The following is a 56,794-nucleotide window of genomic DNA, read 5'->3' on the forward strand; positions in this document are numbered from 1 at the left end:
GGCGAGGATCTCCGGATCGACCGGGTCGGCGGCCATGACCTGCTCCCACTTCGGCCACTCCGTGTTGCCGACCATGATCGCGACCGGTGAGCCGAGCGTCAGACCGTGCCGGACGCCGCCGAGGAAGGTGACCTCGTCGCGCTCGAACTTCATCCGCGCCCCGCGTCCATAACCGAGCCGGCGCCGGGCCAGGTGGTCCGCCACCATCTCCGTGGTGATCGGCACGCCGGCGGGAAGGCCCTCCAGCGTCGCGACGAGTGCGGGGCCGTGGGACTCCCCCGCGGTCAGCCAGCGCAACCTGCTCAACGGTGCTCCTCAGTCTCGCGCCCTGGTACTGCCCTGCGTACGCGCGTCCTCCGCGTACGGCGACGGCGCGACCAGGTGCGCGGCCCCGGCCCGCCACCTCCGATCCTCCCATGTCCGGCGCCGGTCCCCGGCCGCCGGTCCATCAGGCGGACGGCGGATGGACAGCGCCGGGTACCGGAAGGGATCAGTCCTGACGGGCCGCGAGAGCGCGCTCCCCCGCCTTGCGCATGGCGTCCAGGGGCGCCGGGACACGGCCGGTCATCTGCTCGACCTGCAGCACCGCCTGGTGCACCAGCAGGTCGAGCCCGCTGACGACGGCTCCGCCGTACATGGACCAGCGGGCCGCGAGGGCGGTGGGCCAGGGGTCGTAGAGCACGTCGAACAAGGTGGCCGGGCGCTCCGGTACCGCGGAGGCGAGGGCATCCGTGGTGCCGGCCGGGGTGGTGGCGATCACCAGCGGGGCGCGCAGTGCCTGGTCCGCGTCGGACCAGTCGGCCGTACGGACCTCGACGTCGAGCCGCTCGCCCCACTGCCGCATCTCGGCGGCGCGGGCCTCGCTGCGTACGTACGCCACGACCTCACCGGTGCAGATGCGCGCGAGCGCGGCCAACGCGGAGGACGCCGTGGCGCCCGCGCCGAGGATGGCCGCCGAGTCGACCTGTTCGATTCCGCGCTCCCGCAGGGCGGCGACCATGCCGGGGATGTCGGTGTTGTCGCCGACGCGGCGGTCGTCGTCGGTGAGGACGACCGTGTTGACCGCCTCGACCGAGGCCGCCGTCTCGCTGATCTCGTCGAGCAGCGGAATGACGGCCCGCTTGAGCGGCATGGTCAGCGACAGCCCGGCCCACTCCGGCCCGAGTTCCGCGAAGAACCCGGGCAGAGCGGCCTCGTCGATCTCGAAGCGGTCGTACGACCAGCCGGTCAGCCGCAGCTCCTCGTATGCGGCGCGGTGCAGCACCGGGGAGAGGGAGTGGTCGATGGGCTTGCCGAGTACGGCGGCCCGACGGGCGTCAGTTGCCCGAGCTCTCATTGAACTTGTCCTTGAGCTTCTGGAATTCGTCGTGGGTCCTGGCGAATTCGGTCTTGCTCACACCGTCGACGGCCACGAAGTAGTACCAGCCGTCGTGTGTCGGATTCAGCGTCGCCTTCATCGCGATGTCTCCCGGATTTCCGATGGGACCGGGCGGCAGACCCTTCTGCGTGTACGTGTTGTACGGGTCCTGATTGCTGTTGATCTCCGACTCGCTGATGTTGATGTTGCTCTCGCCCTTCAGGTAATTGAAGGTCGAGTCGAACTGCAACAGCCCGTACGTCTCGGGGTTCGCGAGATCGAGCCGGTTGTAGACCACCTCCGCCATCTTGCGGTAGTCGTCCTCGGTCTTGCCCTCGGCCTGGACGAGGCTGGCGACCGTGACCACCTGCAGCGGGTTGTCCAGCTTGAGCGCCTTGGCCTTGGCCTCCAGGTCGAGCGCCTCGTACTTCTCCGCGGCCTGGGTCACCATCTCCTTCAGCACCGCCTCGGGCTTCATGCCCTTGGCGGCGGCATAGGTGCCGGGGTGGAGGAAGCCTTCCAGGGGGTCCTTGATCTCGCTGTTGTCGTTCGCCCAGCTGGGAAGTCCGAGGCTCTTGTACTTCTGCTCGGCGACCTTCTTGGTCGTGCCGGCGGACAGTTCGAGCTTGGTGTCGATCGCCTTGTACACACTCAGATTGCGCTCACCCGGCCTGACCAGGACGTTGTTCTGGCTCTTCGGGTCGAGCATCATCTCGACGGCGGCCGCGGCGGACATCTGCTTGTGCAGAATGTAGGCACCGGCCTGGATCGACTTCCCCTCGGGATTGTCCGACTGGGCGGCCACAAAGGCATCGACGCTCTTGACGACGCCGGCTTCTTTCAGCTTCTGGCCGATCACCGAGCCGAAAGCGCCCTTGGGGATCTCGACCGTGACCGTCTCGTTCGTGCCGTCGCCGGCGAAGTCCGGCGGCGCGCCGAAACGATCCTGGTAAAACTGATACCCGAAATATCCGACTCCGCCCACGCCTGCTCCGAGCACCAGCAGGACCACCAGACAGGCGTACCCGCTGCGGCGTTTCTTGGACTTGCTGCCCCGGCCCCGGCGCTCCCCCCGCCCCCGGCCGGCCCCCGAGTCGTCGTCGGAGTCGTCGTCGCCGCCGCCGGCGAAGAACGCGTGTTCACCCTGGTCCGGGCCGGGATCCCAGTCGGTCTGGGGCGGCTCCGGTTCGGCCTGGCGTCGGCTCGGCGGCTCCGGCGGCGGGTATGCGTCGGGCGTGCCGTAGTAGTCGGGCTGCTGACCGCCGTACGCCGCGGCCTGCTGTCCGTAGGGGTCCGCCGGGTCGGGGTACTGGGCGTGCGCGTGGGTGCCGGTTCCCCAGCCGCCGTTGTCGTACGGCTGCTGGCCCTGGCCCTCGTACTGCTGCTGCTCGTACTGCTGCTGGTACTGCTGCTGCGCCTGACCATATGCGGCCTGCTGGCCGTCGCCCCAGTCGCCGTAGTGCTGCTGCTGCGGCTGCTGCTCCGGATAGTGCTGCGGCTGGCCGCCGTAGGCAGCCTGCTGGCCCGGACGGGCCTGCTGCCCTTCCCATCCGCCGTCCCCGTACAACGGGTCCTCCGGATGCCACGGTTCGGAGCCTGGGCCCCGGCCATACTCAGTCATCGATCCCCTAGAGCCGCGAGGCGGCGGTCACGCGGCTGATGAAGATCCGGCTCCCGTCCCGCCTCTCTCTGTGCACCGGCTGTTCGAACACCGGCGCATCGCGCGGAACGTTACCGTATCGCGATCAGATGACCACTTCGACGCCCTCTCCGGGTGCTTTACCTGACACCCGTTCGGATTCGAGCGCCTGCTGCAGGATGATCACAGCGGCTGCCTGGTCGATCACCGACCGGCCCTTCTTGGACTTCACGCCCGAGGCGCGCAGTCCCTGACTGGCCGTCACGGTCGTCATCCGCTCGTCCACGAGTCTGACCGGTACGGGCGCGATCATGCGGGCCAGTTCCTGGGCGAAGCCCCTGACCTTGGCCGCGGCCGGGCCCTCGCCCCCCTTGAGGGAGCGAGGGAGTCCGACGACGACCTCGATCGGCTCGTACTCCTCGACGAGCTGCCGGAGGCGGCGGTGAGCTGCCGGGATGTCCCGGCCCGGGACCGTCTCCACCGGCGTGGCGAGGATCCCGTCGGGGTCGCACGAGGCGACCCCGATGCGGGCGTCCCCGACGTCGATCGCCAGGCGACGGCCGCGGCGCATGCCACGGCCCTCGCCGCTCGGCTGTGCTTCGGCGCTCACTTGGCCGTTTCCGCCACGAGCCGCTCGACGGCCTCTACGGCCTCACCGACGGCGGCCGGGTTCTGGCCGCCGCCCTGGGCGACGTCCGGCTTGCCGCCACCGCCGCCGCCGAGGGTCTTGGCGGCCGTACGGACCAGGTCGCCGGCCTTGAGGCCGCGCTCGCGGCCGGCCTCGTTGGTGGCGATGACCGTGAGCGGCTTGCCGTTGTTGACCGTGAAGAGGGCCACGACGGCGGCCCGGCCGCCCTGGATACGGCCGCGGACGTCCAGGACCAGCTTGCGCAGGTCGTCCGGCGTCGTGCCGTCCGGGACCTGACCGGTGACGACGGCGATGCCGCGCACGTCCTTGGCGGACTCGGCGAGACCGGCGGCGGCCTGGAGGACCTTCTCGGCGCGGAACTTCTCGATCTCCTTCTCGGCGTCCTTCAGCTTGCCGAGCATGGCGGAGACCTTCTCCGGGAGGTCTTCCGGGCGGCCCTTGAGCAGTTCGGTGAGCTGGTTGACCACCGTGTGCTCGCGGGCGAGGAAGTTGTAGGCGTCGACGCCGACGAGGGCCTCGATACGGCGCACACCGGAGCCGATGGACGACTCGCCGAGCAGCTTCACCAGGCCCAGCTGGGCGGTGTTGTGCACGTGCGTGCCGCCGCACAGCTCCTTGGAGAAGTCGCCGATGGTCACCACGCGCACGCGCTCGCCGTACTTCTCGCCGAACTCGGCGATGGCGCCCTGCTTCTTCGCCTCGTCGATGCCCATGACCTCGGCCTGGACGTCCAGGTCGCGGGCGAGGATCTCGTTGATCTTCTGCTCGACGTCGGTCATCACGGCCGTCGGGACGGCGGACGGCGAGCCGAAGTCGAAGCGGAAGCGGCCGGGCTGGTTCTCGGAGCCGGCCTGGGCGGCCGTCGGGCCGAGGGCGTCGCGCAGGGCCTGGTGGGTGAGGTGGGTGGCCGAGTGGGCGCGGGCGATGGCCTTGCGGCGCCGGTTGTCGATCGAGGCGTGGGCCTTGGCACCGACCGTCACCTCGCCCACCTGGACGACGCCCTTGTGGACGTACACGCCCGGCACCGGCTTCTGGCAGTCGCGGATCTCGATGACGGCACCGGAGTCGACCTTGATGCGGCCGGTGTCGCCGATCTGGCCGCCGCCCTCGGCGTAGAACGGGGTCCGGTCGAGGACGATCTCGACCTCGTCGCCCTCGGTGGCGGCCGGGGAGGAGGCGCCGTCGACGAGGATGCCGACGATCGTGGACTCGCCCTCGGTGTCGGTGTAGCCGATGAAGTCGGTCTCTCCGACCTTGTCGGCGATCTCCCGGTAGGCACCGGCGCCGGCGTGGCCGGTCTTCTTGGCCTGGGCGTCGGCCTTGGCGCGCTCCCGCTGCTCCTTCATCAGGCGGCGGAAGCCGTACTCGTCCACGGACAGCCCCTGCTCGGCGGCCATCTCCAGGGTGAGGTCGATCGGGAAGCCCCAGGTGTCGTGGAGCAGGAACGCCTTGTCGCCGGGCAGGACCGTGGAGCCGGCGGCCTTGGTGTCGCTGACGGCGGTGTCGAGGATGTTGGTGCCGGCCTTCAGCGTCTTGAGGAAGGCGTTCTCCTCGGCGAGAGCGACCTTCTCGATGCGCTCGCGGTCGGTGACGAGCTCGGGGTACTGCTGGCCCATCATGCCGATGACGACGTCGATCAGGTCCTTGACGACCGGGCCGGTGGCGCCGAGCAGCCGCATGTTGCGGATGGCGCGGCGCATGATGCGGCGCAGCACGTAGCCGCGGCCCTCGTTGCCCGGCGTCACGCCGTCGCCGATGAGCATGGTGGCCGTACGCATGTGGTCGGTGACCACGCGCAGGGAGACGTCCGAGGCGTGGGCGTCGCCGTAGGCGACACCGGTCAGCTCGGTGGCCTTCTTGATGACGGCCATGGAGGTGTCGATCTCGTACATGTTCTGCACGCCCTGCAGAATCATGGCGAGTCGCTCCAGGCCGAGGCCCGTGTCGATGTTCTTGCTCGGCAGGTCGCCGAGGATCTCGAAGTTGTCCTTGCCGGTGCCCTGGCCGCGCTCGTACTGCATGAAGACGAGGTTCCAGATCTCCACGTACCGCTCGTCGTTGACGGCGGGGCCGCCCTCGACGCCGAACTCGGGGCCGCGGTCGTAGTTGATCTCGGAGCACGGGCCGCACGGGCCGGGGACGCCCATGGACCAGAAGTTGTCCTTCATGCCCAGGCGCTGGATGCGCTCCAGGGGCACACCGACGACCTCGTGCCAGATGCGCTCGGCCTCGTCGTCGTCCTTGTAGACGGTGATCCACAGACGCTCGGGGTCGAGGCCGTAACCGCCCTTGTCCTGGGGGCTGGTGAGCAGCTCCCAGGCGAGCTTGATGGCGCCTTCCTTGAAGTAGTCGCCGAAGGAGAAGTTGCCGCACATCTGGAAGAACGTGCCGTGCCGCGTGGTCTTGCCGACCTCTTCGATGTCGGGCGTGCGCACGCACTTCTGCACGCTGGTGGCGCGCGGGAACGGCGGCTTGACCTCACCCAGGAAGTAGGGCTTGAAGGGCACCATGCCGGCCGGGACGAGGAGCAGAGTCGGGTCGTCCGCGATGAGCGACGCCGAAGGGACAACGGTGTGCCCACGCTCCTCGAAGAAGCTCAGCCAGCGGCGGCGAATCTCGGCCGACTCCATCAGTGGTCCTCATTCCGGTTGTTCGAGTACGTCGGGTTCTCGATGTACTTCGGGTTGCTGCGGTTGTTCTCGATGGCGGCGTAGCGCCGGGGCGCGGGGAGTTCGGGGCTCTCCCGGATGCCGAGCGCGTCCTCCAACTCGGCCTCCCGCTGGGCCATGTTGTCGCGCACGTCGAGGGCGAAGCCCACCGCGCGGTCCTTCAGCCGTTGGCCGGTCTCCAGGGCCTTGTTCGCCGCGGTCGCGGCGAGGCTCTCCGGGGTCAGTTGCTTCAGCTTGCGATTGACCTTGGTAGTCGCCCACACACCGGCGGCGACGCCCGTGGTGAACCAGAACGTACGACGGAACATCGCTCGGTCTCAGTCCTTACTTCCGCTTGCGTCGTGCGGCGGGAACCGTGCGGCCCAAGATCACGGTACGCCGGGGCGTCTTGGCGGGCACGTCCTCCTTGCGGCCGCCGAGAGCGCGGCGCACGCCGTAGCCGAAGGCCGCGACCTTGACCAGGGGGCCGCCGAAGGTGGAGGCGACGGTGGTCGACAACGCGGAGGCGTTGGACGTGACCTCCTGGACGTCCGAGGCGATCGCGTCGACCCGGTCGATCTGGGTCTGCGCGGAGCGCACCGCCGCGGAGGCATCAGCCAGGAGCGGGACCGCCTGGTCGGTCACGTCCGCGACCAGCTTGGTCGTCGCCCTGAGCGTCTGGGCCAGCCTCGCCAGCGCGACGGCGAGGAAGGAGACCAGGATCGCCCAGAAGACGGCCACCAGGATCCCGGCAACCTCTCCACCGGACACTGTGTGCACCCGCTCCCTGAAACGTGCCTCTACATCGGTCTACATCGAGAAAGTCGTGCACCGAGCCTATCGCGCCGGGGATGCCGCTCTGCACCGGATTACCGCTCGCGCGGAGCGGAGTTGCCGTGGGTGTGCGAAAGCCCGCCGCCTCGTCCGCCCGGAGGGGCGGGGAGGCGACGGGCTCAGGCGCAGAAGCCCTACGACCGCTGAAGGATCAACGGGCGTAGTACTCGACGACGAGCTGCTCGTCGCAGATCACCGGGATCTCCTTGCGGTTCGGCTCGCGGTCCAGGCGGAACGCCAGGGCCTTGAGGTTCACCTGGAGGTAGCGCGGGGTCTCACCCTCGGGGGCGAAACCACCCTCACGGGCGATGGAGAAGAGGGTCTTCTCGCGGCTGCGCTCGCGGACCATCACGACGTCGTCGGGACGGACACGGAACGACGGCTTGTCGACCTTCTGGCCGTTGACCTCGATGTGGCCGTGCACGACCATCTGACGGGCCTGGTAGATGGTGCGGGCGATGCCCGAACGCAGGACCAGGGCGTCGAGACGGCGCTCGAGCTCCACGATCAGGGCCTCACCGGTCTTGCCCTGAACCTTGGACGCGCGCTCGTAGGCGCGGACCAGCTGGCGCTCGGAGATGTCGTACTGCGCGCGCAGACGCTGCTTCTCCAGCAGACGGACCTTGTAGTCCGAGTTCTGCTTGCGGCCACGGCCGTGCTCACCCGGCGGGTAGGGGCGGGCCTCGAAGTACTTGACGGCCTTCGGGGTCAGCGCGATGCCGAGGGCACGCGACTTCTTGACCTTGGGGCGGGACTGGTTCGCCACTTGATCTTCCTTGTCTGTTTTTCATCGGCTGCCTCAGGGTTACGGGAGGTCGCAATCCGCAGCCGGGGAATCCCGACAGGTCCGCGAGGGACTTGCCAGGTAGCCGCTCCCCTGGTCTGGGCACATACGTGCAGCACACGAACGGCCCACCGACCGGTCCCGGGATCCCGGGTGGTGGTGGGCTGCCCGCGACACCTACGACGGTGCGCGACGCTCCTGGATCAAAAGATCCGGCTGGTTGTCCCGCCTGAGGCGCCGACCGGAGCCGGACACGGGACGCAGCACTTCGAGCGAGTCTACAGGCTGTTCAGGATCGTCTGCGACCCAGGTGCTTCCTGGTCCACTCCACGGCGTCCGCGTACCGCGCCTCCGCCCCGTGCCGGGTCGGGGTGTAGTACTCGCGGTCCTTGAGGGCGTCCGGCGCGTACTGCTGCTCGGCGATGCCCTCGGCCAGGTCGTGCGGATACACGTACCCCTGCGCGTGCCCCAGCTTGGCGGCGCCCTTGTAGTGCCCGTCGCGCAGGTGGGGCGGGACCGGACCGGCCAGTCCCTTGCGTACGTCGTCCAGGGCGGCGCCGATCGCGGTGGTCGCGGAGTTGGACTTGGGGGCGAGCGCGAGGGCGATGGTGGCGTGGCTGAGGGTGAGGGCGGCCTCGGGGAAGCCGATCATGGCGACGGCCTGGGCGGCGGCGACCGCGATCGGCAGGGCGTTGGGGTCGGCGAGGCCGATGTCCTCGCTGGCGGAGATCATCAGGCGGCGGGCGATGAAGCGGGGGTCCTCGCCGGCCTCGACCATCCGGGCCAGGTAGTGCAGGGCGGCGTCGACGTCGGAGCCGCGGATGGACTTGATGAGGGCGCTGGCGACGTCGTAGTGCTGGTCGCCGTCGCGGTCGTACTTCACGGCGGCCCGGTCGACGGTCTGCTCCAGCGTCTGGAGGCTGATCTCGGTCTCGCCCTGGTCCAGGGCGGCTCCGGCGGCGGCTTCCAGGGCGGTCAGGGCGCGGCGGGCGTCGCCTCCGGCGATGCGCAGCAGGTGGGCCTCGGTGTCCTCGGGGAGGGCGACGGCGTCCTTCAGTCCGCGCTCGTCGCTCAGCGCCCGCCTGATCAGGCCCCTGACGTCGTCGTCGGTGAGGGGTTCGAGGGTGAGGAGGAGGGAGCGGGACAGCAGCGGGGAGATGACCGAGAAGTACGGGTTCTCGGTGGTCGCCGCGATCAGGGTCACCCAGCGGTTCTCGACGGCCGGGAGGAGGGAGTCCTGCTGGGCCTTGCTGAAGCGGTGGATCTCGTCGAGGAAGAGGACGGTCTCCTTGCCGAAGCCGCCGGTGGCGCGGCGGGCGCCGTCGATGACCGCGCGGACCTCCTTCACACCGGCGGTGATCGCGGAGAGCTCGACGAAGCGTTTGTTGGTGGCCTTGGAGACGACGTAGGCCAGGGTGGTCTTGCCGGTGCCGGGCGGGCCCCAGAGGATCACCGAGGACGGCCCGGCGGGGCCGCCGCCGGATTCGCCGACCAGCCTGCGCAGGGGCGAGCCGGGCTTCAGCAGGTGCTGCTGGCCCACCACCTCGTCCAGGGTGCGCGGGCGCATGCGCACCGCCAGGGGACTGCCGGCGGGGTCCTTCTCCTGGCGTTCTTCTGCGGCGGCGGTGAACAGGTCGGGCTCCACGCTGGAAACCCTAGTTCACCGCACTGACAATCCCGCCGGGCCCCGGAAAGCGGGGCTCCCCCCATCCCTTCGCCCAACCTTCCGCCGAGCCTTCAGCCGACCCCTCAGCTGGTCCAGAAGTCCCACCAGCGGGTCAGGATCAGCATGCCGATGATGCCGATGTGCAGGACGGGCATGACCCAGGTGAACTCGCCGAAGAAGCTCTTCAGCCAGTTCGGCGCGGGCAGGAAGCCGTTGCGGATGTTGAACGACGTGACGTACCAGAACATGATGATCGTCGCGACCCAGGCCAGCGAGCACCACAGGCACAGCGCGTTGATCCGATACAGGGACTGGAACATCAGCCAGGCGCAGAACACGACGCCGAAGAGGGTGCCGGCGTTGAAGGTCAGCCAGTACCAGCGCGGGAAGCGGGCGCGGCCGAGCAGGCTCATGCCGACGCAGATGACGATGGCGTAGGCGACGAGGCCGAGCATCGGGTTGGGGAACCCGAAGGCGGCGGCCTGCTTGCTCTCCATGACGCTGCCGCAGGAGACGACGGGGTTCAGGCTGCAGCCCGGGGTGAACGTCTTGCCCTCGACCTTGGCCTCGAGCAGCTTGAACTTGTCGAGCGTGATGACCCACGCGGCCAGCAGCCCCGCCGCGCCGGTGATCACCAGCATCAGGGCGAACGCACGGCTGCCGCCCACCGACCGCGGCGCCGCTTCGGCGCACTGCGGCTCGGGCTCGGTGGAGACGTCTTTGACTGTCGTCTTGCTCATCACGCCGATTCCGTCACTTGAGAGTTGGAGTTTCTCCGGACACGGCACATTGTGCCGTACACGCGCGCGTCTCCACCGTTCACTGGACATAAGGAAATACGCGCGACTGGGTAAAGGCGTTCGGTTCAGGACACCGGCGGACGACCGAGGGCGGGGACCGTTCGGTCCCCGCCCTCGGCACCACCTCAGCCCAGGCGGGCTTCCAGCTCCGCGACGATCTCGTTCACGCCGACGGCCGTCTGCTCGCCGGACTCCATGTCCTTGAGCTGGACGACGCCCTCGGCGAGGTCGCGTTCGCCGGCCACGATCGTGTAGCGGGCGCCGCTGCGGTTGGCGTTCTTCATGGCGCCCTTGAGGCCCTTGCCGCCGTAGGAGAAGTCCGCCGCGACACCGAGCTTGCGCAGTTCGGTGACCTTGGCGAACAGCACCCGGCGGGCCTCCTCGCCGAGCGGCACCGCGAACACGCTGGTGGAGGCCGGGAGTTCGAGCTCCACGCCCTCCGCCTCCAGGGCGAGCACCGTGCGGTCGACGCCCAGGGCCCAGCCGACGGACGGCAGCGCGGGGCCGCCGATCATCTCGGACAGTCCGTCATAGCGGCCGCCGCCGCCCACCGCGGACTGGGAGCCCAGACCGTCGTGGACGAACTCGAAGGTCGTACGCGTGTAGTAGTCGAGGCCGCGCACCAGCTTCGGGTCGTCCTCGAAGGAGACGCCCGCCGCGGTGATCAGCTCGCGGACCTCCTCGTGGTACGCCTTGCACGCGTCGCAGAGGTAGTCGCGCAGGAGCGGGGCGCCGGTCAGCTGCTTCTGGACCGCCTCGCGCTTGTCGTCGAGGACGCGCAGCGGGTTGATCTCGATGCGGCGACGGGTGTCCTCGTCCAGGGCCAGGCCGCGCAGGAAGTCCTGCAGCGCCGCTCGGTACACCGGGCGGCACTCCTGGTCGCCCAGGCTGTTCAGCAGGATCCGGAAGTTGGTCAGGCCCAGGGAGCGGTACGCCTGGTCGGCCAGGATGATCAGCTCGGCGTCCAGCGCCGGGTCCTCGGCGCCGATCGCCTCGGCGCCGACTTGGGAGAAGTGCCGGTAACGGCCCTTCTGGGGGCGCTCGTAGCGGTAGTAGGAGCCCGAGTACCAGAGCTTGACCGGGAGGTTGCCCGCCTTGTGCAGGTTGGCCTCCAGGGCCGCGCGCAGCACGGAGGCCGTACCCTCGGGGCGCAGGGCCAGCTTGTCGCCGCCCTTGGTCTCGAAGGCGTACATCTCCTTGGTCACGATGTCGGTGGACTCGCCGACGCCGCGCGCGAACAGCTCGACGCTCTCGAAGCCGGGCGTCTCGATGTAGCCGTAACCGGAGTTGCGCAGGGGAGCCGCGATCGCCTCACGGACCGCCAGGTACTTGGCGGAGTCCGGCGGGATCAGGTCGTACGTGCCCTTGGGGGCCTTGAAGGTGCTCACGGAAGGTCTCGTCACATTCCTCGTCGGGGAGCCTCGGATGCTCCCGGGCCGGCCGCCACCTGCCGCAAGTACGGGTTGGTGGCGCGCTCCCGGCCGATGGTCGTCTGGGGGCCGTGGCCGGACAGCACCACGGTCGAGTCGTCGAGCGGCAGGCACACGCGGGCCAGCGAGTCGAGGATCTCGGCCGTGTCACCGCCGGGCAGGTCGGTGCGTCCGATGGAGCCGGCGAACAGCAGGTCGCCCGAGAAGAGGATCGGCGGGATGTCCGCCGCCTCGGGCAGGCCGAAGGTCACCGACCCCTTGGTATGGCCCGGCGCGTGCGAGACGGTGAGCTCCAGGCCCGCCAGCTCCAGCTTGGCGCCGTCGGTCAGCTCCTTGACGTCGTCCGGTTCGCCGATCGTCAGCTCGCCCATCAGCTGCATCCCGATGGACCTGCCGAGCGCCTTCTCCGGGTCGCTCATCATGTACCGGTCCTCGGGGTGGATCCAGGCCGGTACGTCGTGCGCGCCGCACACCGGGACGACCGAGGCCACGTGATCGAGGTGGCCGTGGGTGAGGACGACGGCGACGGGCTTGAGCCGATGCTTCTTCAGTGCTTCCTCGACTCCGGGGGCCGCCTCGTGGCCCGGGTCGATGATCACGCACTCCTCACCGGCGGCGGGGGCGACGAGATAACAGTTCGTCCCCCAGGCCCCGGCGGGGAACCCGGCAATGAGCACGATCGTCCTTCGTTTGTGTCGACACGAGTGGTTTGTCGGCGGGCTCCGCCTGTCGTCAGAGCCTACCGGCGCTGCCGATTCCTCAGCGAACCCATATACGGTACGGGGCACACGCAGGCGATCGGCTCATAGGACGCACGCGTACCGGTCGACACATACGACGCATGAGGAGAAAACCCGGTGGTCAGCCAGGAACAGCGGCGGCGTCAGCTCGCCCGGGAGAAGTTCTTGCGGCAGCAGCAACGGCGCACGGTCGCCCGGCGCAAGGCGCGCATGCGCAACTCGGTGATCGCGTCGGTGCTCGGAGTGGTCATCATCGGCAGCCTCGCGCTGTACACGACCGGGGTACTCAAGGACGACGGCACCAAGAAGGAGAACGCGGGCTCGGAGGTCAGCCCGAGCCCGACCAGCAAGGCCCCGGACCCGTGCGAGAAGCCGGCCGAGGGCAAGGTCAAGACGGCGACCTGGAAGAAGGAGCCGGAGCTGACCATCGACAAGTCGGCGAAGTACACGATGAAGCTGGCGACGACGTGCGGTGACATAGACATCGCGCTGAAGGCGTCGGCCGCGCCGCACACCGTCAACTCGTTCGACTTCCTCGCCGGCAAGCGGTACTTCGACCACTCCAAGTGTCACCGGCTCACCACCAACGTCATCCACGTGCTGCAGTGCGGCGACCCGACGGGCACCGGCACCGGCGGTCCCGGGTACACGATTCCGGACGAGAACCTGAAGGACAAAAGCCTGAAGGACAACATCTACCCGGCGGGCACCGTGGCGATGGCGAACACCGGGCAGAAGAACTCCGGCGGCAGCCAGTTCTTCCTCGTGTTCAAGGACAGTCAGCTCCCGCCGAGCTACACACCGTTCGGTACCGTTTCCGAATCCGGCATGAAGGTACTCAAGAAGATTGCCGACGCCGGCGAGAGCACCGGCGGGGGCGACGGGGCGCCCAACGCGACGGTCGTAATCAACAAGGCGACGGTCACCAAATCCTGACCGCGAACTGCGAAATTTCGGTCGCGCGGGATGCGGACAGGCAACCCGCCGGTCGCCTATGTTGGCCGTGACGAAACTGTGGACGATGCCCGGGGGAACACGAGCCCCTCGCAGGCATCATGTGGAGGAGGCGCTGTGAGCAGCGACCCGTGGGGCCGCGTCGACGAGACGGGGACCGTGTACGTGCGTACGGCCGATGGCGAGAAGGTCGTCGGTTCCTGGCAGGCAGGCTCCCCCGAGGAGGCGCTGGCCTATTTCGAGCGCAAGTACGAGGGCCTGGTTGTCGAGATCGGCCTCCTCGAGAAGCGGGTGAAGACCACCGACCTGTCGGCGAAGGACGCCCAGACCGCCATCGACCATCTGCGGGAGCAGGTCGACGCCCATCACGCGGTGGGTGACCTGGATGCCCTGCGGGCCCGCCTGGACAAGTTGGTCGAGCTCGTCGACAAGCGTCGCGAGGAGCGCAAGGCGCAGCGCGCGAAGCAGTCCGACGAGGCCCGGCACGCCAAGGAGGCGCTGGTCGCCGAGGCGGAGGAGCTGGCGCAGTCCGACCAGTGGCGGGCCGCCGGCGAGCGGCTGCGGGCCCTGGTGGACACCTGGAAGGGCCTGCCGCGGCTGGACCGCAAGTCGGACGACGAGCTGTGGCACCGCTTCTCGCACGCCCGGTCGGCGTTCTCCAAGCGCCGCAAGGCACACTTCGCGCACCTGGACGCGCAGCGCGAGGAGGCCCGCAAGACCAAGGAGCGGCTGGTCGCCGAGGCCGAGTCGCTGTCCGGTTCGACGGACTGGGGTCCGACGGCGGCGCGCTACCGCGAGCTGATGGCGGAGTGGAAGGCCGCGGGCCGCGCCCAGCGCGAGCACGAGGACGACCTGTGGAACCGCTTCCGCGGCGCCCAGGACGTCTTCTTCGCCGCCCGTAGCTCGGTCTTCGCCGAGCGCGACGCCGAGCAGGCGGAGAACCTGAAGCTGAAGGAGGAGCTGGCCGGGGAGGCCGAGAAGCTCCTGCCGATCGGTGACCTGAAGAGCGCGCGTGCCGCCTTCCGCTCGATCAACGAGCGCTGGGAGGCCATCGGCCATGTGCCGCGCGACGCCCGGCCGAAGGTCGAGGGCCGGATGCACGCCGTCGAGCGGGCCATCCAGGAGGCCGAGGAAGCCGAGTGGCGCCGGACCAACCCGGAGGCACGCGCGCGTGCCGAGGGACTGACCGGTCAGCTCCAGGCCGCCGTGGACAAGCTGAAGGGCCAGATCGAGCAGGCGCGCGCCCAGGGCAACAACGCCAAGGCCGACAAGCTCCAGCGCGAGCTGGAGGGCCGCCAGGCGCTGCTGGACCAGGCGCTGAAGGGTCTGCAGGAGTTCGGCGGCTGACAGCCGGTACGACGCGAAGGGCCCCGTACATCGCGTACGGGGCCCTTCGCGTCGTATGCCTCACGGCCTTGCGTCGTATGCCTCACGGTCTTGCGTCGTATGCCTACGGCCGTGCGTCGTATGCCTACGACCGGCTGCGCGCCGACGTCACCCGGTACACGTCGTACACGCCCTCCACGCCCCGGACCGCCTTCAGGACGTGCCCGAGGTGCTTGGGGTCGCCCATCTCGAAGGTGAAGCGGGACGTGGCGACGCGGTCGCGGGAGGTCTGGACGGCCGCGGAGAGGATGTTGACGTGCTGGTCGGACAGGACGCGGGTGACGTCCGACAGGAGCCGGGAGCGGTCCAGGGCCTCGACCTGGATGGCGACCAGGAAGACCGACGACTGCGTGGGCGCCCACTCGACTTCGAGGATGCGCTCGGGCTCACGGGACAGTGACTCCACGTTCACGCAGTCGCTGCGGTGAACCGATACTCCGCTACCGCGCGTGACGAAGCCGATGATGGGGTCGCCGGGTACGGGCGTACAGCAGCGGGCCAGCTTGACCCACACGTCCTCGACGCCCTTGACGATGACGCCCGGATCGGCGCTGGAGCGGCGTTTGCGGCTGCGGCCTCGGGTCGGCGGGACCGCCTCGTCGATCTCCTCGGTGGCGGCCTCCTCGCCGCCGAGCGCCTGGACGAGCTTCTGCACGATGTTCTGCGCGGAGACGTGCCCCTCGCCGATCGCCGCGTACAGCGCGGAGATGTCGGCGTACCGCATCTCGTGCGCGAGCGTGACCAGCGAGTCGCCGGTGAGGATGCGCTGGATCGGCAGGTTCTGCTTGCGCATCGCCCGGACGATGGCGTCCTTGCCCTGCTCGATCGCCTCGTCGCGGCGCTCCTTGGAGAACCACGCCCGGATCTTGTTGCGGGCACGCGGCGACTTCACGAAGCCGAGCCAGTCGCGGGACGGGCCCGCGCCGGCCGCCTTCGAGGTGAAGACCTCGACCAGGTCGCCGTTGTCCAGGGTGGATTCGAGCGGTACGAGACGGCCGTTGACCCGCGCCCCTATGGTGCGGTGGCCCACCTCGGTGTGCACGGCGTACGCGAAGTCGACCGGGGTGGCACCGGCCGGGAGCGCTATGACGTCGCCCTTGGGGGTGAAGACGAAGACCTCGTTGCGGGACAGGTCGAAGCGCAGGGACTCCAGGAACTCGCCGGGGTCCTCGGTCTCCTTCTGCCAGTCCAGCAGCTGGCGCAGCCACGCCATGTCGTTGAGGTGGTCGTCCTTGCCCTTGCCGGACGACTTCGGCGCGTCGGTGCGGATCTTGGAGGCGCCGGCGACGGCCTCCTGCTTGTACTTCCAGTGCGCGGCGATGCCGTACTCGGCGCGGCGGTGCATGTCGAACGTACGGATCTGGAGTTCGACCGGCTTGCCGTTGGGGCCGATGACCGTCGTGTGCAGCGACTGGTACATGTTGAACTTGGGCATCGCGATGTAGTCCTTGAACCGCCCCGGAACCGGGTTCCAGCGGGCGTGGACGGTGCCCAGTGCCGCATAGCAGTCGCGGACGGTGTCGACGAGGACGCGGATGCCCACCAGGTCGTAGATCTCCGCGAAGTCGCGACCGCGGACGATCATCTTCTGGTAGACGCTGTAGTAGTGCTTCGGGCGGCCGGTCACGGTCGCCTTGATGCGAGCCGCGCGCAGGTCCTGCTGGACCTCGTCGGTCACTATGGCCAGATACTCGTCACGCTTCGGTGCCCGCTCGGCCACCAGCCGTACGATCTCGTCGTACATCTTGGGGTAGAGGATCGCGAAGGCGAGGTCCTCCAGCTCCCACTTGATGGTGTTCATGCCGAGGCGGTGGGCGAGCGGCGCGTAGATCTCCAGGGTCTCGCGCGCCTTCTTCTCCTGCTTCTCGCGCTTGAGGTAGCGCATGGTGCGCATGTTGTGCAGGCGGTCGGCGAGCTTGATGACCAGGACGCGGGGGTCCTTGGCCATGGCGACGACCATCTTGCGCACGGTCTCGGCCTGCGCGGCCTCGCCGAATTTGACCTTGTCCAGCTTGGTGACGCCGTCGACGAGGAGGGCGACCTGGTCACCGAAGTCGCGGCGGAGCTGGTCGAGGCCGTACTCGGTGTCCTCGACGGTGTCGTGCAGCAGGCCGGCCATGAGGGTGGCCGGATCCATACCCAGCTCGGCGAGGATGGTGGTCACCGCGAGCGGGTGCGTGATGTACGGGTCGCCGCTCTTGCGCTTCTGGCCGCGGTGCCAGCGCTCGGCGACCTGGTAGGCGCGCTCGATCTGGCGGAGGGTGGCGGTCTCGATCTTCGGGTCGTTGCTGCGGACTATCCGCAGCAGCGGCTCCAGCACCGGGTTGTACGGGTTGGAGCGCTGGACGCCGAGGCGGGCGAGGCGGGCGCGGACGCGGTTGGAGGAGCCGGAGCGGGCGGGCTGGCCGGTGTTCGGGCGTACCGGTGCGGTCGCGGGGCGCTCGGGCGGTGCGGGCTTGGGCCGGGCCTGCTCGGCGGGCTTGTCGACGGGCGCGGACTGGGCGTGCTCGACCGTCCCGCGGGTGTCGTTCTTCGCGTGCGACGTGTTCGGCGCGGGCTTCGCCGCGGCTGCCGAGGCGGGCTCGGGCTTGGCGGCGGTCAGGTGCTGGGCCTCGTCTGGCAAGAGGACTCCTCGTGCGCGATCCGGGTCCCCCGATCAGGCTCCGGAGACCCCATGGTAGCGATCCTGCGCCCGAGGATCGCCTTCAGCCCGATGTGAGGGCCGTCTACCGAAGAAACGCGAGGGGCTGCCGCGGGATTCCTGCGGGGCCGTCGGGGCGGTGTGAGGCGGGTGGCGCGAGCGTTTCGTGCGGCTGTCGAAGGGGTTGCGCACGTCCCTCGGGTGCGGCGCGTGCGGGCCCCGAGGCGCGTATTTCGAGCCAAGTAGTGGCTCCGGACGAGGCATTGCTTCAGTGCGCCCCTTGCGGTGGACACGTGGCCTCGGTGCGTGCGGCGCTCGCCGGCCCGCGCGTGGGAGTGCCCCACACATGCGTATGCCGCGCGCCTCGTGTCGAGGTGCGCGGCATACGCATCGGTTTCCAGGCCCGCTCTGTGCGGAGGGCTTGGCTCAGACCGTGAGCAGTGACTCCAGCGGGGCTCCGGCCAGGGCCGGCTCAAGGCGGCCTCGGCCGCCGAGGAAGCTCAGCTCCATCAGGACCGCCAGACCGGCCACGTCGGCGCCCGCCCGGCGGATCAGCTGGATCGAGGCCTCCGCGGTGCCGCCCGTCGCCAGGACGTCGTCGATGACCAGGACACGGTCACCCGCTGCCAGGTCCTCGGCGTGCACCTCGATCTCGGCGGAGCCGTACTCCAGGTCGTACGCCTGGCTGAGGGTCGCCCCGGGGAGCTTGCCCGCCTTGCGTACGGGGATGAAGCCGACGCCCGCGCGGACGGCCACAGGGGCGCCCAGGATGAACCCGCGGGCCTCCAGGCCGACGATCTTCGTGGCGCCGGTGTTCGCGGCGACCTCGGCCAGTGCGTCGGTGAGCGCCGTGAACGCCGCCGGGTCCGCCAGGAGCGGGGTGATGTCCTTGAACATCACGCCCGGCTCCGGGTAGTCCGCCACGTCCCGGATACGGCTGAGCAGAAGCTCCTTGATCTCGGTCACCGGCGCTTCCCCGAGGGTCGGCCGCGGCCCCGGCCACGGGACGCCGGCTGGTTGCGCGGCCCGACGACCGCCGGGGCGGCGTCGTCCGGCTCGTCGCCGAGCGGCTCGTCGGTGACCGGGGCGTCGTCCGGGGACTCGCCGTGGGCGCCCGCCTGGGCCCGCTTGGCGAGCACGCGCTTCTTCAGGGCCTTCATCTGCGGCTCGCGCTCCTTGAGGTCGGCGACGAGCGGCGTGGCGATGAAGATCGAGGAGTACGCACCGGCCGCGAGGCCGACGAACAGCGACAGCGAGATGTCGTTGAGCATGCCGGCGCCGAGGAAACCGCCGCCGATGAACAGCAGGCCCGCCACCGGCAGCAGGGCGACCACCGTGGTGTTGACGGAGCGGACCAGGGTGCTGTTGATCGAGCGGTTGGCGATGTCGCTGTAGGTCCAGCGGGTCTGCTTGGTGATGTCCTTCGTCTGCTCCTTGAGGCTGTCGAAGACGACGACCGTGTCGTAGAGCGAGTAACCGAGGATCGTCAGCAGACCGATCACGGTGCCCGGTGTGACCTCGAAGCCGACGAGGGCGTAGATGCCGACCGTGATGGTGATGTCGTGGATCAGTGCGACGAACGCGGCGAGGGCCATGCGCCACTCGAACGCGATCGCCAGATAGATCACCACAAGGATCAGGAAGATCCCGAGGCCCTGCCAGGCCTTGTTGGCGATCTGCTCACCCCAGCTGGGGCCGACGAGTTCGCCGGTGACGTCCTTCTCCGCGACGCCCAGCTTGTTGGCCAGCTCTGCAGAGACCTTGTCGGCCTCGGCCGTGTCGATGCCCGCGACCTGGATGCGCAGCGTGGCGTCGTCGCCGCTGCCGAGCTTCTGGACGATCGCGTCGTGGCCGGACGCCTCCTCCGCGTACTCCTGCGCCTGCGCCACCGAGACACTGGTCTTCGGTGTGTTGAAGACCGCTCCGCCCTGGAACTCGATGCCCATGTTCAGGCCGCGCACCGCCAGGCCGACGATGGCCGTGATGGTGATCAGGATCGAGATGCCGTACCAGATCTTGCGGTTGCCGACGAAGTCGTAGCCGACCTCGCCACGGTGCAGTCGGGCGCCGAGGTTGCCGAGCTTCGACATCTCACGCCTCCTTCGTCTCGATGGGGGCGGAGGGACGGCGGGTGCGGCGCAGCGGCGGCTGGGCACCCAGTCGCTTGGGATCGAGACCCGACCAGCTGTGGCCGCTCGCGAAGAACTTGCTGCGGGCCATGATCGTCAGTAGCGGCTTGGTGAACAGGAACACGACGACCACGTCGAGCAGGGTGGTCAGGCCCAGCGTGAACGCGAAGCCCTGGACCTTGCCGACGGTGACGACGAACAGCACCGCGGCGGCGAGGAACGACACGAAGTCGGAGACCAGGATGGTGCGCCGGGCGCGCGGCCAGGCCCGCTCCACGGCGGGGCGCAGCGTGCGGCCCTCGCGGATCTCGTCGCGGACGCGTTCGAAGTACACGATGAACGAGTCTGCCGTGATGCCGATGGCGACGATGGCACCGCAGACGGCCGGCAGGTTCAGCGCGAAGCCGATGGTCGGGCCGAGCAGCGACATGATCGTGTAGGTCAGGGCCGCGGAGACCAGCAGCGAGAAGATCGCGATGACCGACAGGCCGCGGTAGTAGACCAGCAGGTAGATGACGACCAGGGCGAGACCGATCGCACCGGCGATCAGACCGGCCTTCAGCTGCTCGCCGCCGAGCGCGGCGGTCACCGTGGTGACGCTGTCCTCGCTGAAGGACAGCGGCAGGGCGCCGTACGACAGCATGTTGGCGAGGCTCTGGGCCGACTCCTGGGTGAAGTTGCCGGAGATCTCGGCGTTGCCGCCGGTCAGCGCCTGGCTGACGGACGGGTCGGAGACGACGTCGCCGTCCAGGACGATGGCGAACTGGTTCTGGGGCTGCTGGTTCTTGGCCAGCTTGCCGGTGATCTCGCCGAACTTCTTGGCGCCCGCATCCGTGAACTCCATGGTCACGGTCCAGCCGGCGGCGGTCTGCGTGTTGAAACGGGCCTCGGCCTTGTCGACGTCGGTGCCGTCGACCTCGGCGGGGCCGAGGATGTACTTCTGCCACTGGCCCGAAGAGTTCTGGCCGCAGGCGACCGTGGGGTCGGAGGCCTTGGCGCCGTCGCCGGCCTTGGCGCGGACCGCCTTCTTCGTGCAGTCCAGCGCGGCGTACTGCTCTTCGAGCTTGCCGGTCGCCGGGTCGCCGGAGGGGCTGCCGCTCGCGGACGGGGAGGCACTCGTGGACGGCGTGGGGTCGGCCTTCAGGGCGTCGGTGACCGCGCGGCCCTGGGTGGTGGAGCTCGCCGAGGGGCTGGCCGAGCCGGAGGGCGACGCGGAGGAGTCCGCCTTCTCGGTGGAGTCACCCGACGCGCTGTTGGAGGCGCTCGGCGAGGGGGTGGGCGTCGCGCCGGCGCCGGAGATCTCGGTGGCGATGACAGGACGGAAGTAGAGCTTTGCGGTGGTGCCGACCTGGTCCCGGGCTTCCTTGGAGTTCGTGCCCTTGGGGATGTTGACGATGATGTTCCTGTCGCCCTGGGTCTGAACCTCCGCTTCCGAGACACCCAGACCATTGACACGGCGTTCCATGATCTCGACCGCGGTGTTCATGTTGGTCTTGTTGATCGCGGACTCCTGGCCCGGCTCCGCTTCCGCACGGAGCGTGATGCTCGTGCCGCCGGCCAGGTCGATGCCAAGACGCGGAGTGGTGTGCCCGGAGGCGAACATCCCTCCGGTGAGCCCCGCGATGGCGATCAGGATGAGGGCCAGCGAGCGCCCTGGCTTGCTCTGGGCGCTCGCGTTCCGGCCCTTCTTAGGTGCTGCCACCTTCTCGTACTCCCTCTCGGGCCGCCTCGCTCCGGATCGACGGGCGGGCGGCCATGACATGGTGTCGGGATCCCGTGCGAGATCGGCATGCCCGGGGGCGCGCAGGCATGGCCCGCGCGCCCCGGGACATGGCTACTTCGCGTCGGAGTCGCCGTCGGACTTCTTCGGCTCGTCGTCCGCCTTCGCCTCGGCGGCCACGGCCTCGTCGGACGGCTCCTCGTCCGCGTCCTTCTTGCCGAGGTCGACGGGCTTCTCGTCGGAGGCGGCGGCAGCGGCGGGCTCGTCGGTCTCGGTGAGGGAGGAGGCGTCGTCCGGAACGACGTCGGACTTCAGGTCGTGCTCGATGCCGTGCACGATGCGGTTGTACTCGTCGTCGGAGAGGACGGCACCGATCGCGTTCTTGGCGAAGAGGAGATCCACGCCCGGGCCGGCGTCGAGGAGGACGGTGTCGTCGTTGACCTCCTTGACCGTGGCGTACATGCCCCCGATCGTGCGGACACCACTGCCGGGCTGCATTTGGTTCCGCATTTCCACGGCCTGCTGCTGCTTCTTCTTGGCCGACCGGGTCATCAGGAACATGGCCCCGATGAGCACGATGAACGGGAGGAGGGTCACGAGACTCACGGGTCGGAACTTCCTTCACACGACCGCGATGGTGAGCGGCCTGATGGTTGGGGGTATGTGTGCCGCCGACAACGGCGGCATCGGCGGAGTCTAAGCGAGTCTCCGCGCATGGAACAACGCTCAGCATGGCACCGGGGTTCCCCCTGCGGCCACTGAGCTCGCCGTCACGGTCTCATCACGCCCCGAACAGGTCCTGTTGTCCGTTTCCCGCAGCTGACGAGTGGGGCGGGGTGAGGCCGATATGGGCCCATGCCGCGGGGGTGGCGACCCGGCCGCGCGGGGTGCGGGCCAGCAGGCCTTCGCGTACGAGGAAGGGTTCGGCGACCTCCTCGACCGTCTCGCGCTCCTCCCCCACCGCGACGGCGAGCGTGGACAGGCCGACGGGCCCGCCGCCGAACAGTTTCAGCAGGGCTTCCAGGACGGCGCGGTCGAGCCGGTCGAGGCCCCGGGCGTCGACCTCGTAGACGGCGAGGGCGGCCGCGGCGATGTCCTTGGTGATGATCCCGTCGGCCTTGACCTGGGCGTAGTCGCGGACGCGGCGCAGCAGGCGGTTGGCGATGCGGGGGGTGCCACGGGAGCGGCCGGCGATCTCGGCGGCGCCGTCGCCCTCGATCTCCACGTCGAGCAGGCCGGCCGATCGGTGGATGACGCGCTCCAGCTCGGCGGGCTCGTAGAACTCCATGTGGGCGGTGAAGCCGAAGCGGTCGCGCAGCGGGGGCGGGAGCAGGCCCGCGCGCGTGGTGGCGCCGACCAGGGTGAACGGGGGCAGTTCGAGCGGGATGGCGGTGGCGCCCGGGCCCTTGCCGACGATCACGTCGACGCGGAAGTCCTCCATCGCCATGTACAGCATCTCCTCGGCGGGCCGGGACATGCGGTGGATCTCGTCGAGGAAGAGGACCTCGCCCTCCTGGAGGGAGGAGAGGATCGCGGCGAGGTCGCCAGCGTGCTGGATTGCGGGGCCGGACGTGATGCGGATGGGGGCGCCCATCTCGGCCGCGATGATCATCGAGAGGGTGGTCTTGCCCAGGCCGGGGGCACCGGAGAGCAGCACATGGTCGGCGGTGGCGCCCCGCGCTCGTGCGGCGCGCAGGACGAGGTCGAGTTGTTCGCGGACCTTCTCCTGGCCGATGAACTCGCCCAGGTCCTTCGGGCGCAGCGCGGCCTCGACGGCCTGGTCCTCACGGTCGGCGGACGCACCGACGAGCCGCTCGGGGGCGGGGGTGTCGGTGGTGTCGTCCCAGTTCATGGAGTGTGCCTCGGGGGTCGCGGTGGGTGGTGTACGGGGCGTCGTACCCGGGTGTCGTCAGGTCCGTCGATGAGTCTGTCGACCAGTCTGTCGATCAACGCGCTCGGTTGAGGGTCTGCAGGGCCGCCTTCAGCAGCCGGCCGACCTGCGGTGTGCCCTCGGCGGCCTCGGCCTGCGGGGCCACGGCGGCGACCGCCTCGTCGGCCTCGCGGGTCGCGTACCCGAGGCCGATGAGGGCAGCGTGCAGCTGGTCGCGCCAGCCGTGCGTGACCGGTGCCCCCACGGCGGGCGCGCCGATCGGTGCGCCCAGGCGGTCCTTCAGCTCCAGAAGGAGCTTCTGGGCGCCCTTCTTGCCGATGCCGGGGACGGCGGTGAGCGCCTTCTCGTCGCCGGTCGCCACGGCTGTGCGCAGGGCGTCGGGCGAGTGCACGGCCAGCATCGCCTGGGCCAGCCGGGGGCCGACTCCGCTCGCGGTCTGCAGCAGCTCGAACGTCTGCCGTTCGTCGTCGTCCGCGAAGCCGTACAGGGTGAGTGAGTCCTCGCGGACCACCAGCGAGGTGTGCAGCTTGGCGGGCTGCCCGACGCGCAGGGTGGACAGCGTGTTCGGCGTGCACTGGACGGCCATGCCGACCCCGCCCACTTCGACCACCGCGGCGTCGGGAGCGAGTGCGGCCACTGTGCCGCTGACGAAGGCGATCATGCCGTACGGCCTTTCGGTGCTTTGGCTGTGTGCAGGGCGACAGCCTGCTGGAGTCGGTTCTGGGCGGGGGCCCGCCAGATGTGGCAGATGGCGAGCGCGAGGGCATCGGCGGCGTCGGCCGGCTTCGGCGGGGCGCTGAGCCGCAGCAGACGGGTGACCATGGCGCCGACCTGGGCCTTGTCGGCCCGGCCGCTGCCGGTGACGGCAGCCTTGACCTCGCTCGGGGTGTGCAGGGCGACGGGGATGCCGCGGCGGGCGGCGCAGAGCATGGCGACCGCGCTGGCCTGGGCGGTGCCCATCACCGTACGGACGTTGTGCTGGCTGAACACCCGCTCCACGGCGACGTATTCGGGCCTGTGCTCGTCCAGCCACTGCTCGATGCCCTGCTCGATGGCGACGAGGCGGTGGCCCAACTCGGCGTCCACCGGCGTCCGGACGACGCCGACGCCGAGCATCGTCAGTGGCCGGCCCGCGACCCCCTCGACGACGCCCACACCACATCGCGTCAGTCCGGGGTCCACCCCGAGTACGCGCACCGCCCCTCCTTCGATCGCCTGTTTGTGCAGGCTATCGGGTGCCGCTGACAATGCGACGGGCCGACGGGTATGTCCCGTCGGCCCGTTGAGCCCGTGCAGCTCGCGGCGGCGTTACGCCTCGACCTTCTCCATGATCTCGTCGCTGACGTCGAAGTTGGCGAAGACGTTCTGGACGTCGTCGCTGTCCTCCAGCGCGTCGATCAGCTTGAAGATCTTCTTGGCGCCCTCCTCGTCCAGCTCGACCTGGACGGACGGCACGAAGTTGGCCTCGGCGGACTCGTAGTCGATGCCGGCGTCCTGGAGGGCCGTGCGGACGGCGACCAGGTCGGTGGCCTCGCTGATGACCTCGAAGTTCTCGCCGAGGTCGTTGACCTCCTCGGCGCCCGCGTCCAGGACGGCGGCGAGGACGTCGTCCTCGGTCAGCTCGCCCTTGGGGACGATCACGACGCCCTTGCGGCTGAACATGTACGACACCGAGCCCGGGTCGGCCATGGAGCCGCCGTTGCGGGTCATGGCGACGCGGACGTCGGAGGCGGCGCGGTTGCGGTTGTCGGTGAGGCACTCGATGAGCACCGCGACACCGTTCGGGCCGTAGCCCTCGTACATGATCGTCTCGTAGTCGGCGCCGCCGGCCTCAAGGCCCGCGCCGCGCTTGACGGCGGAGTCGATGTTCTTGTTCGGAACCGACTGCTTCTTCGCCTTCTGGATGGCGTCGTAGAGGGTTGGGTTACCGTCGGGGTCGGCACCGCCCATACGGGCCGCGACCTCGATGTTCTTGATCAGCTTCGCGAAGAGCTTGCCGCGCTTGGCATCGATGACGGCCTTCTTGTGCTTCGTCGTGGCCCATTTAGAGTGGCCGGACATCTGCCTGTCTCCTTCGCGTAACCCATCTATGAACGAACGCCTGAGATCCTACAAGGACTCGGGTGCACGCATCGCGCGCACCATGTCGACGAACAGGCCGTGGACACGGTGGTCGCCGGTCAGTTCCGGGTGGAACGACGTGGCCAGCGCGTTGCCCTGGCGGACCGCGACGATGTGGCCGTCGTGCTCGGCGAGCACCTCGGCCTCGGCGCCGACGGACTCGACCCAGGGGGCGCGGATGAAGACGCCCTCCACGGGGTCGCCGTCGACGCCCTTGACGTCGAGCGCGGCCTCGAAGGATTCGTTCTGGCGGCCGAAGGCGTTGCGGCGCACGATCATGTCGATGCCGCCGACGGTCTCCTGGCCCGAGCGCGGGTCGAGGATCTTGTCGGCGAGCATGATCATGCCGGCGCAGGTGCCGTAGACGGGCATGCCGTCCCGCACGCGCGCGCGCAGCGGCTCCATCACGCCGAAGAGGACGGCCAGCTTGGAGATGGTCGTGGACTCGCCGCCGGGGATGACGAGGCCGTCGACCTCGGCGAGCTCTTCGGGGCGCCGCACCGGCCTGGCCACGGCGTCGGCCGCGGCCAGGGCGATGAGGTGCTCCCGTACGTCGCCCTGGAGGGCCAGGACGCCTATGACGGGTGCGTCAGTCATGTACGTGCAGTCCTTGGAGGGTGCTTACCAGCCGCGGTTGGCGTAGCGCTCGGCCTCGGGGAGGGTGTCGCAGTTGATGCCGACCATGGCCTCGCCGAGGTTGCGGGACGCGTCCGCGATGATCTTCGGGTCGTCGTAGAAGGTGGTCGCCTTGACGATGGCAGCGGCGCGCTTGGCCGGGTCGCCGGACTTGAAGATGCCGGAGCCGACGAAGACGCCCTCGGCGCCGAGCTGACGCATCAGCGCCGCGTCGGCCGGGGTGGCGACGCCACCGGCGGAGAACAGCACCACCGGGAGCTTGCCGAGCTCGCTGACCTCCTTGACGAGCTCGTAGGGGGCGCGCAGCTCCTTGGCGGCGGCGTACAGCTCGTTGTTGTCGAAGCCGCGCAGCTTGGCGATCTCGTTCTTGATCTGGCGCAGGTGCCGGACGGCCTCGACGACGTTGCCGGTGCCGGCCTCGCCCTTGGAGCGGATCATGGCCGCGCCCTCGGCGATGCGGCGCAGGGCCTCACCGAGGTTGGTGGCGCCGCAGACGAACGGCGTGGTGAAGGCCCACTTGTCGGAGTGGTTGACCTCGTCGGCCGGGGTGAGGACCTCGGACTCGTCGATGTAGTCGACGCCGAGGGACTGCAGGACCTGGGCCTCGACGAAGTGGCCGATGCGGGACTTGGCCATGACCGGGATGGAGACGGCGTCGATGATGCCCTCGATCATGTCCGGGTCGGACATACGGGCCACGCCGCCGTCCTTGCGGATGTCGGCCGGGACCCGCTCCAGGGCCATGACGGCGACGGCGCCCGCGTCCTCGGCGATCTTCGCCTGCTCCGGCGTGACGACGTCCATGATCACGCCGCCCTTGAGCTGCTCGGCCATGCCGCGCTTCACGCGGGCGGTGCCGGTCTCGGGAGCCTGGTTTTCGGAGATGGACACGGGTGACCTCACACGGTGAAAGAGGGTTACTGCAAGCACCGAGGAAACGGGAGTGGACCAGGCCACAGCAAGGGCCAATGAGAAGCCGGTGGATCCTTTTCCCGGCCCGTGGTGCGAACGTGCTGGTCAGGCGGCTCTGTCGGTCAGTGCCGTCGGCGGCTCGTCGTCCATCTCGAAGGCCAGCGGGAAGGGGGCGTGGCCCGCCAGGCGGAACCAGCGGACCTTGCGGTGCCGGCGCAGCGCCCGGGCGGCCCGTACGGCGTCGTTGTGGAAGCGGCGGGCCATCGGTACCCGGCGGACCGCCTCGGTCAGCTCGCGGGCCGCCTCCTCTCCCCCGGGCGCCTCCCGTACCGCCTCCACCTGCGGGGCCTCGGCGAACACGGCCCGCAGCGCCTGGCTCAGCTCGCTCTCGGCGACCTCCCGCTGCTCCTCCTCGGCCTGCCGGGCGGCGTGGGCGGCCTCGTACAGGACGATCGACGCGGCCGGGTCCAGTACGCCGGAGGTGGCCAGTTCCTGGGCCACCGAGGCGCGGCGCAGCAACTGGGCGTCGAGGGCGGCACGCGCCGCGTCGATCCGGGCGTGCAGCCGGTCGAGGCGGCCCGCGGTCCAGCTGAGGTAGAGGCCGATCGCGACGAGGGCGACGAGGATCCAGATGAGGGTTGCGGTCACGGCCGCAGACTAGCTTCGCCGGGTCAGGCGGGGGGCGTGCGGGGGCGGGTGAGGCGGGTCGGTGGTTGCGTGTCCTGCGTTGTGGTCGCCGTCGGGCGGTTCTCGCCCCCGCCGCTCCTACCCGTCCCATCCCCCAGGGGCTCCGCCCCTTCGACCCCGCCAGGGGGCTGCCGCCCCCTGGACCCCCGCTTCGGCCCTGAACGGGCCTCGTCCTCAAACGCCGAACAAGCTGGATGATGCCGGACCGGCGTAGCGAGCCCCCCTCAGTCGCGCGCCAGCCCCAACCGCGCCCGCAGGCCGCTTCCGCCGCCCCCGGCGCGCTCGTCCGCGGCCACGGCCGCCGCGCCCGCCGTCACCGTCTCGTACACCGACAGGATGTCCGCACCGACGGTCGACCAGTCGAAGCGGCGTACATGCGTACTCCCCCGGTCTCGCAGCTTCGCGCGCCGTGCCGGGTCCTCCAGGAGCCGTAGGGCCGCCTCGGCCAGGGCGTCGGCGTCCTCGTTGGTGAACAGTTCGCCCGCGGCGCCCTGGTCGAGGACCTGGGCGAAGGCGTCCAGGTCCGAGGCGAGGACCGGGGCCCCGGCCGACAACGCCTCGACCAGGATGATCCCGAAGCTCTCGCCGCCGGTGTTGGGAGCGACGTACAGGTCGACGCTGCGCAGCAGGCGGGCCTTGTCCTGGTCGCTGATCATGCCGAGGAACTCGACCCGGGAGCGGAGTTCGGCGGGCAGGGACTGCACCGCCTCCTCCTCGTCGCCGCGGCCCGCCACCAGGAGCCTGGTCTGCGGGCGGGCGGCGAGGATCTTCGGCAGGGCCCGCATCAGGACCGGCAGGCCCTTGCGGGGCTCGTCGATGCGGCCGATGAAGCCGATGGTGTCGCCCTGCCAGTCGGGGTTGGGGTCGGCCTTGGCGAAGAAGTCGACGTCGACGCCGTTGGGGATCACCACGGCGTCGCCGCCCAGGTGTTCCACGAGGGTGCGGCGGGCGTACTCGCTCACCGCGATCCGGGCGCTGATCTTCTCCAGGGCCGCCTGGAGGATGGCGTAGGCCGCGATCATCGCCCTGGAGCGCGGGTTCGACGTGTGGAACGTGGCCACGATCGGGCCCTGGGCCGCCCAGCAGGCCAGCAGGCCGAGGGACGGCGACGTCGGCTCGTGGATGTGGATGACGTCGAACTCGCCGTCGTGCAGCCAGCGGCGGACCCGGGCGGCCGAGAGGAAGCCGAAGTTCAGCCGGGCGACCGAGCCGTTGTAGGGCACCGGGACGGCGCGGCCCGCCGAGACCACGTACGGCGGGAGCGGGGTGTCGTCGTCGGCGGGGGCCAGGACGGACACCTCGTGGCCGAGCCGGATGAAGTACTCGGCGAGGTCGCGGATGTGGAACTGGACGCCGCCCGGCACGTCCCAGGAGTACGGGCAGACGATGCCGATTCTCACGAGGGCCCCTTCGTGGGGTCGAGATCAGCGAGCCACAAGCGCTGGAGCATGTGCCAGTCCTCCGGATGTTCGGCGATCCCCGAGGCGAAGGCATCGGCCAGCGCCTGTGTCATGACAGACGTCTTCTCGGCCCGGGTACCTGTCTCGGGCACCTCGATCGGCGGATGGACCCGGCCCTGCATGACGGGCGAGTCGTCGTACCAGAGCGTGACGGGGAGCAGCAGTGCCCCGGTCTGCTGGGCCAGCAGCGCCGGTCCGGCGGGCATCCGGGCGGTGTCGCCGAAGAACTCGACCTCCACGCCCGAGGCCGACAGGTCGCGGTCGGCGACCAGGCAGACCAGGCCGCCGTCGCGCAGCCTGCGGGCCAGCGTGCCGAAGGCGGTGCCGCCGCTGTGCGGCAGGACCTCCATGCCGAGGCCCTCGCGGTAGGCGACGAAACGGTCGTAGAGCGACTCGGGCCTGAGGCGTTCGGCGACCGTCGTGAACGGCGTTTGCAGCTTGGTGGTGACCCAGGCGCCCGCGAGGTCCCAGTTGGCCAGGTGCGGCAGCGCGAGTATGACGCCGTTGCCGGCGGCCAGGCCGTCGGTCAGGTAGTGGATGTCCTTGGCGTCGAAGCCGCCCTTGACGCGCTCGGCGCTCCAGGCGGGGAGCCGGAAGGACTCCATCCAGTAGCGCAGGTACGAGCGCATGCCCGCGCGCGAGAGTTCGGCGAGGCGCTCCGGGCTCGCGTCGGGCACCACGCGCGCGTAGTTGCTCTCCAGCCGCTGCACGCCCTTGCCCCGCTGCTTCCAGGCGAGGTCGGCGATGGCGCGGCCAAGCCGTACGGCGACCGGCTCGGGGAGCTTCTTGACCGTGCTCCAGCCCAGGCCGTACAGCGCGTCCGTGAGCCGCTCCTGGGCACTCACTTGGCTGCCTCACTCCCTTGAGAGGCGTTCTGCGGCTTGTCCTGCGCGGCTTCCGCGGCCTCCGCCTCGGCCGACTCCCGGCGAACCGTGACGACCCGCTGGATCAGCGTGACGAGGCTGCCGACGGCGACGATCCACAGGGCGACGGGCAGCAGGTACTGGATGCCGGGTACCCCGAACTTGTGCAGGCCCGCGAGACCGGCCGCGACCAGGGAGATCACCAGGCGCTCGGCCCGCTCGACGAGGCCGTTGACGGCGACCGGCAGGCCGATCGACTCACCACGGGCCTTGGTGTACGACACCACCTGGCCGCTGGCCAGGCAGAAGATCGACACCGCGCACAGGACGAGGTCGTCGCCGCCCCCGGCGTACCAGAGGGCGAAGCCGCCGAAGATCGCGCCGTCGGCGACCCGGTCGAGGGTGGAGTCCAGGAAGGCGCCCCAGCGGCTGGAGCGGCCCAGCTGCCGGGCCATGTTGCCGTCGACGAGGTCGGAGAACACGAACAGCGTGATCACGACCGTGCCCCAGAAGAACTCGCCCCGGGGGTAGAAGGCCAGCGCGCCCACGATCACGCCGGCGGTGCCGATCAACGTGACCATGTCAGGACTGACGCCCCGCCTGATCAGAAATGCGGCGAACGGCGTGAGGACACGCGTGAAAAACGCACGCGCGTACTTGTTCAGCATGGCCTTCCCGAGGGTCGGTGTGGCGCCGGGCGGCCCCTGCTGGCCACCGGCTGGCCCATCGTAGCCACGCGCGCGTGAGCGCGACCGCCGGGCACTCGTACCCGCGACGAGCGGTCTGTTCCGGCAGTGCCGGACGGCACGATCACGTCCTTCGTATGGACGCACCGTGACGGGAGTGGAAAGCTCGAAGAACCGCGGGCGTCACCGGAGCCGCCATCGCACGCGGATCCGCATGTCCGCGCCCACAGTGACCTCACCGTGCACGGGAGGCAGGATCATGGGCGACAAGGCGAACGCACACCCCGGAGCCGCCGGCAGGGCTACAGCGGCCGACCACCCCGCGTCCGTACGGAATGTGGTGCTGGTCGGCCACTCCGGATCGGGCAAGACGACTCTGGTGGAGGCTCTCGCGCTCACCGCGGGGGCGGTGAACCGGGCGGGCCGCGTGGAGGACGGCGGCACCGTCTCCGACTACGACGAGATCGAGCACCGGCAGCAACGCTCGGTGCAGCTCTCCCTGGTGCCGGTCGAATGGGACGGCATCAAGATCAACCTTCTGGACACCCCCGGATACGCCGACTTCGTCGGGGAGCTGAGGGCCGGTCTGCGCGCGGCGGACGCGGCCCTTTTCGTCGTCTCCGCCTCGGACGGCGTGGACGGCTCGACCCGCATGGTGTGGGAGGAGTGCGCGGCTGTCGGCATGCCGCGCGCGATCGTCGTCACACACCTGGAGTCCGCGCGGGCCGACTACGAGGAGATGACGCGGATCTGCGCGGAGGCCTTCGGCGGGGACGACCCCGACGCGGTGCTCCCGCTGTATCTGCCGCTGCACGGGCCGCAGGGCCCGGACGGGCACGCGCCGGTGACCGGCCTGATCGGCCTGCTCTCCCAGAAGCTGTTCGACTACTCCAGCGGCGAGCGCAAGGAGTCCGAGCCCGGCGAGGACCAGCTGCCGGAGATCGAGGAGGCCCGTAACCGGCTGATCGAGGGGATCATCGCGGAGAGCGAGGACGAGACCCTCATGGACCGGTATCTGGGCGGTGAGCAGGTCGACGTCAAGACGCTGATCGAGGATCTGGAGCGGGCCGTCGCGCGCGGCACCTTCTTCCCCGTCCTGGCCGCCGCCCCCGCCGCCGACGGCGCCCGGCAGGGACTCGGCACGGTCGAGGTGCTGGAGCTGATCACCCGGGGCTTCCCGACCCCGCTGGAGCGCGAGGCGCCCCAGGTCACCACGATCGACGGCAAGCCGCGCGAGCTGAAGCCGTGCGACCCGGACGGGCCGCTGGTGGCGGAGGTCGTGAAGACGGCGTCCGACCCGTACGTCGGCCGGGTGTCGATGGTCCGCGTCTTCTCCGGCACCCTGCGCCCCGACGAGACGGTGCACGTCTCCGGGCACGGGCTGGCCGACCGCGGGCACGAGGACCACGACGTCGACGAGCGCATCGGCGCCCTGTCCGCGCCCTTCGGCAAGCAGCAGCGGGCGCTCAGCCACGCCATCGCGGGCGATCTGGCCTGTGTGGCGAAGCTGAGCCGCGCGGAGACCGGCGACACCCTGTCGGCCAAGGACGATCCGCTGCTGATGGAGCCCTGGCGGATGCCCGACCCGCTGCTGCCGCTCGCCATCCAGGCGCACAGCAAGGCGGACGAGGACAAGCTGTCGCAGGGTCTGTCCCGGCTGGTCGCCGAGGACCCGACGATGCGGCTGGAACAGAACCAGGACACCCACCAGGTGGTGCTGTGGTGCCTGGGCGAGGCGCACGCGGACGTCGCCCTCGAACGGCTGCGCAGCCGGTACGGCGTGCAGGTCGACGTCGTACCGCACAAGGTCTCCCTGCGGGAGACGTTCGCCCACAAGTCGGCCGGCCGCGGACGGCATGTGAAGCAGTCCGGCGGGCACGGGCAGTACGCCATCTGCGAGATCGAGGTGGAGCCGCTGCCGGGCGGCTCGGGCATCGAGTTCGTGGACAAGGTCGTCGGCGGCGCGGTGCCCCGGCAGTTCATCCCGTCGGTGGAGAAGGGGGTGCGGGCCCAGGCGGCCAAAGGCGTCGCGGCCGGCTATCCGCTCGTCGACATCCGGGTCACGCTGCTCGACGGCAAGGCGCACTCCGTGGACTCCTCCGACGCCGCGTTCCAGACGGCCGGCGCGCTCGCGCTGCGGGAGGCGGCGGCCGACGCGAAGATCCATCTGCTGGAGCCGGTGGCCGAGGTGTCCGTCCTCGTCGGTGACGACTACGTCGGCGCCGTGATGAGCGACCTGTCCGGGCGGCGCGGCCGTGTCCTCGGCACCGAGCAGACCAGCGGTGGCCGCACGGTCATCAAGGCAGAGGTGCCCGAGATCGAGATCGGCCGGTACGCCGTCGATCTGCGGTCGCTGTCGCACGGCACCGCGCGCTTCGACCGTTCCTACGCGCGGCACGAACCGATGCCGCCGCAGATCGCGGAAAGGATTCGTGAAGAGGCGCGCGACGCCTCGTAGTTCGCGCCCGGCGCCACCAAGTGGCTTGTGCGGAACGCTCCCCTCCACGTCGGCGGGCGGCTTCGGCCGTCCGCCGACGAATGTCAGTGCGGACGGATACGCTGGTCATTGATCAACAGGTGTGCGCAGTACGGAAGTCGGGAAGGCCGCAAGCGACAGTGCGGCGATCGGGGGCGGGAATGACCGTTGAGAGCGGTTACGCGGACATCTTCGGTCCGCAGGTGCCGCGCACGGCCGGCGAGGGACAGACGGCGACGTTCGCGCTGGCCTCGGCGGCCTACCGGGACAATCCGTTTCAGGACATCAAGAAGGCCGACAACGAATGGCACCAGACCGACGTCAAGGAAGGCCGCAAGTGGGCGAGGATCTTCCGGCCCAACCTGGGTGAGGCCTTCTCCCGTGCCGTCGTCGACCGCATGCTCGGCAGCGGCCGCAAGCCGCTGATCCAGTCCTTCGGCACCGAGCCGCAGGTCGTCGTCGAGCACTGTCTGGCCGCCAACAACATCCGCAAGGCCCGCGACCGGATGCTCAGCACCATCATGGTGATCTGCGGTCTGCTCTTCCTGCCCGGGCTGCTGGTGTGGCTGCTGATCTTCCAGCTGCGCACCACCATCGGCAAGGCGAACGAGAAGCGGGGCAGTGCGCTCGCCACCGTGCTGCTCGTGGCGGCGGGCGCGCTCGCCGTGCTCTTCCTGGTCAAGATGCCGTTCGGCGGTCTGTGGGCGTGGTATGCGCGGGCCTGTGTCGTCATGCCCGTGGTCGGCTGGTTCTGGGCCAAGCAGGTCTGCGAACGCACCGCGAAGGACCTGCGGGGGCGGTGGGACAGCCTGCTGGCCGGCAGCAGCGTCGGCGCGAAGGTGCCTGAGGCGGTGCCGACCAGCCCCAGCGAGACCCAGGCCGAACAGCTGCGCCAGTCCCTCGCCAAGCTCAGCGCCGAGCAGCAGTCCAACTCCGTGTTCTACGCCGGGCCCAAGGGGATACTCGGCATGGGCACCCGCTGGGGCAGCTGGCAGCTGGCCGAGGACCTGACGCCGGCCGACCCGACCCGCGAGATCCACCCCTTCCGCAGCTGGGACGTCATCCGGTCCATCCATGACCAGCTGCGCATGCTGGAGCGCGGGCCGCTGAACACCGGCGGTTTCCCGAAGCCGTCGATACGGCACTGGATCGTCACGCCGATCGCCGAGGGCGCCAAGGCGGTGTCCCGGCCGGAGGGCACGGACGTCGAGGCGTACCAGGTCAAGTCGCACGCGATACAGGACATCTGCAACAAGCAGCAGTTCGGCAGCGGTGACCGGCACTACCTGGGCGTCCAGTGGACGCTCTGGGACGGGCAGTTGATCATCACCATGCTGATCACGGTGACCGTGCTGCACGAGACGTTGCGCATCGAGGTCACCGGGCATGCCCTGGGCCCGGTGAACGGCCTCTTCACGACGAAGCCGGAGACGCCCACGAAGGAGGTCACCAAGTCGCTGAAGCCGTGGGAGAGCCGCACGGTGAAGCTTCCCCTGGTCAACAGCGACGAGGTCGTACGGCTGGCGGTCCGCGCCCCGATCTCCTGGTATCCGCCGCTGCTGAACTGGCTCGGCGGGACGATCGCGCTGCCCGAGCCGTTCGGACTGCGGCATGCGTGGGCGGATCAGCCGTGGCGGCACCGGTTCATGGCCGACGACGCGCTGCGCGCGGCCACGCCGGTGCTGCGGGTGGTGCATGCCGCGGCGATCAAGGTGCTGGCGGAGAACGGCGTGGACACCGAGAAGTTCGGTGCGCGGTCGGCGTTCCTCAGCACGGCGGTGCAGGATCCGACGCCTCGCAAAGCGGACGTGTACGACGCGTAGGCCTCCGGCGGCCGAGCCGTGCCAGGCGGGTCCGGCCGCCCCACGGGCCGGCCGGGGCTGCCCTCGGCTGAAACATCAGGCGGCCGGCCAGGCCTCCGCCAGCATCTTCCGCGTGTCCGCCAACAGCTGCGGCAGCACCCGCGTGTGCCCCACCACCGGCATGAAGTTCGTGTCGCCGCCCCAGCGCGGGACGATGTGCTGGTGGAGGTGGGCGGCGATACCGGCGCCGGCGACCGTGCCCTGGTTCATACCGATGTTGAAGCCGTGGGCGCCGGAGGCGGTCCGCAGGGCCGTCATCGCCTGCTTGGTCAGGGCGGCGAGCTCGACGGTCTCCGGCTCGGTGAGGTCGGTGTAGTCGGCGACGTGGCGGTAGGGCACGACCATCAGGTGGCCGCCGTTGTACGGGTACAGGTTGAGGACGGCATAGACCTGCTCCCCGCGCTTGACGATCAGCCCGTCCTCGTCGGACTTGGCCGGGATCGAGCAGAAGGGGCAGCCGTCGTCGGCTCCGGGGCCGGTCGGCTTGTTCTCACCCTGGATGTAGGCCATCCGATGGGGCGTCCACAGACGCTGGAACGCGTCCTGGATCCCCACTCCCCACTGCTGCTCCGGCTCACTCGTCATGCGTGCAGCATATGGCTTCGTCCGTCCGCGGCGTGTCGCCAGGGCTCGCACTCAGATGCTCTCCCGCAGGCCGCACACGGTCCGTTTCCTGGGCCGTGATCGTCGCACGCGGGCCGGGCCCGACCGGCGAAAGGCCCCCGGGGAGCCGAGCTCCCCGGGGGCCTTCGACGCACTCGTGCCGCCGGCTCAGACCTGCGCCCGCTCCTCGACGACCTGCGCGATCTTCGCGATGGCCTCGTCGAACGGGATGCCGTTCTCCTGCGAGCCGTCGCGGTAGCGGAAGGAGACGGCGTTGTTGGCCATGTCCTCGTCGCCCGCGATGACCATGAAGGGCACCTTCTGCTTCTGGGCGTTGCGGATCTTCTTCTGCATACGGTCGGAGGAGGAGTCGACCTCGACCCTGAGGCCCTTCTTCTTGGCGGCCGCGGCGAACTTCTCCAGGTAGTCCACATGCGCGTCGCCGATCGGGATGCCGATCGCCTGCACCGGGGCCAGCCAGGCCGGGAAGGCGCCCGCGTAGTGCTCCAGGAGCACCGCGAAGAACCGCTCGATCGAGCCGAACAGCGCGCGGTGGATCATGACCGGACGCTGCTTGGAGCCGTCCGCGGAGGTGTACTCCAGGTCGAAGCGCTCCGGCAGGTTGAAGTCGAGCTGGATCGTCGACATCTGCCAGGTGCGCCCGATGGCGTCCTTGGCCTGCACGGAGATCTTCGGGCCGTAGAAGGCGGCACCGCCCGGGTCGGGCACGAGCGGCAGGCCCTGCTTCTCGGCGACCTGGCGCAGCGTCTCCGTGGCCTCCTCCCAGACCTCGTCCGAGCCGACGAACTTCTCCGGGTCCTTGGTGGACAGCTCCAGATAGAAGTCGGTCAGGCCGTAGTCGCGCAGCAGGCCGAGAACGAAGGTGAGCGTCCTGTCGAGCTCGTCCGACATCTGCTCGCGCGTGCAGTAGATGTGCGCGTCGTCCTGGGTGAAGCCACGCGCGCGGGTGAGGCCGTGCACGACGCCCGACTTCTCGTACCGGTACACGGTCCCGAACTCGAAGAGACGGAGCGGCAGTTCACGGTAGGAGCGGCCGCGCGCGTCGAAGATCAGGTTGTGCATCGGGCAGTTCATGGGCTTGAGGTAGTAGTCCACGCCCTCGTCGAGCTGCATGGGCGGGTACATGCCCTCGGCGTACCAGTCGAGGTGACCCGACGTCTCGAAGAGCTTCCCCTTCGTCGCGTGCGGGGTGTAGACGAACTCGTAGCCCTCCTCCTCGTGGCGGCGCCGCGAGTAGTCCTCCATCACGCGGCGGACGATGCCGCCCTTGGGGTGGAAGACGGCGAGGCCGGAGCCGATCTGCTCCGGGATGGAGAACAGGTCGAGCTCGTTGCCCAGCTTGCGGTGGTCGCGCTTCTCGGCCTCGGCGAGGAAGTCCAGGTACTGCTTCAGCTCGTCCTTGGACGGCCAGGCGGTGCCGTAGATGCGCTGGAGCATCGGGTTCTTCTCGCTGCCGCGCCAGTAGGCGGCGGCGTTGCGCATCAGCTTGAACGCCGGGATCAGGCGGGTCGAGGGCAGGTGGGGACCGCGGCAGAGGTCCTTCCAGCACAGCTCGCCGGTCTTGGCGTCCAGGTTGTCGTAGATCGTGAGTTCGCCGGCGCCGACCTCGACGTCCGCGCCGTCGTCGCTGGAGGCGGCGCCCTTGAGGCCGATCAGCTCCAGCTTGTAGGGCTCGTTCGCGAGCTCCTCGCGGGCGCCCTCGTCGGTCACGACACGGCGGGCGAACTTCTGCCCCCGCTTCTGGATCTCCTGCATCTTCTTCTCGATGGCCTTGAGATCCTCGGGCGTGAACGGCTTCTCGACGTCGAAGTCGTAGTAGAAGCCGTCCTTGACGGGCGGGCCGATGCCCAGCTTGGCCTCGGGGAAGAGCTCCTGCACGGCCTGCGCCATCACATGCGCGGTGGAGTGGCGCAGGATGTTGAGCCCGTCCTCGGAGGAGATCTCGACGCCCTCGACCTCCTCGCCGTCGGAGAGCACGTACGACAGATCCCTGAGCTCGCCGCCCACGCGCGCGGCGATGATCGAGCGCTCGCCGGCGAAGAGGTCGGCGGCCGTAGTGCCCGTCGTCACCACGCGCTCTTCCCGCTCGGAATCGCGTTGGATGATCACACGGACGTCTGACACCGGTCTCTCCTGACTGAAGGTGGAATACGGCGCCATACCAGGAGCGCGCGCATGAGTGGGATCGTACCGACCCCGGGCGGCCGACCGCGAAACGGTCACCGAGGACGCCCCGGCCCCAGCGCTCCCCGGGCCGACCAGCCCACCCCGACGCCGGGCAACGGCCCACCAACCTGCACGGGGCCGACGACACCGGCCGCGAGGGAGCCGTAGGGGGGCGCATGTGGCGCCCCGAAGGCGACCGAGCCAAACATTCGGCACCCCAGCTGCAAGCCCTGACGAAACAATCCCGCCTCGCCGAGCCCGCCCCCGTCAGTCCCCGGCGTCCTCCCCGCCGCACACCTCCTCGAAGAAGTCCAGGTCCTCCTGGAGCGACTTCATCAGCCGGTCCCGCTCGGCGTCGTCCACCTGCACCGGTACGACCCCGGACGCGCCGGTGAGCTTGCGGAAGCCGCCCCGGCTCTCCAGCCGGCCGTGCACCCGCACCGGCAGCCCGACGAGGTGGGCGTGCCCGGCGATGCGGTACGCCTCCTCGTCCAGGGTCAGCCGGACGTGCGGCACCTCGGCGCCCGCGATGACGCGCAGCCGGACGGTGCCTTCGCCGCCCGGCCCCGACCTGCGCATCCGTACGACGGCCCCCGTGATCCGCACCGGCACGGAGGGTTCGCCCCGCAGATAGCGGGCCCCGGCCTCGCGCAGCACGGGCAGGTCGCCCGGCGAGAACTCGACGGGCTCGCCGCCGGCCGCGCAGTCCTCGGGCACCCCGGCGGCGGGCGCCCACTCGACGGCGATGCGCGCGCCCTCGGTGCCGCGCACCAGCGCCACCAGCGCTTCGGTGAACTCACGGCTGACGCCCGCCTCGACGGCGCCGTCGAAGGCGTCCATGCCGCCGGTGGCCCGCCGGTAGTCGATGGCCTCGCGGGCGGCGTACAGGGCCTGGTGCAGGCGTTCGGCGAGCGGGCGCCCGGTGCCGACGGGCACGAAGGCGGTCAGGCCACGGCCACCGGCCGCGGCGCCGACGAGGACGTTCTCCAGCATCGCGGCGGCCGAACGGCGGTGCCGGGCGCCGTGATAGCCGGCGCGGGCGCGGGTGGCGAGCGCCGCGGCGAGGAGCATCTGGCGGGCGGCGGTGCGCAGCTCCTCCTCCACGGTCCAGGGCGCGGCAGCGGTCGGCCCACTCGGCGCGTCCCGCCACCACCGGACCTCGTCGCTGGGCACGGTGAGCCCGACCAGGACCTCGCGCGCGGAGGGCGTGCCGCTGCGGGAGAGGGCGACCAGCGCCTCGCCGAGCAGATCCTCGCTGTCGGGGAAGGCGCGGGACTCGGGCACGAGAAGGCTGGTGCCGTTGCCGCCCGGCCCTGGCGGGGTCCAGCGGCCGTAGCGTCCCGCCGCTCCGCCGCGCCGCTGCCAGCCGTGCCGGTGCAGCAGGGCGCTGAGCACGGCGGGGTCGACGTCGCCGGGCTCGGGGGTACGGTCCCAGGACGCGTCGACCGGGTGCGGCCGGACCGGCCTGAGCGGTTCCTCCAGGGGGCGGTGCGTCATGGTCTGCCTCCCGTACCGACCCGCGTCATGATCTCGCAGAGCGCCCGGTCGTCGAAGATGCGCGAGGTCGGTATCCGCACGCTGGTCCGCCGCCGGCCGGTGATCGGGTGGCCGGCCAGGTTGACCCAGTAGCAGCAGTGCCGCAGATCGAGCCGGTCGTGGCCGGCCCGCAGCCACTGCTCCTGCGACCGGGGCACGATCATCACGACCAGGATCTTGTGCACCGAGACCGGCGTGCGGGCGAGCTTCGCCAGGTGGTCGTTGTCGAGCGTGAAGGAGAAGAAGCGGCCGGGCGGGTTCGGCGCGAGCTGGTACGTCGCCTTGAGCTGGACCTTGATGGTGACCTCGTCGTCGACCGTGTGGCCCGGCGCGCTGTGGCTGACGTGCCAGTCGATGCCGTTGTCCGGGAACGGCTGGGACAGCGAGCACCCGGCCGCCGCCGCGACCGCGTGCAGATAACCCACCTGCAGGGTCTCCATGCAGGCGGTGGTGGCGAGTGAACCCCGGTGGGGGCCCGTACGTTCGGGCAGCAGCCCGCCCCGCTCGGGCTGCGCTATCGCCATGACCAACAGCCTTCCACGCCAGGTGAATCCCTGTGCCGGGCCGCTGAACTGCAAGGACCCGCACTCCTGTTGTGTCCTTCCGGCGTACGGCGCAAACGGCCCGGGTATCACCAAACGGGCAGAAGACGGTGCGTCAGCTGCCCTGGGTGAACGAGGGGTTGTGTGGATATGGCGTGCTGGTACGAAGGCCCGCTGGCGGCATTCGACACGGAGACGACAGGCGTGGACGTCGAGACCGACCGGATCGTTTCGGCGGCCGTCGTCGTCCAGGACGCCCCGGGAACCCGGCCGCGGGTGACCCGGTGGCTGGTGAACCCGGGTGTGCCGGTGCCGGAGGCGGCGACGGCGGTACACGGACTGACGGAGGAACATCTGCAGCGCAACGGCCGCTGGCCGGCGCCGGTGATGCACGAGATAGCCGCCGAGCTGGCGGAACACGCCGCCAGGGGACGGCCGTTGGTGGTGATGAACGCGCCCTTCGATCTGACGTTGCTCGATCGGGAGCTGCGCCGCCATCGTGCCTCGTCCCTCGGCCGCTGGTTCGAGGCGACACCGCTGGTGGTGCTGGACCCGCGGGTCCTGGACAAGCACCTGGACCGCTACCGCAAGGGCCGCCGCACGCTCACCGACCTGTGTGCGCACTACGGCGTCACTCTGGACGGCGCGCATGACGCGGCGGCCGACGCCCTGGCCTCGCTGGAGGTCGTACGGGCGGTGGGGCGCCGTTTCGCGGCCCGGCTGGAGCGTCTGTCGGCCGCCGAACTGCACACCCTGCAGGCGGTGTGGCACGCGGCGCAGGCCCGGGGACTGCAGGCGTGGTTCGCGCGCAGCGGCACCGAGGAGGCGGTGGACCCGGCATGGCCGCTGCGCCCGGACCTTCCGGCGGCAGCCGCGTGAACAGCAGAAAAGCCGGTCCGTACGAAACGGACCGGCTTTCTCCGGGTGGGCGATACTGGGTTCGAACCAGTGACCTCTTCGGTGTGAACGAAGCGCTCTCCCACTGAGCTAATCGCCCGGGAACGCACTGAACAATACAGGTCCCCGCGCGTTTCGTTCAAACCGCTTGCCGCCCCCCGGCCAGGTAGGTCGCCAGTCCCCGCCGTCCGGCGCGCATCATCAGCCGGTGGTTCGCGCGGAAGACCGGTCGCCCGGGGACGGCGAACCGTCTGAGCAGCGGCTTGTGCACGTCGACCACCTGCTCGTAGCGGGCGAGGCTGCCCGCGCCGTCCGCGGCGACCGTCCAGCGGGCCCAGCCGTCGAGGTCGCCGGACATGGCGATCTCCAGCACCCCCGCCGCGCGGTCCCGGCGCACCTCACGCGCGGTGAAGATGATGTCGTACGGCAGGGCGGAGCGGACCGTGATCACGCCGCTGGTGTCGTCGATCCGGTCGACCTTGCGCACCTGGGGCCACCAGCGGGGGTAGTCCTCGGCCTGTTCCAGCACGTCGTAGACGGTGACGGGAGGTGCGGGCAGGGCCCACAGACTGCGGAAGCGGTAGTGGCTCCAGTCCATGGGCAGAGTCTGCCCCCGTCCGGCGGGTTCCACCGCGCCGGGGCAGGTTCTGAGTGTCCGAGCAGGTTCTGAGTACGCGTACTCATGCCCTGGGACGTGACGTGGGCCACACTGCCAGGTATGCGAGCGCCGCCGCCCGTGCGGCGGCGCTCCTGCTGCCCGGGCCGGCCGCTAGGACGGCATCCTGTCGCCCAGCAGCGCCAGGTTCTCGATGGCCGCGAGTCCGTACAGCGCGGTGTCGTTCGTGGACACCCAGGCCGCCTCACTGCCCGGGACCAGCGCGTCCGGGCCGCTCAGCTTCTCCGTCCTCCAGGGTGCCGACTCCTTGTAGCCGTCGGAGTTGTAGAACTTCTCCCACGCCCGCTTGGCGAGCTTCTGGTCGCCGGTCTGGACGGCGGCGTACGCGTCGAGGCGCGAGTGGCCCTGGAAGAGGATCAGGCTGCCGAAGTTGGCGCCGTAGCGCGCCGCCTGCTCGGCCTTCGTCGCGTTGAAGTAGCGGCAGTAGTCGAAGTACGCCTCGTTGAACTTCGGCATGTCGACGAGGTCGATGAGCTCGGCGCACAGTTCGTTGAGGCCGAAGACGGCGGAGAGGTGCGAGACGCTGACCGCCGGCTTGTCGGCGATGGCGAACCTGCCCGTGTCGAGGTCGTACAGCCCGGTGCCCTGCACGAAGCCGTTCGGCTGGGCGGCGATCGTCTCCATGGTCGACAGGACGCGCGCCTTGGCCTTCTCCCACTTGGGCCCCTTGCGCTCCCACTCGGTCAGCCACGCCGAGACGAGCCCGCTCCAGTCCGTGCCGAAGCCGATCGACAGGGCGTGCCGGTCGGGCGTGTAGGGCTCGGTGCGGATCTTGCGGATGGGGTCGAGGACGAGGAAGGTCTCGTCGGAGTCGACGTTGGCGTGCATGAGGTCGCCGACCCGCTCGTCCGCCGTGAGGAAGTAGTAGTAGCGGCGGTAGGTGGTGTTGGCGATGCGCTGCTGCTTGGCGCTGTCGGCGTAGTGCTGGACGCCGTGCCGGGTGCCGAGTCCGGCCCACTTCCCCAGGTGGTAGACGTCGACCTCACCGGTGTGCCGGGTCATCGCCTCGGCGAACCGGAAGATGTCCGCGCGGCCGGAGCGAAGGTACGCGAACCACAGCCACAGGTCCGGCGAGAGCTCGGAGTTGTCCCAGGCGTAGCCGCCGATGTCGTACCGCCACTGGTGCCTGACGGTGTCGTAGGTGTGCATGATGTCGCCGTAGTCCCAGAAGCCGAACCAACGGCGCTGCTCCACCTGGTCCTTGTAGTAGGTGAAGAGGAAGTCGAGGTGGTCCTCGATCTTCGCCTTGGCGGGCGTGGAGCGGTCCGGCTCGGAGTACAGGCCGGGGCCGAAGACCTTGGCCTTGATGAGCTGCTTGGGCGGTGCCGCGAGCTGCGGCAGCACGCGTACGGCCTCGACCTGCTGGGCCAGAGCCTGGGCTGAAGGCGTCGACTCGTTGGCCCAGAAGAGGAGTTCGGAGGTGCGGGCGATGCCGTAGGGGGTGCCGAAGCCGGGCTCGTAGTCCTCGTAGGTGATGTTGAGGCCTTCGAGCTGCTCGGGGTAGGTGTCCTGGCCCATGCCGTCGTGGTAGAAGCGCAGGTCCATGGGCTGCGCCTCGGGCGACCAGAGCCACATGGTGACCTCGGCCTCGTCGGTGTGGGCGTCGCGGATGTCGAGCTGGGCGGGAAACTTCTCCCAGAAGTCGCGAAGCCCGAAGGAGAGTCCGCCGCTCACCCCGCCGACGTAGCCGAAGCCGGAGGCGCGCCGGCCGCCGCCGGCGCCGATCCAGCCGTGGCCCTTCTTGGTGCGCTTGCGCAGGGTGAAGCCGTCGGCGGAGAGCTGGGAGAGGGTGTAGTCGCCCCACTCGGGGATGTACTGCAGGCGGGTGGTGACCCGCTGGTCCCAGGTGGCCGGGTCGGGCAGCTGCTTGCCCTCGAACTGGGCCGCCTGCACGGCCGCCCCGGGGTCGCGGCGCAGTCCGGTGATGCCCTTGACGGCCTCGCGGAGCAGGCCGGTGCCCTCGCCGCCGATGCGGATGTGGCGGTCGTACGACTGGTCCCGCATCGGCACGGTGAAGCGCACACCGATGCCGCGGATGAAGTCGCCGCCGGCCTTGCCCGGCTCCTGGGTGCCGTCGTAGGTGATGGTGTGGACCATGCGGAAGGAGTCGGCGCCCGCGTAGAAGTAGAGGCGGATGGAGAAGGGGAGCCAGCTGCGGCTGCCCTTGCGGTGCTTGCCGTCGATCTTGACGACCGCGCGGACCGGGCCCTCCTGCTCGACGGTGACCTCGGAGATCGCGCCGTCGAAGCGCTCGGTCTTGACCGCGCCCTGGTCCTCGTCCTCGATCTCCGGCTGGCGGATCAGCACGAGCCGCCCGTTCTTGGCGATCTCGGTGGAGCCGCGGGTGACCGACTTGATCAGCGTGGCGCCGGACTTGCCGATCCTGGCGGTGATGACGCCGGTCGAGACCTCGATGGTGCCGCCGCTCTTGTCGACGGTGACCTTCTTGGCGGGCGTGGCGGGCTCCCCGGCGGTGAGGGTGAGCTTGCCGTTGCCCGAACTGACCGCGTGCGCGGTCCACTTGAGCGAGCCGTCCGGCCAGTAGGCGAGGGGCCACGACTGCACGGGGACGGACTTGCCGTCCGCGTCCGTCAGCGCGAACGTCTGGTCCTCCTGATGGACGCCCTTCGGCCAGGGGACGCCGACGGTGGAGCCGGGGGCGGCGCCCAGGCCGCCGTCCTCCAGCCAGTCCAGCGTCACGGGGTCCGCGTCGGCGGCCTCGGCTCTGGGCGCGGCCTGCGCGTCCTTCGCTCCCAGGGCCCAGCTGAACTGCGCGGCGGCTCCGGCGACCGCGGCCGCCTTGAGGAGGGACCTGCGGGGGATGGGGGACATGGCCTTTCCTTTCCGTGCGCGTGCAAGGGGGTGGTCAAGGGCATGACAGAGAGAGGTACGGCGCCCGGGGCGCCGACCTGGGGAGATGCACCGCCCGTCAGCGGTGCGACTTGGTGCTGGGGCACCGCCCGTCAGCGGTGCCGACTTCGTGCGAGGGCACCGCCCGTCAGCGGTGCCGGTACCGCTCCTCCACGGCGACGGCCGCCGCCGCGACGGCTCCCAGGACGGGAACCGCCAGCGGCGCGATGAACGCGGCGGACAGGGCTACGACGCCCAGCCCGCAGACGACCAGGAAGGACCCGGCGGGGTCGAGCACGGTACGGCGGCCGGCGCCCGCGAGCAGCGCCCGCCAGGAGGCGCCCGGCGTCCAGACGGCCGCCGCCCGCAGCAGGGCCGCGGCCAGTCCGATCAGCGCGAAGCTGCCGACGGCCCCGACGAACGGCCCGCCGGGAAGCCCGGCCCGCGCGGCCTGGACGTCGATCCAGACCGCGGCGGCCGCCGCCCATCCGGCGACCCCGACGGCCCATCCCCCGCGCAGGGCCGACCGGAAGTCCACGACGAACTCCCGCACGCCACCGCCCTCGTGGGCCGTGCGGCGCCGCAGATGCCGGGCGCCGGCGGCGAAGGCCGCGGGGTAGGTGACGACCCCGAGGCAGGCCACGGCGATCCACACGCCGGTGAGCAGACACTCGGCGAAGACGGCGAACCGCTCGCCGCCGAGGAAGGACGCCCTGCGCGGGGGGCGGGCCTTCACGCGTGCTTGCGCCATGCCGACCGCCTCAGCCCTTCAGTCCGGATGTCGCCATGCCGTCGATGAGGTAGCGCTGGAAGGCCATGAAGAAGGCGATGACCGGGATCAGCGCCACCAGCGACATCGCGATCATGCTCCCGTAGTTGGAGATGCCCTCCTGGTCGCGGAACATCATCAGGCCGAGCGAGACGGTGTACTTCTCGGGGGTGTTGAGGTAGATCAACGGCCCCATGAAGTCGTTCCACGCGTTGATGAAGGTGAAGATGGCGCTGGTGATGATGGCGGGGCGGCTCAGCGGCAGCACGATGGACCAGTAGGTCCTGAAGTGCCCGCAGCCGTCGAGCTTGGCCGCCTCGTCCAGCTCGCGCGGCAGCCCGCGCATGAACTGCACCATCAGGAAGACGAAGAACGCCTCCGTGGCCAGGAACTTGCCCGCGACCAGCGGCACCAGCGTGTCGGTGAGTTCCAGGTTGCGGAACAGCACGTACTGCGGGATGAGCAGCACGTGGTACGGCAGCAGCAGCGTGCCGATCATCAGGGTGAACAGCAGGTTCCGCCCGACGAACCGGATCTTGGCGAAGGCGTACGCGGTCAGCGAGCTGGACAGCACGACACCGGCCACGGCGAGGACCGCGTACATCAGCGAGTTCCAGAAGAAACTGCTGATGGAGATGCCGGAGATGCCGTCGGCGAGCCCGGAGAAGTTCGCCCAGACCGGCTCGGTGGGCAACAGCTCCAGGCTGGCGATGATGTCCTTGCTCGGCTTGAACGAGGCACCGACCACCCAGATCACGGGGTAGAGGACGACCGCGAGGATGGCGAGCGCGCCCACGTGCCAGACGACGGAGCCGAAGCGCCGCCGCTCACCGGCGGTGTGGACGACAGGGGTGGTGGCACTGGTCACTTGGCGGCCTCCTCGTAGTGCACCCACTTCTTCTGCGACCAGAACAGGACCGCCGTGACGAGCGCCACCGCGACCACCAGTGTCCAGGCCATCGCGGAGGCGAAGCCCATCTGGGCCTCCTTGAAGCCCTTCTGGTAGAGGTAACAGGTGTAGACGAGCGTGGCGTCGGCGGGCCCGCACCGGGTGTCGGAGACGACGTAGGCGGAGCCGAACACCTGGAACGCGTGGATGGACTCCAGCAGCACGTTGAAGAACAGCACCGGGGAGATCATCGGCAGCGTGATGTTCCAGAACCGCCGCAGGGGCCCTGCCCCGTCCACCTCGGCGGCCTCGTACAGCTCCTGCGGGACCTGCTTGAGACCGGCCAGGAAGATGACCATCGGCGCGCCGAACTGCCAGATGCTCAGGGCCACCAGGGCGTAGATGACGTAGTCCGGGTTGCCGATCCAGCCCCCCACGTCGAGACCGAAGATCTTCTGCCCACGGTCCACGATCGCGTCGTCCGAGAACAGCGCCCGCCACACGAAGCCCACGGAGACGCTGGCGCCGATGAGCGAGGGCATGTAGAAGGCGGCCCGGTACAGGCCCTGCCCGCGCCGCTTCTGCGCGAGCAGCAGCGCGACGCCGAGCGCGAGCAGCAGCTTCAGCGGAGTGGCCACGACGACGTACTTGAGCGTGACCTCCACCGACTTCTGCCAGCGCGGGTCCTGGAACATCGTCGTGAAGTTGTCGAACCCCACCCACTCGGGCGGCGTGAACAGGTTGTACCTGGTGAACGCGTAGTACAGCGACGCGATCATCGGCCCCGCCGTGAGCAGCAGGAACCCCGCGATCCACGGCGACATGAAGAGATAGCCGGCGAGGTTCTCGCGGCGCCGCCCGCGCCGCCCGGCGGCGGGAGCGGCGGACCGCTTCCCGGCCGGGCGCGCGGGCGCTTCCTTGACGAGCGTCATGGTGGTACGTCCCCTCAGCCCGCGAACGCGGCCTTGGCCTCGCTGAACAGCGTCTTGGCGGCGTCGGCGGGCTTGGCCTTGCCCTGGGCGACCTCACCGCCGATGCGCAGGAACGCCGCTTCGATGACGTCGGCGCCGGACGGGTGCGGGGTGATCTTCCCGAGGACGCCGGCCTCGGCGACCTCCTCCTCGTACGCCTTGACGCCCTTGTTGTTGTCGTCGGTGGGCGTGAACGCCTCGTACTGCTCGGTCGTGGCGAGGATGCCGCGGTCGTAGCCCATGATCTTGCCGACCTCGGGGTCGTGGACCATGAAGTCGATGAACTGGGCGACCTCCTTGGGGTGCTTGGTCCCGGAGAAGGCGCTGAGCATCAGCGAACCGAGGTACTGGCCGGTCTGCTTGCCGTCCGTGGTGGGGATCGGCGCGAGCCCGTAGTCCGACTCGCCCTCGCCCTCGTAGCGGATGGAGAAGTTGTCCCAGGTGAACTCGGACGCGGCGAGCCCCGCCGAGAGCGCCGACTTCGGCTTGACCTGCTCGACCTTCTTCGGGTCGGCGACGAGGCCGGACCGCACACGCTTGTAGCCGTCCTCCCACCACTGCGTCAGATCGTCCTCGGTGAAGCCGAGATCGGAGTCGGTGAAGAAGGCCTTGCCGTTCTGACGGAGGTACAGGTCGTAGAGGTACATGATGCTGAAGTAGCCGGTGTCGCCGGCGATCTTCAGCTTGTCCTGGATGGTCTGGAGCGCGTCGAAGTAGTCGTCCCAGGTCCAGCCCATCTTCGCCTCGACACCCGCCTTCTCGAAGGCCTTGAGGTCGATGACGAGCGCCATGGTGTTGGCGCCGACGGGTATGCCGATCTGCTTGCCGTCGACCTGACCGTTCGCCAGAACGCCGTTGCGGAAGTTGTCCAGGCTCAGATTCCCCGCGTCCGACTGCGACTTGAGATCCATCAGAACGCCACGCTTGTCGTACTTGCGCAGGAAGCCGACCGCATTCTGGAAAACGTCCGGCGGATTTCCGCCGGAGGCCTGGGTCTGGAACTTCTCCCAGAACGCCTCGTAGTCGGTGAATTCAGGCTTGATCTTGATCTTCGGGTACTTCTTCTCGAAGAGCGCGATCGTCTTCTTGATGGCAATGGTGCGCGGCTCGCCGCCCCACCACGCGTAACGGAGTGTCACCGTCCCGTCGGCGGAGGCACCGTCGCCGCCGCATCCCGTGGTCGCGGCCAGCCCGAGGGTGGCCGCGGTGGCGCCGGCCGCCTTCAAGATCGTACGCCTCTCAACATTCCTGCTGGTTCTCACCGTCGAGCCTCCCCGCGCAACGTTCCGTCGCCGCCTGCATGAATCGTTTCAAGTAAGCGCTTGCTGGCACAAGTTACGGAGGGCGGGAGGGTGCGTCAATGATTCGGACAGGAATTTCTTGGGGGCCCGCTCGGCGGTTTGACGGGGTGTGCGATCGAACGGACCGGGCAGACGGGGTGATGTCGCAGGTGAGAGACGTGCGGTCGGAAGATCGAACGATCAGTCGGCCGGCGGGGACGCGAACCGGTCGGCCGAAACCGGTCGGCGGACCAGAAGTTGACGGAATGACATATCAAGCGGTCGGAGAGCCGACGGGACCTCACGGACCGTCACTCACAGCGCGCCGCGCCCGGCCGCGGCACCGACGCGTCTCCCCGTCCGCGCCCGGCCGCAGCACCGACGCACTGCCCTCTCCGCGCCCGCGGAGCCGCCCTTCGCCGCCGCTCCGGGCACCGAACGACGGCGGCCCGCCTGCGTTGTCGCAGACGGGCCGCCGGATCCGGGTGGGCGATACTGGGTTCGAACCAGTGACCTCTTCGGTGTGAACGAAGCGCTCTCCCACTGAGCTAATCGCCCGGGCGCAGGAAGAACATTACCCCATGTCAGGGGGTGCGTGTGACCGGCCCGGAACCGCTGCGGCCGCCACCCGCACCCCCGTCGCGGATCACTGGTCCTTGATCTTCCAGGGCATGACGATGCCGAACTTCCACAGGTAGATGCCGACGAGCACGGCCACGATCACGAGCCCGATCGACGTCAGGATGATGTTGCGGCGGCGCACCTTCGGGTCGAGGGCCTTCTGGGCCGCCTCGGTGACCTTGCGCTTGGTCCAGCGCAGCACCAGCTGGGCCCAGACGAACTCGGTCGCCCAGACCGCCATGCCGCCGAAGATCACGACCCAGCCGGGGCCGGGCAGCGGCAGCATGATGATGCCGACGACCACTATCGCCAGGCCGAGGACGAAGATGCCCACCTGCCAGCTCAGGTGCAGCACACGACGCGCCTTGATGAACTCCGGTGCTCTTGACCCGAGGCCCTGCTCGCTTTCGCCTTTCACACCATCCACTTCGGTCTCGTGCGCCGCCACGGCAACCTCGCCCGGCTCGTTACTCCCCGTATTCATACGGCCAAACCCTACCGGACCGAAACCAGTCACCGGAATGGTCGTACCTCGCGAACGGGTTCTCGGCCGGAAGAGTTACGTAAACACACGCAAAACACTCAGAGGGGTTTACAACGACACCGTAGGTGGCATGTCGATTTCGCCGACGTGCGAATCCCCGAGCGCACACTGAGCGAAAGGCCCTGGCGCTTATGAACACCACGGTCAGCTGCGAGCTGCACCTGCGCCTCGTTGTGTCGAGCGAGTCCTCCCTGCCTGTCCCCGCAGGCCTGCGGTACGACACGGCCGACCCCTACGCCGTGCACGCCACCTTCCACACCGGAGCCGAGGAGACCGTCGAGTGGGTGTTCGCCCGCGACCTCCTCGCGGAGGGCCTCCACCGGCCCACCGGAACCGGCGACGTCCGTGTCTGGCCGTCGCGCAGCCACGGCCAGGGCGTCGTCTGCATCGCCCTGAGCTCTCCGGAGGGCGAGGCGCTGCTCGAGGCCCCAGCACGGGCCCTGGAGTCCTTCCTGAAGCGGACGGATGCCGCTGTGCCGCCCGGCACGGAGCACCGGCATTTCGATCTCGACCAGGAGCTCTCACACATCCTGGCGGAGAGCTAGGGGAGCTCCCGCAAAGCCGCCCGGCGCCGTCGACTCGGGGAGACGGCTCGGGCCAAGACAACCGCATACGGCATGCCTCAGCGCCGTCTCCGCTCCGCGGGGGCGGCGCTGGCGTGCGTGCGGCCCCCAGGAGCTGCGGCGGAGTGGGGCCGGGCCGGCTGCCGGGTCCGGACCGGCCGTGGTTCGGGCCGTGAGGACGGGAACCGTCGGCGCCGTTGCGGCGTTGTATTCGAAGCCACGTGCGAGTGCGGCCGGTGTTCCGGCTCCGTGAGCCACTACCATCGGCCAGCATCGGCGGGCGTCCCGCCCGACCCCCCAGGCCAGGGAGCGAAACGTGCTGATCACCCATGACACCCGGTGTGCGCTCGACGCCGTGGTGGATCTGGTGAACACCGCCCCGGAGAACGACGAGACGCCGGACGGACTGCCGGACGTCGCGACCCTCGCGGATTTCGTACGAAAGCACGAGATCAGTGACGTCGGGGTCCTGTCGGAGTTCGATCTGTCGGCGGTGCGCAAGGTGCGCGGACGGTTCGCGGCGATCTTCGAGGCACCGGACGCCCGGACGGCGTCCGCACTGATCAACGAGCTGGTGGCCGCCGCGGGCACCACGCCCCAGCTCACGGACCACGACGGCTACGACTGGCATGTGCACTACTTCGCCCCCGGCGCCTCCATCGCCGACCACCTGGCGGCCGACTGCGGCATGGCGCTGGCGTTCTTCGTGGTCGCCGGGGAGCAGGAGCGGCTGCGGCGCTGCGAGGCACCGGACTGCCGGCATGCCTTCGTGGATCTCTCCCGCAACCGTTCGCGACGGTACTGCGACAGCCGTACCTGTGGAAACCGCTTGCACGTGGCCGCCTACCGGGCGCGCCGCAAGGAAGCGGCCGGCTGAGCGGCGACGGCCCGGCACGACATGGTGTCGACGCGGGCCCCGGCGGGTGGCGCCGGGGGCCGCGGGTACGGCTCAGAGCAGCAGCAGGTCGTGCAGCGCAGCCGTGAGCAGCAGACACCCGATCACCGCAAGGAAGATCATCAGCGGTGGCTGGGAAAGGGCGAAGAGGCACCCGCGAGGCTCGTCCTGAGGTGGCGCGGCCTCGCTCTGTGTCGTGTCCAGCATCTCGCGGGCGATGATGGCGCAGTTGCGCCTCCCGGCGCGAACAACGCGCCCGCGATGAGCGGGAGTTCGCCGGATTCCGTGATGTCCGGTTCGAGTCTTGATCGCTTAGGGCCGGGCGGCGACCCACTGTGTCGTTTCAGCCCTGCGTACGGGCGTCATATGCCGTGCTTCTTCAGGATGGCCTCGATATCGCTGAAGTCGTCCGCGGCATCGGCCCGGGGTGCGGTCGCGGGACGGGTGGACTGACGCGAGCCCGGTCCCAGCGAGGGCGCCGAGGCCGCGGGGTCCGCCGCCTCGCGCTGTCCGGTGGCGCGGGCCTGCCTGCGCTCCTTGCGGGTGCCGCCGCGGCGGCGCTCCACCGCGCGCGTGCTCGCGAACAGCAGCCAGGACGCGCCGAGGACTCCGAAGCCCGCCCAGGCGGTCGGGCTGAACGCGGTGTCCGCCAGCCAGTCGACGACACCGGTCATCACCAGACCCAGGGGCACCAGCGCGTACGCGGCGATACGGGCGGCCGCGAGGAAACGCTTGCGATACGCCGTCACCGCCGCGATGCCCAGGCCGGCCACGGAGACGGCGGAACAGACGGTCTCGGCAATCATCCGGTCCTCCAGGCAGGCTGGGTCGGGGCAGGGCACATCGTCCCTTCCATCCTGCACCGTCCCGTCCCTGTCCGGCCATGCCCCGGCCGGACATCAGGGACATCTCCGGGTCACCTCCTCCCCAGGTGCCGGTCGAAGTCGTACGACCGGCACTTCCCGCACCGAAGCACCAGGTCGGATTGGGTGCTCCAGGCCGGTGCTGGGAGACTGGGGCCATGAGCGACTCCTCCCCCGACCGTCCCGCCGCCCCCGTCCTCGACGTCTGGTGCGAGCTCCAGTGCCCCGACTGCCGCAGCGCCCTGGACGACCTCCGTGCCCTGCGGGCCCGCTACGGCGACCGGCTGGAGCTGCGGCTGCGGCACTTCCCGCTGGAGAAGCACAAGCACTCCTTCGCCGCCGCGCAGGCCGCCGAGGAGGCCGCGGAGCAGGGGCAGGGGTGGCCGTACGTCGAGGCCGTGCTGGGGCGGGTCGAGGAGCTGGACCGTGAGGGAGAACCCTTCCTGGTCGAGGTGGCCCGGGAACTCGGCCTGGACGCCGAGGAGTTCGACACCGCGCTGATCGACGGCCGGCACATCCTGGTCGTGGACGCCGACCAGGCCGAGGGCAAGGCGATCGGCGTGACCGGCACGCCGACGTATGTGATCGGCGGCGAGCGCCTCGACGGCGGCAAGAGCCAGGAGGGGCTGCGCGAGCGCGTCGAGGAGATCGCGGACCGGCTGCTGGCCGAGCAGAGCGCCTGACCGCTGCCCGGTCGGCCGGCCGCTACAGCAGCGTCTTGTACAGGGCGTACTGCTTGGTCTCGTAGCCGAGTGACTCGTACAGCCGCTCGGCCGGGGTGTTGCCCGCGAAGACATTGAGGCCGATGACCCGGTGCCCAGCGGCGATCGCCTGGGCCTCGGCCAGCAGCATCAGCGTGCGTCCGTGTCCCTTGCCGCGGTGGGCGGCGTCGGTCTCGACGTCGTAGACGTATGCGCCGCCTTCGCGCGACGCCACCCACAGGGTGCCCACCAGGGTTCCCTCGTGTTCGAGGACGCTGATGAACACACCCGGCGTGCGAAGGCCCTCCGGCAGCAGCGCGGCGTGGTCCCGCTCGGACTTGGCCCGGGCCTCGGCCTCCGGGACCCCGCGCTCGACCCAGTCCCGGATGTAGTCCTCCTGGCCCTTGTCGAGCCAGGGTCCGTACTCGGCCTCCGTCATGGCCCGCGCCCGGCTGCCCGGCGGCAGATCGGGCGGCGTGTCGCCGAGCGCCTTCTCCATGCCGCGGTTGCGTACGACGTAGCCGAGCGCCGTGGCGAGCCGGAGTGCCGGCGGGGAGTCGCCAGGGACCGTCGTCTCGATGCGCCTGCAGCCCCAGCCGCGCGCCACCTCCTCCGCGGCGAGGGCGGCCACCGTGCCCCGGCCGCGCCGCCGGTCCGGTTCCTCGATGCGCAGCTTCGATATGCGGGCCACGGCGTCACCGAAGACCGGATGCGTGCCGAGGTGAAGGACGCCCACGGGACGGCCGTTCACACACACCTGATAGTGGCGCGAACGGGTCCCGTCGTTCTTGCGCTGAAGCGGCTCGGTCGGCCGCAGGGTCGTGGTCATCACGGGTGTTCTACCCGCCAGGACGCCCGTGGTCAGCCGAATATCGGCGCCGTCACGGATCCAGGTCGTCCCCGGACCGCTCGTCGAAGATCCGCATGGCCTTGGCGGTCACCGGGCCCTGGAGGCCGGGCAGTTCACGGTCGTCGACGCGGTGCACGGCCTGAACGTCCCGCAGCGTGGACGTGAGGAAGATCTCCTCGGCCCGCTCCAGCACGTCCATTGGCAGGTCGGTCTCCTTGGCGCCGGTCCACTCGATCGTCAGCGCGCGCGTGATGCCCGCGAGGCACCCCGCGGCGAGCGGCGGGGTGTGAATCTCGCCGTCCAGGACGACGAAGACGTTCGACCCGGTGCCCTCGCAGAGCTGCCCGACCGTGTTGCCGAACAGGGCCTCGGAGGCGCTGTGCCGGTGGGCGCGGGCGAGGGCGACGACGTTCTCGGCGTAGGAGGTCGTCTTCAGGCCGGTGAGCGCGCCGCGCTCGTTGCGGGTCCAGGGCACGGTGATCACGGCCGTGGAGTCGGGGCGGCGGGTGGTCTCGCCGAGGGCGACCACGAGGGTCGGGCCGTGCTCGCCGCGGTCGGAGCCGAGCGGGCCGTGGCCGCCGGTGTAGGTGATCCGCAGCCGGCCGAGCGGCATCGGGTTGGCCTCGATGACGGCGGCGCAGGCGCGGCGGATCTCGTCGTGGTCGGGCTCGGGCAGGCCGAGACCGTGTGCCGAGCGCGTCAGCCGGTCGAGGTGGCGGGTCAGCGCGAACGGCCGGCCGTCCACCGCCTTCACCGTCTCGAAGATGCCGTCGCCCACGGTCAGCCCGTGGTCGAAGACGGAGACACGGGCGGACTCGATGTCCTGCAGCCCGCCGTCGAGCCAGATCTTCACGTCGTCAGTCCCTCTCCACTCACCTCGTACGCACCCGACGCTACCGCGAGCAGCCGGGACGCCTTCAGCTCGGTCTCCCGCCACTCCCCCTCGGGGTCCGACCCCCAGGTGATCCCCGCGCCGGTACCGAACCGCAGTGCCCCCTCGGCCCGGTCGATCCAGAACGTACGGATCCCGACGGCGAGCTCGCCGACACCCCGGTCGGCGTCCACCCACCCGATTCCCCCGCAGTACGGCCCGCGTGGCGCCGTCTCCAGCGCGTCGATGATCCGCAGCGCGCTCGACTTGGGCGCGCCGGTGACCGAGCCGGGCGGGAAAGCGGCGTCGAGCAGTTCGGCCCAGCCGGCGTCGGCGCGCAGCTCACCGCGGACGGTGGACACCAGATGGACAAGACCCGGGTGCTTCTCCACGGCACACAGGTCGGGGACGGTCACGGTCCCTGTCGCGCACACGCGGCCGACGTCGTTGCGCACCAGGTCGACGATCATCACGTTCTCGGCGTAGTCCTTCTCCAGCAGGTCCGCCTCGGTGCGTCCGGTCCCCTTGATCGGCCCGGACTCGACGACCCGCCCGTCGCGGCGCAGGAACAGCTCCGGCGACGCGGTGGCTATCTCCACCCCGTGATCCGGCAGGCGGATCGTTCCTGCGTACGGCGCCGGGTTGCCGCGCGCCAGCAGGGAGGTCAGCGCGTCCACGTCGGCGCCGGGCGCGACGGGCGCCGACAGCACACGGCAGAGGTTCGCCTGATAGACCTCGCCGGCCGCGATGTGCTCTCGGACGCGCCGTACGCCCGCCGTGTATGCGGCGCGGTCGAGGGAGGACGTCCAGTCACCGGCCGCCGGCCCCTGCCACTTTCCCGGCACCGGCGCGGGCACCGGCTCCTCTCGTACGTCCCGGAAGCGGGCGCAGGTCAGACCGCCCTCGAAGTCGGCGCAGACGGCCCAGAAACCACTGGAGTCCAGGGCCGCGGGATCGCTGGTGACATCGAGGAGGCCGGTGGCGACGCGGTCGCCGAACCGGGCGAGAGGAGGGAGGTCGAGCACGCAGTCGAGTCTATGGCGGGTGTCCTGCGGGTGACCCGGCCGTGTCCTTCGGGGGGCTTCGGCAGGTCCCTGAGCAGGCGCAGCGCAGCACGCTGCACAAACGCGTTTTTGTACTGGCCCCGGAATCCGCTAGAGTTCAACACGTCGCCGGGCCGCGAGAGCGGAACGAAACGACAAGCGGACGTAGCTCAGTTGGTAGAGCGCAACCTTGCCAAGGTTGAGGTCGCGAGTTCGAGCCTCGTCGTCCGCTCGAAGGAACAAGGGGATCTTCCCGACCCCCTGCACTCCTGGTGGAGTGGCCGAGAGGCGAGGCAACGGCCTGCAAAGCCGTCTACACGGGTTCAAATCCCGTCTCCACCTCCAAGGACGATTAGCTCAGCGGGAGAGCGCTTCCCTGACACGGAAGAGGTCACTGGTTCAATCCCAGTATCGTCCACTGGATCTTCGGATCCCCCGCGCGATTAGCTCAGCGGGAGAGCGCTTCCCTGACACGGAAGAGGTCACTGGTTCAATCCCAGTATCGCGCACGCAGTGCCCATGATCCGCTCCATGGCGTGGTCGTGGTCCCGAGGACGATTAGCTCAGCGGGAGAGCGCTTCCCTGACACGGAAGAGGTCACTGGTTCAATCCCAGTATCGTCCACACACCGAAGCCCCCCGGTCGACGACCGGGGGGCTTCTTTCGGCTTGGTCCGGCTCAGCTGGAGAACAGCATGTGGCCGAAGCTCTTGTGACGGCGGTGGCCGTAGTGACCGCCGTGGTGCCCACCGTGCGGGGCGCCCCAGGCGGGGGCCTGCGGGGCCGCCGGGTACGCCTGCGGGGCGGCCGGGGGCGGCGGGGCCGGCTGGGACCACTGGGACTCCAGGCGGGTCAGCGCCTCCAGCTCGCCGTAGTCGAGAAAGATCCCGCGGCAGCCACTGCACTGCTCGATCTGGACGCCGTTGCGGTTGTACGTGTGCATCGGGGCTCGGCACTTCGGACACTGCATGGTCGGCTCAACTCCTCGCCGGTCGGTCCTGCTTCGCGTATCGCCAGGACAGACTCTGTCCGGCTGCGGTCGGTTGCACCCTACTTTGCGTACCCATGAGCCAACTCCGGGGGGACGGCGGCCATTCGGTCACAGGCGTCGACGAGGGACTGCTCGACCTCGTCCAGGAGACGCTCCTCGGCCAGGGCCTTGGTGATGGCCCGGGCCGCAGTCTGCACCGCGAGGGCGCGAGCCGGGATGTCCAGAGCCGGCCAGGGATCTCCGTCGGCGGGCACGGCCGGGCCGCCGGCGGCGCGGTACGCGGCCAGGAAGCGGCTCCATTCGTCGGGCGGCAGCAGCCCGCAGGCGTACCAGGCGGCCGGCCGCCCGAGATCCCAGGCCGGCACGCCCACGCCGAGATCGTCCACGTCGATGAGCAGCCAGGAGCCGTCCGGGGCCGGATGCCGGACGAGTTGGCCGAGGTGGAGGTCGCCGTGGCAGAGGGTGGTGGTGTCGGGCTGGGGAGCCTCGGCGCGGGCCCAGGCGGGAAGGGTGTCCCAGGCGCGGAGAACGGCGGTGGTGCCGGCGGCGAGGTCTGTGCCGTCGGCGGTGGTGCGGAGGCGAGCCAAGGCCAGGGCGGCTTTGGCGGGGCCGCGCATGGGGGGCAGGGGGACGGGTGCGGGGGTGCGGTGGAGGCGGGCGAGCAGGGTTGCGGCCGCTTCCC

Annotated in this window: 52 protein-coding genes, 7 tRNA genes and 1 pseudogene (1 of these 60 only partly in view); 13 read left to right on the top strand and 47 right to left on the bottom strand. The window is 70.0% G+C overall.

Features of this window, described 5'->3' with window-relative positions; all coding sequences use genetic code 11:
* The 12 genes from AQI70_RS26460 to AQI70_RS26515 all read right to left on the bottom strand — a co-directional run.
* Positions 1–306: chorismate synthase (locus AQI70_RS26460; protein WP_159042704.1), on the bottom strand; the 306-nt coding region annotated here is incomplete at its 3' end.
* Positions 307–490: 184 nt separating this feature from the next.
* Entirely contained in the window at positions 491–1,336 is an 846-nt protein-coding gene (locus AQI70_RS26465; RefSeq protein WP_062154354.1) for a shikimate dehydrogenase, read from the bottom strand.
* Entirely contained in the window at positions 1,317–2,978 is a 1,662-nt protein-coding gene (gene mltG, locus AQI70_RS26470; protein WP_062154356.1) for an endolytic transglycosylase MltG, read from the bottom strand. The genes AQI70_RS26465 and mltG overlap by 20 nt, the downstream gene beginning before the upstream one ends.
* Before the next feature lie 124 nt (positions 2,979–3,102).
* Entirely contained in the window at positions 3,103–3,567 is a 465-nt protein-coding gene (ruvX, locus tag AQI70_RS26475) for a Holliday junction resolvase RuvX (protein ID WP_062154358.1), read from the bottom strand.
* 35 nt (positions 3,568–3,602) lie between these two features.
* Positions 3,603–6,275: an alanine--tRNA ligase gene (gene alaS, locus AQI70_RS26480; protein ID WP_062154360.1), complete on the bottom strand. Its 2,673-nt coding sequence runs from the start codon at positions 6,273–6,275 to the stop codon at positions 3,603–3,605.
* The gene (locus AQI70_RS26485) at positions 6,275–6,622 is read right to left on the bottom strand and encodes a hypothetical protein (protein WP_062154362.1); all 348 of its coding nucleotides are present in this window, start codon (positions 6,620–6,622) and stop codon (positions 6,275–6,277) included. Before AQI70_RS26485 ends, alaS begins: the two co-directional genes overlap by 1 nt.
* Positions 6,623–6,638: 16 nt before the next feature.
* The gene (locus AQI70_RS26490; protein ID WP_107117088.1) at positions 6,639–7,073 is read right to left on the bottom strand and encodes a DUF948 domain-containing protein; all 435 of its coding nucleotides are present in this window, start codon (positions 7,071–7,073) and stop codon (positions 6,639–6,641) included.
* A gap of 205 nt (positions 7,074–7,278) precedes the next feature.
* Positions 7,279–7,893, bottom strand: coding sequence for a 30S ribosomal protein S4 (gene rpsD / locus AQI70_RS26495; RefSeq protein WP_004002680.1), 615 nt, complete (start codon positions 7,891–7,893; stop codon positions 7,279–7,281).
* A 307-nt stretch (positions 7,894–8,200) separates the two neighbouring features.
* Entirely contained in the window at positions 8,201–9,556 is a 1,356-nt protein-coding gene (locus tag AQI70_RS26500; protein ID WP_062154366.1) for a replication-associated recombination protein A, read from the bottom strand.
* 104 nt (positions 9,557–9,660) lie between these two features.
* Entirely contained in the window at positions 9,661–10,317 is a 657-nt protein-coding gene (locus AQI70_RS26505; protein WP_062154368.1) for a vitamin K epoxide reductase family protein, read from the bottom strand.
* A 185-nt stretch (positions 10,318–10,502) separates the two neighbouring features.
* Complete coding sequence (hisS, locus tag AQI70_RS26510) at positions 10,503–11,765, bottom strand: histidine--tRNA ligase (RefSeq protein WP_062154370.1); 1,263 nt, start codon at positions 11,763–11,765, stop codon at positions 10,503–10,505.
* Positions 11,766–11,776: 11 nt separating this feature from the next.
* Positions 11,777–12,484 carry an MBL fold metallo-hydrolase gene (locus tag AQI70_RS26515; RefSeq protein ID WP_062154372.1) on the bottom strand — a complete coding sequence of 236 codons (708 nt, stop codon included), beginning with the start codon at positions 12,482–12,484 and terminating at the stop codon, positions 11,777–11,779.
* Positions 12,485–12,664: 180 nt separating this feature from the next.
* Here AQI70_RS26515 and AQI70_RS26520 point away from each other — a divergent pair, with 180 nt between their 5' ends.
* Both AQI70_RS26520 and AQI70_RS26525 read left to right on the top strand, forming a co-directional pair.
* A complete protein-coding gene (locus AQI70_RS26520; RefSeq protein WP_062154373.1) occupies positions 12,665–13,483 on the top strand; it encodes a peptidylprolyl isomerase in 819 nt (272 codons plus the stop codon).
* A 135-nt stretch (positions 13,484–13,618) separates the two neighbouring features.
* The gene (locus AQI70_RS26525) at positions 13,619–14,848 is read left to right on the top strand and encodes a DUF349 domain-containing protein (RefSeq protein ID WP_062154375.1); all 1,230 of its coding nucleotides are present in this window, start codon (positions 13,619–13,621) and stop codon (positions 14,846–14,848) included.
* A 124-nt stretch (positions 14,849–14,972) separates the two neighbouring features.
* Here the strand turns inward: AQI70_RS26525 and relA are convergent, their stop codons facing one another.
* The 15 genes and pseudogenes from relA to pgsA all read right to left on the bottom strand — a co-directional run bounded on the left by relA (position 14,973) and on the right by pgsA (position 30,674).
* A complete protein-coding gene (relA, locus tag AQI70_RS26530) occupies positions 14,973–17,510 on the bottom strand; it encodes a GTP pyrophosphokinase (RefSeq protein WP_062154377.1) in 2,538 nt (845 codons plus the stop codon).
* A gap of 444 nt (positions 17,511–17,954) precedes the next feature.
* Positions 17,955–18,494 (bottom strand): adenine phosphoribosyltransferase, encoded by a 540-nt coding sequence (locus tag AQI70_RS26535; protein ID WP_062154379.1) that lies wholly within the window; start codon positions 18,492–18,494, stop codon positions 17,955–17,957.
* A complete protein-coding gene (secF, locus tag AQI70_RS26540; RefSeq protein ID WP_062154381.1) occupies positions 18,491–19,618 on the bottom strand; it encodes a protein translocase subunit SecF in 1,128 nt (375 codons plus the stop codon). Before secF ends, AQI70_RS26535 begins: the two co-directional genes overlap by 4 nt.
* A gap of 1 nt (position 19,619) precedes the next feature.
* Positions 19,620–21,359 carry a protein translocase subunit SecD gene (gene secD / locus AQI70_RS26545; protein WP_062154383.1) on the bottom strand — a complete coding sequence of 580 codons (1,740 nt, stop codon included), beginning with the start codon at positions 21,357–21,359 and terminating at the stop codon, positions 19,620–19,622.
* Between the two features lie 132 nt (positions 21,360–21,491).
* The gene (gene yajC / locus AQI70_RS26550) at positions 21,492–21,983 is read right to left on the bottom strand and encodes a preprotein translocase subunit YajC (RefSeq protein WP_062154386.1); all 492 of its coding nucleotides are present in this window, start codon (positions 21,981–21,983) and stop codon (positions 21,492–21,494) included.
* 175 nt (positions 21,984–22,158) lie between these two features.
* On the bottom strand, positions 22,159–23,229 hold the full coding sequence (gene ruvB, locus AQI70_RS26555) for a Holliday junction branch migration DNA helicase RuvB (protein WP_062154388.1): 1,071 nt from the start codon (positions 23,227–23,229) through the stop codon (positions 22,159–22,161).
* A 94-nt stretch (positions 23,230–23,323) separates the two neighbouring features.
* A complete protein-coding gene (gene ruvA / locus AQI70_RS26560; protein ID WP_062154390.1) occupies positions 23,324–23,929 on the bottom strand; it encodes a Holliday junction branch migration protein RuvA in 606 nt (201 codons plus the stop codon).
* Positions 23,926–24,465, bottom strand: coding sequence for a crossover junction endodeoxyribonuclease RuvC (ruvC, locus tag AQI70_RS26565; RefSeq protein WP_062154392.1), 540 nt, complete (start codon positions 24,463–24,465; stop codon positions 23,926–23,928). The genes ruvA and ruvC overlap by 4 nt, the downstream gene beginning before the upstream one ends.
* 111 nt (positions 24,466–24,576) lie before the next feature.
* Entirely contained in the window at positions 24,577–25,329 is a 753-nt protein-coding gene (locus tag AQI70_RS26570; protein WP_004002664.1) for a YebC/PmpR family DNA-binding transcriptional regulator, read from the bottom strand.
* 48 nt (positions 25,330–25,377) lie between these two features.
* On the bottom strand, positions 25,378–25,986 hold the full coding sequence (pdxT, locus tag AQI70_RS26575) for a pyridoxal 5'-phosphate synthase glutaminase subunit PdxT (protein ID WP_062154394.1): 609 nt from the start codon (positions 25,984–25,986) through the stop codon (positions 25,378–25,380).
* A gap of 24 nt (positions 25,987–26,010) precedes the next feature.
* Positions 26,011–26,916 carry a pyridoxal 5'-phosphate synthase lyase subunit PdxS gene (gene pdxS, locus AQI70_RS26580; RefSeq protein ID WP_062154397.1) on the bottom strand — a complete coding sequence of 302 codons (906 nt, stop codon included), beginning with the start codon at positions 26,914–26,916 and terminating at the stop codon, positions 26,011–26,013.
* 126 nt (positions 26,917–27,042) lie between these two features.
* Positions 27,043–27,585 (bottom strand): LemA family protein, encoded by a 543-nt coding sequence (locus AQI70_RS26585; RefSeq protein WP_062154399.1) that lies wholly within the window; start codon positions 27,583–27,585, stop codon positions 27,043–27,045.
* A gap of 263 nt (positions 27,586–27,848) precedes the next feature.
* Complete coding sequence (locus AQI70_RS26590; protein WP_062154401.1) at positions 27,849–29,024, bottom strand: glycosyltransferase family 4 protein; 1,176 nt, start codon at positions 29,022–29,024, stop codon at positions 27,849–27,851.
* Positions 29,021–29,929 (bottom strand): phosphatidylinositol mannoside acyltransferase, encoded by a 909-nt coding sequence (locus AQI70_RS26595; RefSeq protein ID WP_062154403.1) that lies wholly within the window; start codon positions 29,927–29,929, stop codon positions 29,021–29,023. The genes AQI70_RS26590 and AQI70_RS26595 overlap by 4 nt, the downstream gene beginning before the upstream one ends.
* Positions 29,926–30,674, bottom strand: a pseudogene (gene pgsA / locus AQI70_RS26600) (phosphatidylinositol phosphate synthase). Before pgsA ends, AQI70_RS26595 begins: the two are co-directional and overlap by 4 nt.
* 218 nt (positions 30,675–30,892) lie before the next feature.
* Here pgsA and AQI70_RS26605 point away from each other — a divergent pair.
* Positions 30,893–33,091, top strand: coding sequence for an elongation factor G-like protein EF-G2 (locus tag AQI70_RS26605; protein ID WP_062154407.1), 2,199 nt, complete (start codon positions 30,893–30,895; stop codon positions 33,089–33,091).
* Between the two features lie 179 nt (positions 33,092–33,270).
* Positions 33,271–34,932, top strand: coding sequence for a hypothetical protein (locus tag AQI70_RS26610; protein ID WP_062154408.1), 1,662 nt, complete (start codon positions 33,271–33,273; stop codon positions 34,930–34,932).
* A 75-nt stretch (positions 34,933–35,007) separates the two neighbouring features.
* On the opposite strand, the gene AQI70_RS26615 is transcribed toward AQI70_RS26610, so the two are convergent.
* From AQI70_RS26615 to AQI70_RS26630, 4 genes are all read right to left on the bottom strand, one after another.
* On the bottom strand, positions 35,008–35,556 hold the full coding sequence (locus AQI70_RS26615) for an HIT family protein (RefSeq protein WP_062154409.1): 549 nt from the start codon (positions 35,554–35,556) through the stop codon (positions 35,008–35,010).
* 186 nt (positions 35,557–35,742) lie between these two features.
* Positions 35,743–37,719: a threonine--tRNA ligase gene (thrS, locus tag AQI70_RS26620; RefSeq protein WP_062154411.1), complete on the bottom strand. Its 1,977-nt coding sequence runs from the start codon at positions 37,717–37,719 to the stop codon at positions 35,743–35,745.
* Between the two features lie 309 nt (positions 37,720–38,028).
* A complete protein-coding gene (locus AQI70_RS26625; RefSeq protein ID WP_062154413.1) occupies positions 38,029–39,258 on the bottom strand; it encodes a hypothetical protein in 1,230 nt (409 codons plus the stop codon).
* Complete coding sequence (locus tag AQI70_RS26630) at positions 39,255–39,821, bottom strand: DUF4365 domain-containing protein (protein WP_062154415.1); 567 nt, start codon at positions 39,819–39,821, stop codon at positions 39,255–39,257. Before AQI70_RS26630 ends, AQI70_RS26625 begins: the two co-directional genes overlap by 4 nt.
* Positions 39,822–39,989: 168 nt before the next feature.
* Between AQI70_RS26630 and AQI70_RS26635 the strand changes: the two genes are divergently transcribed.
* On the top strand, positions 39,990–40,718 hold the full coding sequence (locus AQI70_RS26635; RefSeq protein WP_062154417.1) for a 3'-5' exonuclease: 729 nt from the start codon (positions 39,990–39,992) through the stop codon (positions 40,716–40,718).
* A gap of 46 nt (positions 40,719–40,764) precedes the next feature.
* On the opposite strand, the gene AQI70_RS26640 is transcribed toward AQI70_RS26635, so the two are convergent.
* The 9 genes from AQI70_RS26640 to AQI70_RS26680 all read right to left on the bottom strand — a co-directional run bounded on the left by AQI70_RS26640 (position 40,765) and on the right by AQI70_RS26680 (position 49,276).
* A tRNA-Val gene (locus tag AQI70_RS26640) sits at positions 40,765–40,836 on the bottom strand.
* 39 nt (positions 40,837–40,875) lie between these two features.
* On the bottom strand, positions 40,876–41,334 hold the full coding sequence (locus AQI70_RS26645) for an SRPBCC family protein (RefSeq protein WP_062154419.1): 459 nt from the start codon (positions 41,332–41,334) through the stop codon (positions 40,876–40,878).
* 171 nt (positions 41,335–41,505) lie between these two features.
* Positions 41,506–44,244 (bottom strand): exo-rhamnogalacturonan lyase family protein, encoded by a 2,739-nt coding sequence (locus tag AQI70_RS26650; protein ID WP_062154421.1) that lies wholly within the window; start codon positions 44,242–44,244, stop codon positions 41,506–41,508.
* Positions 44,245–44,410: 166 nt separating this feature from the next.
* Positions 44,411–45,013 (bottom strand): hypothetical protein, encoded by a 603-nt coding sequence (locus tag AQI70_RS26655; RefSeq protein ID WP_062154428.1) that lies wholly within the window; start codon positions 45,011–45,013, stop codon positions 44,411–44,413.
* A 10-nt stretch (positions 45,014–45,023) separates the two neighbouring features.
* Positions 45,024–45,899, bottom strand: a complete 876-nt coding sequence (locus AQI70_RS26660) for a carbohydrate ABC transporter permease (RefSeq protein ID WP_062154430.1) — start codon at positions 45,897–45,899, stop codon at positions 45,024–45,026.
* Positions 45,896–46,852, bottom strand: coding sequence for a carbohydrate ABC transporter permease (locus AQI70_RS26665; RefSeq protein ID WP_062154432.1), 957 nt, complete (start codon positions 46,850–46,852; stop codon positions 45,896–45,898). The genes AQI70_RS26660 and AQI70_RS26665 overlap by 4 nt, the downstream gene beginning before the upstream one ends.
* 14 nt (positions 46,853–46,866) lie before the next feature.
* The gene (locus tag AQI70_RS26670) at positions 46,867–48,153 is read right to left on the bottom strand and encodes an ABC transporter substrate-binding protein (RefSeq protein ID WP_062154434.1); all 1,287 of its coding nucleotides are present in this window, start codon (positions 48,151–48,153) and stop codon (positions 46,867–46,869) included.
* A gap of 504 nt (positions 48,154–48,657) precedes the next feature.
* Positions 48,658–48,729, bottom strand: a tRNA-Val gene (locus tag AQI70_RS26675).
* Positions 48,730–48,817: 88 nt separating this feature from the next.
* Entirely contained in the window at positions 48,818–49,276 is a 459-nt protein-coding gene (locus AQI70_RS26680) for a TIGR02611 family protein (protein ID WP_062154437.1), read from the bottom strand.
* Positions 49,277–49,467: 191 nt separating this feature from the next.
* Here AQI70_RS26680 and AQI70_RS26685 point away from each other — a divergent pair, with 191 nt between their 5' ends.
* Both AQI70_RS26685 and AQI70_RS26690 read left to right on the top strand, forming a co-directional pair.
* Positions 49,468–49,881, top strand: a complete 414-nt coding sequence (locus AQI70_RS26685; RefSeq protein ID WP_004002642.1) for an SsgA family sporulation/cell division regulator — start codon at positions 49,468–49,470, stop codon at positions 49,879–49,881.
* Between the two features lie 334 nt (positions 49,882–50,215).
* Positions 50,216–50,776: a CGNR zinc finger domain-containing protein gene (locus tag AQI70_RS26690; protein ID WP_062154439.1), complete on the top strand. Its 561-nt coding sequence runs from the start codon at positions 50,216–50,218 to the stop codon at positions 50,774–50,776.
* A gap of 72 nt (positions 50,777–50,848) precedes the next feature.
* Here AQI70_RS26690 and AQI70_RS39665 read toward each other — a convergent pair whose 3' ends face one another.
* Together AQI70_RS39665 and AQI70_RS26695 are read right to left on the bottom strand one after the other, a co-directional pair.
* Complete coding sequence (locus AQI70_RS39665; RefSeq protein WP_167358920.1) at positions 50,849–51,001, bottom strand: hypothetical protein; 153 nt, start codon at positions 50,999–51,001, stop codon at positions 50,849–50,851.
* A 155-nt stretch (positions 51,002–51,156) separates the two neighbouring features.
* Positions 51,157–51,600, bottom strand: a complete 444-nt coding sequence (locus tag AQI70_RS26695; RefSeq protein WP_062154441.1) for a hypothetical protein — start codon at positions 51,598–51,600, stop codon at positions 51,157–51,159.
* A gap of 215 nt (positions 51,601–51,815) precedes the next feature.
* Between AQI70_RS26695 and AQI70_RS26700 the strand changes: the two genes are divergently transcribed.
* Entirely contained in the window at positions 51,816–52,340 is a 525-nt protein-coding gene (locus AQI70_RS26700) for a DsbA family protein (protein ID WP_062154443.1), read from the top strand.
* A 22-nt stretch (positions 52,341–52,362) separates the two neighbouring features.
* Here AQI70_RS26700 and AQI70_RS26705 read toward each other — a convergent pair whose 3' ends face one another.
* Genes AQI70_RS26705 through AQI70_RS26715 form a run of 3 tightly spaced genes read right to left on the bottom strand, consistent with a single transcriptional unit; the run spans position 52,363 to position 55,104 of the window.
* The gene (locus tag AQI70_RS26705) at positions 52,363–53,187 is read right to left on the bottom strand and encodes a GNAT family N-acetyltransferase (RefSeq protein WP_062154444.1); all 825 of its coding nucleotides are present in this window, start codon (positions 53,185–53,187) and stop codon (positions 52,363–52,365) included.
* A gap of 52 nt (positions 53,188–53,239) precedes the next feature.
* On the bottom strand, positions 53,240–54,061 hold the full coding sequence (locus tag AQI70_RS26710; protein WP_062154446.1) for an aminotransferase class IV: 822 nt from the start codon (positions 54,059–54,061) through the stop codon (positions 53,240–53,242).
* Positions 54,058–55,104, bottom strand: coding sequence for a chorismate-binding protein (locus tag AQI70_RS26715; protein WP_062154448.1), 1,047 nt, complete (start codon positions 55,102–55,104; stop codon positions 54,058–54,060). The genes AQI70_RS26710 and AQI70_RS26715 overlap by 4 nt, the downstream gene beginning before the upstream one ends.
* A 177-nt stretch (positions 55,105–55,281) precedes the next feature.
* Here AQI70_RS26715 and AQI70_RS26720 point away from each other — a divergent pair.
* From AQI70_RS26720 to AQI70_RS26740, 5 genes are all read left to right on the top strand, one after another.
* Positions 55,282–55,354 (top strand) — tRNA-Gly (locus AQI70_RS26720).
* A 39-nt stretch (positions 55,355–55,393) separates the two neighbouring features.
* Positions 55,394–55,467 (top strand) — tRNA-Cys (locus tag AQI70_RS26725).
* A gap of 1 nt (position 55,468) precedes the next feature.
* Positions 55,469–55,540: transfer RNA gene (locus tag AQI70_RS26730), tRNA-Val, on the top strand.
* A gap of 19 nt (positions 55,541–55,559) precedes the next feature.
* Positions 55,560–55,631: transfer RNA gene (locus AQI70_RS26735), tRNA-Val, on the top strand.
* Positions 55,632–55,674: 43 nt separating this feature from the next.
* Positions 55,675–55,746, top strand: a tRNA-Val gene (locus AQI70_RS26740).
* A gap of 54 nt (positions 55,747–55,800) precedes the next feature.
* Here AQI70_RS26740 and AQI70_RS26745 read toward each other — a convergent pair.
* Together AQI70_RS26745 and AQI70_RS26750 are read right to left on the bottom strand one after the other, a co-directional pair.
* The gene (locus AQI70_RS26745) at positions 55,801–56,091 is read right to left on the bottom strand and encodes a TFIIB-type zinc ribbon-containing protein (RefSeq protein WP_078504326.1); all 291 of its coding nucleotides are present in this window, start codon (positions 56,089–56,091) and stop codon (positions 55,801–55,803) included.
* A gap of 80 nt (positions 56,092–56,171) precedes the next feature.
* Positions 56,172–56,794: the 3' portion of a phosphotransferase family protein gene (locus tag AQI70_RS26750; RefSeq protein WP_062154450.1), read on the bottom strand. It continues 328 nt past the right edge of the window; 623 of the gene's 951 nt are visible here — the last part of the coding sequence; its start codon lies beyond the right edge, outside the window — the gene reads right to left on this strand; it ends in the stop codon at positions 56,172–56,174.

Origin of the sequence: Streptomyces curacoi (assembly GCF_001513975.1) — a bacterium.
Taxonomy (GTDB): Bacteria; Actinomycetota; Actinomycetes; order Streptomycetales; family Streptomycetaceae; genus Streptomyces; species Streptomyces curacoi.

Bases quoted from the DNA above. Each gene is read 5' to 3' on its own strand.
- AQI70_RS26680 (WP_062154437.1), bottom strand. From the start codon at position 49,276: ATGAATACGGGGAGTAACGAGCCGGGCGAGGTTGCCGTGGCGGCGCAC.
- AQI70_RS26615 (WP_062154409.1), bottom strand. From the start codon at position 35,556: ATGACGAGTGAGCCGGAGCAGCAGTGGGGAGTGGGGATCCAGGACGCG.
- ruvX (WP_062154358.1), bottom strand. From the start codon at position 3,567: ATGCGCCGCGGCCGTCGCCTGGCGATCGACGTCGGGGACGCCCGCATC.
- AQI70_RS26695 (WP_062154441.1), bottom strand. From the start codon at position 51,600: ATGATTGCCGAGACCGTCTGTTCCGCCGTCTCCGTGGCCGGCCTGGGC.
- AQI70_RS26465 (WP_062154354.1), bottom strand. From the start codon at position 1,336: ATGAGAGCTCGGGCAACTGACGCCCGTCGGGCCGCCGTACTCGGCAAG.
- mltG (WP_062154356.1), bottom strand. From the start codon at position 2,978: ATGACTGAGTATGGCCGGGGCCCAGGCTCCGAACCGTGGCATCCGGAG.
- AQI70_RS26745 (WP_078504326.1), bottom strand. From the start codon at position 56,091: ATGCAGTGTCCGAAGTGCCGAGCCCCGATGCACACGTACAACCGCAAC.
- AQI70_RS26650 (WP_062154421.1), bottom strand. From the start codon at position 44,244: ATGTCCCCCATCCCCCGCAGGTCCCTCCTCAAGGCGGCCGCGGTCGCC.
- AQI70_RS26635 (WP_062154417.1), top strand. From the start codon at position 39,990: ATGGCGTGCTGGTACGAAGGCCCGCTGGCGGCATTCGACACGGAGACG.
- ruvB (WP_062154388.1), bottom strand. From the start codon at position 23,229: ATGAACTGGGACGACACCACCGACACCCCCGCCCCCGAGCGGCTCGTC.
- AQI70_RS39665 (WP_167358920.1), bottom strand. From the start codon at position 51,001: ATGCTGGACACGACACAGAGCGAGGCCGCGCCACCTCAGGACGAGCCT.
- AQI70_RS26610 (WP_062154408.1), top strand. From the start codon at position 33,271: ATGACCGTTGAGAGCGGTTACGCGGACATCTTCGGTCCGCAGGTGCCG.
- AQI70_RS26570 (WP_004002664.1), bottom strand. From the start codon at position 25,329: ATGTCCGGCCACTCTAAATGGGCCACGACGAAGCACAAGAAGGCCGTC.
- ruvA (WP_062154390.1), bottom strand. From the start codon at position 23,929: ATGATCGCCTTCGTCAGCGGCACAGTGGCCGCACTCGCTCCCGACGCC.
- AQI70_RS26485 (WP_062154362.1), bottom strand. From the start codon at position 6,622: ATGTTCCGTCGTACGTTCTGGTTCACCACGGGCGTCGCCGCCGGTGTG.
- pdxT (WP_062154394.1), bottom strand. From the start codon at position 25,986: ATGACTGACGCACCCGTCATAGGCGTCCTGGCCCTCCAGGGCGACGTA.
- secF (WP_062154381.1), bottom strand. From the start codon at position 19,618: ATGTCGAAGCTCGGCAACCTCGGCGCCCGACTGCACCGTGGCGAGGTC.
- AQI70_RS26630 (WP_062154415.1), bottom strand. From the start codon at position 39,821: ATGGCGATAGCGCAGCCCGAGCGGGGCGGGCTGCTGCCCGAACGTACG.
- AQI70_RS26685 (WP_004002642.1), top strand. From the start codon at position 49,468: ATGAACACCACGGTCAGCTGCGAGCTGCACCTGCGCCTCGTTGTGTCG.
- AQI70_RS26505 (WP_062154368.1), bottom strand. From the start codon at position 10,317: ATGAGCAAGACGACAGTCAAAGACGTCTCCACCGAGCCCGAGCCGCAG.
- AQI70_RS26705 (WP_062154444.1), bottom strand. From the start codon at position 53,187: ATGACCACGACCCTGCGGCCGACCGAGCCGCTTCAGCGCAAGAACGAC.
- AQI70_RS26665 (WP_062154432.1), bottom strand. From the start codon at position 46,852: ATGACGCTCGTCAAGGAAGCGCCCGCGCGCCCGGCCGGGAAGCGGTCC.
- AQI70_RS26645 (WP_062154419.1), bottom strand. From the start codon at position 41,334: ATGGACTGGAGCCACTACCGCTTCCGCAGTCTGTGGGCCCTGCCCGCA.
- AQI70_RS26700 (WP_062154443.1), top strand. From the start codon at position 51,816: ATGAGCGACTCCTCCCCCGACCGTCCCGCCGCCCCCGTCCTCGACGTC.
- AQI70_RS26625 (WP_062154413.1), bottom strand. From the start codon at position 39,258: ATGACGCACCGCCCCCTGGAGGAACCGCTCAGGCCGGTCCGGCCGCAC.
- alaS (WP_062154360.1), bottom strand. From the start codon at position 6,275: ATGGAGTCGGCCGAGATTCGCCGCCGCTGGCTGAGCTTCTTCGAGGAG.
- AQI70_RS26605 (WP_062154407.1), top strand. From the start codon at position 30,893: ATGGGCGACAAGGCGAACGCACACCCCGGAGCCGCCGGCAGGGCTACA.
- AQI70_RS26655 (WP_062154428.1), bottom strand. From the start codon at position 45,013: ATGGCGCAAGCACGCGTGAAGGCCCGCCCCCCGCGCAGGGCGTCCTTC.